Annotated in this window: 46 protein-coding genes and 1 pseudogene (1 of these 47 running past the window's edge); 16 read left to right on the top strand and 31 right to left on the bottom strand. The window is 44.8% G+C overall.

Annotated features, from left to right (window positions below; translation table 11 throughout):
- Window positions 1-1220: the 5' portion of an AAA family ATPase gene (locus EDI28_RS23440; RefSeq protein WP_128786305.1), read on the bottom strand. Its footprint begins 352 nt before the window's first position; 1220 of the gene's 1572 nt are visible here — the first part of the coding sequence; it begins with the start codon at window positions 1218-1220; its stop codon lies off the left edge, out of view.
- Between the two features lie 1645 nt (window positions 1221-2865).
- Here EDI28_RS23440 and EDI28_RS23435 point away from each other — a divergent pair.
- Window positions 2866-4836, top strand: a complete 1971-nt coding sequence (locus tag EDI28_RS23435) for a hypothetical protein (protein ID WP_128786304.1) — start codon at window positions 2866-2868, stop codon at window positions 4834-4836.
- A 113-nt stretch (window positions 4837-4949) separates the two neighbouring features.
- Here EDI28_RS23435 and EDI28_RS23430 read toward each other — a convergent pair whose 3' ends face one another.
- The 5 genes and pseudogenes from EDI28_RS23430 to EDI28_RS23410 form a co-directional block, all read right to left on the bottom strand.
- Window positions 4950-5228 carry a ParB family protein gene (locus tag EDI28_RS23430; RefSeq protein WP_267900017.1) on the bottom strand — a complete coding sequence of 93 codons (279 nt, stop codon included), beginning with the start codon at window positions 5226-5228 and terminating at the stop codon, window positions 4950-4952.
- A 412-nt stretch (window positions 5229-5640) separates the two neighbouring features.
- Window positions 5641-7851, bottom strand: a complete 2211-nt coding sequence (locus EDI28_RS23425) for a TIM-barrel domain-containing protein (RefSeq protein WP_128786302.1) — start codon at window positions 7849-7851, stop codon at window positions 5641-5643.
- A 619-nt stretch (window positions 7852-8470) separates the two neighbouring features.
- Entirely contained in the window at window positions 8471-10249 is a 1779-nt protein-coding gene (locus EDI28_RS23420; RefSeq protein ID WP_128786301.1) for a glycoside hydrolase family 36 protein, read from the bottom strand.
- A gap of 124 nt (window positions 10250-10373) precedes the next feature.
- Window positions 10374-10760 (bottom strand): annotated as a pseudogene (locus tag EDI28_RS23415) (integrase core domain-containing protein); the annotation flags it as partial.
- Window positions 10751-11092, bottom strand: coding sequence for a hypothetical protein (locus EDI28_RS23410; protein WP_128786299.1), 342 nt, complete (start codon window positions 11090-11092; stop codon window positions 10751-10753). The gene EDI28_RS23410 and the pseudogene EDI28_RS23415, both read right to left, overlap by 10 nt.
- Window positions 11093-11473: 381 nt before the next feature.
- Here EDI28_RS23410 and EDI28_RS23405 point away from each other — a divergent pair, with 381 nt between their 5' ends.
- Window positions 11474-12961 (top strand): TniQ family protein, encoded by a 1488-nt coding sequence (locus tag EDI28_RS23405; RefSeq protein WP_128786298.1) that lies wholly within the window; start codon window positions 11474-11476, stop codon window positions 12959-12961.
- Window positions 12962-13307: 346 nt separating this feature from the next.
- Here EDI28_RS23405 and EDI28_RS23400 read toward each other — a convergent pair whose 3' ends face one another.
- The 14 genes from EDI28_RS23400 to EDI28_RS23330 all read right to left on the bottom strand — a co-directional run bounded on the left by EDI28_RS23400 (window position 13308) and on the right by EDI28_RS23330 (window position 31936).
- On the bottom strand, window positions 13308-14942 hold the full coding sequence (locus tag EDI28_RS23400) for an FGGY-family carbohydrate kinase (RefSeq protein WP_128786297.1): 1635 nt from the start codon (window positions 14940-14942) through the stop codon (window positions 13308-13310).
- A gap of 12 nt (window positions 14943-14954) precedes the next feature.
- Complete coding sequence (locus EDI28_RS23395) at window positions 14955-15914, bottom strand: ABC transporter permease (protein WP_128786296.1); 960 nt, start codon at window positions 15912-15914, stop codon at window positions 14955-14957.
- Window positions 15914-16912 carry an ABC transporter permease gene (locus tag EDI28_RS23390; protein WP_128786295.1) on the bottom strand — a complete coding sequence of 333 codons (999 nt, stop codon included), beginning with the start codon at window positions 16910-16912 and terminating at the stop codon, window positions 15914-15916. The genes EDI28_RS23395 and EDI28_RS23390 overlap by 1 nt, the downstream gene beginning before the upstream one ends.
- Window positions 16905-18398 carry a sugar ABC transporter ATP-binding protein gene (locus tag EDI28_RS23385; protein WP_128786294.1) on the bottom strand — a complete coding sequence of 498 codons (1494 nt, stop codon included), beginning with the start codon at window positions 18396-18398 and terminating at the stop codon, window positions 16905-16907. Before EDI28_RS23385 ends, EDI28_RS23390 begins: the two co-directional genes overlap by 8 nt.
- A gap of 62 nt (window positions 18399-18460) precedes the next feature.
- On the bottom strand, window positions 18461-19435 hold the full coding sequence (locus EDI28_RS23380) for a substrate-binding domain-containing protein (protein WP_128786293.1): 975 nt from the start codon (window positions 19433-19435) through the stop codon (window positions 18461-18463).
- An 823-nt stretch (window positions 19436-20258) separates the two neighbouring features.
- The gene (locus EDI28_RS23370; RefSeq protein ID WP_128786292.1) at window positions 20259-21974 is read right to left on the bottom strand and encodes a S8 family peptidase; all 1716 of its coding nucleotides are present in this window, start codon (window positions 21972-21974) and stop codon (window positions 20259-20261) included.
- A 556-nt stretch (window positions 21975-22530) separates the two neighbouring features.
- Window positions 22531-24552, bottom strand: a complete 2022-nt coding sequence (gene fusA / locus EDI28_RS23365) for an elongation factor G (RefSeq protein ID WP_128786291.1) — start codon at window positions 24550-24552, stop codon at window positions 22531-22533.
- Between the two features lie 252 nt (window positions 24553-24804).
- Entirely contained in the window at window positions 24805-25968 is a 1164-nt protein-coding gene (locus tag EDI28_RS23360; protein WP_199287484.1) for a tetratricopeptide repeat protein, read from the bottom strand.
- Window positions 25965-26579, bottom strand: coding sequence for an energy transducer TonB (locus tag EDI28_RS23355; RefSeq protein ID WP_128786290.1), 615 nt, complete (start codon window positions 26577-26579; stop codon window positions 25965-25967). The genes EDI28_RS23360 and EDI28_RS23355 overlap by 4 nt, the downstream gene beginning before the upstream one ends.
- Window positions 26579-26983: an ExbD/TolR family protein gene (locus tag EDI28_RS23350; protein ID WP_128786289.1), complete on the bottom strand. Its 405-nt coding sequence runs from the start codon at window positions 26981-26983 to the stop codon at window positions 26579-26581. The genes EDI28_RS23355 and EDI28_RS23350 overlap by 1 nt, the downstream gene beginning before the upstream one ends.
- Window positions 26983-27543 (bottom strand): MotA/TolQ/ExbB proton channel family protein, encoded by a 561-nt coding sequence (locus tag EDI28_RS23345; protein ID WP_128786288.1) that lies wholly within the window; start codon window positions 27541-27543, stop codon window positions 26983-26985. The genes EDI28_RS23350 and EDI28_RS23345 overlap by 1 nt, the downstream gene beginning before the upstream one ends.
- Window positions 27543-28877 carry a MotA/TolQ/ExbB proton channel family protein gene (locus tag EDI28_RS23340; protein ID WP_128786287.1) on the bottom strand — a complete coding sequence of 445 codons (1335 nt, stop codon included), beginning with the start codon at window positions 28875-28877 and terminating at the stop codon, window positions 27543-27545. Before EDI28_RS23340 ends, EDI28_RS23345 begins: the two co-directional genes overlap by 1 nt.
- The gene (locus EDI28_RS23335) at window positions 28877-29641 is read right to left on the bottom strand and encodes a DUF3450 domain-containing protein (RefSeq protein WP_128786286.1); all 765 of its coding nucleotides are present in this window, start codon (window positions 29639-29641) and stop codon (window positions 28877-28879) included. Before EDI28_RS23335 ends, EDI28_RS23340 begins: the two co-directional genes overlap by 1 nt.
- Before the next feature lie 201 nt (window positions 29642-29842).
- Window positions 29843-31936 (bottom strand): TonB-dependent siderophore receptor, encoded by a 2094-nt coding sequence (locus EDI28_RS23330; RefSeq protein WP_128786285.1) that lies wholly within the window; start codon window positions 31934-31936, stop codon window positions 29843-29845.
- A 287-nt stretch (window positions 31937-32223) separates the two neighbouring features.
- Here EDI28_RS23330 and EDI28_RS23325 point away from each other — a divergent pair, with 287 nt between their 5' ends.
- The gene (locus tag EDI28_RS23325) at window positions 32224-32667 is read left to right on the top strand and encodes a hypothetical protein (protein ID WP_128786284.1); all 444 of its coding nucleotides are present in this window, start codon (window positions 32224-32226) and stop codon (window positions 32665-32667) included.
- Between the two features lie 93 nt (window positions 32668-32760).
- Here the strand turns inward: EDI28_RS23325 and EDI28_RS23320 are convergent, their stop codons facing one another.
- Complete coding sequence (locus tag EDI28_RS23320; RefSeq protein ID WP_128786283.1) at window positions 32761-34140, bottom strand: histidine kinase sensor domain-containing protein; 1380 nt, start codon at window positions 34138-34140, stop codon at window positions 32761-32763.
- 293 nt (window positions 34141-34433) lie between these two features.
- On the opposite strand from EDI28_RS23320, the gene EDI28_RS23315 reads away from it, so the two are divergent.
- Window positions 34434-35060: a hypothetical protein gene (locus EDI28_RS23315; RefSeq protein ID WP_128786282.1), complete on the top strand. Its 627-nt coding sequence runs from the start codon at window positions 34434-34436 to the stop codon at window positions 35058-35060.
- A gap of 261 nt (window positions 35061-35321) precedes the next feature.
- Here the strand turns inward: EDI28_RS23315 and EDI28_RS23310 are convergent, their stop codons facing one another.
- Both EDI28_RS23310 and EDI28_RS23305 read right to left on the bottom strand, forming a co-directional pair.
- Window positions 35322-36236, bottom strand: a complete 915-nt coding sequence (locus tag EDI28_RS23310) for a L,D-transpeptidase family protein (RefSeq protein ID WP_128786281.1) — start codon at window positions 36234-36236, stop codon at window positions 35322-35324.
- 226 nt (window positions 36237-36462) lie between these two features.
- Entirely contained in the window at window positions 36463-37587 is a 1125-nt protein-coding gene (locus tag EDI28_RS23305) for an acyl-CoA desaturase (protein ID WP_128786280.1), read from the bottom strand.
- A gap of 219 nt (window positions 37588-37806) precedes the next feature.
- Here EDI28_RS23305 and EDI28_RS23300 point away from each other — a divergent pair, with 219 nt between their 5' ends.
- A complete protein-coding gene (locus tag EDI28_RS23300; RefSeq protein WP_128786279.1) occupies window positions 37807-38475 on the top strand; it encodes a cupin domain-containing protein in 669 nt (222 codons plus the stop codon).
- Here the strand turns inward: EDI28_RS23300 and EDI28_RS23295 are convergent.
- Both EDI28_RS23295 and EDI28_RS23290 read right to left on the bottom strand, forming a co-directional pair.
- On the bottom strand, window positions 38472-38954 hold the full coding sequence (locus EDI28_RS23295) for a hypothetical protein (protein WP_128786278.1): 483 nt from the start codon (window positions 38952-38954) through the stop codon (window positions 38472-38474). The genes EDI28_RS23300 and EDI28_RS23295 overlap by 4 nt on opposite strands.
- Window positions 38955-39023: 69 nt before the next feature.
- Window positions 39024-39440 carry a hypothetical protein gene (locus EDI28_RS23290; RefSeq protein WP_128786277.1) on the bottom strand — a complete coding sequence of 139 codons (417 nt, stop codon included), beginning with the start codon at window positions 39438-39440 and terminating at the stop codon, window positions 39024-39026.
- 157 nt (window positions 39441-39597) lie between these two features.
- On the opposite strand from EDI28_RS23290, the gene msrP reads away from it, so the two are divergent.
- The 6 genes from msrP (at window position 39598) to EDI28_RS23260 (ending at window position 46202) form a co-directional block, all read left to right on the top strand.
- Window positions 39598-40614 (top strand): protein-methionine-sulfoxide reductase catalytic subunit MsrP, encoded by a 1017-nt coding sequence (gene msrP, locus EDI28_RS23285; protein WP_128786276.1) that lies wholly within the window; start codon window positions 39598-39600, stop codon window positions 40612-40614.
- 13 nt (window positions 40615-40627) lie between these two features.
- Complete coding sequence (gene msrQ / locus EDI28_RS23280) at window positions 40628-41263, top strand: protein-methionine-sulfoxide reductase heme-binding subunit MsrQ (RefSeq protein ID WP_128786275.1); 636 nt, start codon at window positions 40628-40630, stop codon at window positions 41261-41263.
- A 197-nt stretch (window positions 41264-41460) separates the two neighbouring features.
- Entirely contained in the window at window positions 41461-42087 is a 627-nt protein-coding gene (locus EDI28_RS23275; protein WP_128786274.1) for a hypothetical protein, read from the top strand.
- Window positions 42088-42192: 105 nt separating this feature from the next.
- Window positions 42193-43524, top strand: a complete 1332-nt coding sequence (locus EDI28_RS23270; protein WP_128786273.1) for an MATE family efflux transporter — start codon at window positions 42193-42195, stop codon at window positions 43522-43524.
- A 204-nt stretch (window positions 43525-43728) separates the two neighbouring features.
- Window positions 43729-45135, top strand: a complete 1407-nt coding sequence (locus EDI28_RS23265; RefSeq protein ID WP_128786272.1) for an amidohydrolase — start codon at window positions 43729-43731, stop codon at window positions 45133-45135.
- 161 nt (window positions 45136-45296) lie between these two features.
- Window positions 45297-46202, top strand: coding sequence for a DMT family transporter (locus tag EDI28_RS23260; RefSeq protein ID WP_128786271.1), 906 nt, complete (start codon window positions 45297-45299; stop codon window positions 46200-46202).
- Window positions 46203-46301: 99 nt separating this feature from the next.
- On the opposite strand, the gene EDI28_RS23255 is transcribed toward EDI28_RS23260, so the two are convergent.
- The 4 genes from EDI28_RS23255 to EDI28_RS23240 all read right to left on the bottom strand — a co-directional run bounded on the left by EDI28_RS23255 (window position 46302) and on the right by EDI28_RS23240 (window position 50772).
- Entirely contained in the window at window positions 46302-47141 is an 840-nt protein-coding gene (locus EDI28_RS23255) for a 2OG-Fe(II) oxygenase family protein (protein WP_128786270.1), read from the bottom strand.
- A gap of 284 nt (window positions 47142-47425) precedes the next feature.
- A complete protein-coding gene (locus tag EDI28_RS23250; protein WP_128786269.1) occupies window positions 47426-47878 on the bottom strand; it encodes an NfeD family protein in 453 nt (150 codons plus the stop codon).
- A complete protein-coding gene (locus EDI28_RS23245) occupies window positions 47875-48819 on the bottom strand; it encodes an SPFH domain-containing protein (protein ID WP_128786322.1) in 945 nt (314 codons plus the stop codon). The genes EDI28_RS23250 and EDI28_RS23245 overlap by 4 nt, the downstream gene beginning before the upstream one ends.
- Window positions 48820-49065: 246 nt before the next feature.
- Entirely contained in the window at window positions 49066-50772 is a 1707-nt protein-coding gene (locus EDI28_RS23240; protein WP_233353495.1) for a methyl-accepting chemotaxis protein, read from the bottom strand.
- 351 nt (window positions 50773-51123) lie between these two features.
- Between EDI28_RS23240 and EDI28_RS23235 the strand changes: the two genes are divergently transcribed.
- From EDI28_RS23235 to EDI28_RS27040, 5 genes are all read left to right on the top strand, one after another.
- Window positions 51124-52686, top strand: a complete 1563-nt coding sequence (locus EDI28_RS23235; protein ID WP_128786268.1) for a methyl-accepting chemotaxis protein — start codon at window positions 51124-51126, stop codon at window positions 52684-52686.
- Window positions 52687-52850: 164 nt separating this feature from the next.
- Window positions 52851-54776 (top strand): RecQ family ATP-dependent DNA helicase, encoded by a 1926-nt coding sequence (locus tag EDI28_RS23230; RefSeq protein WP_128786267.1) that lies wholly within the window; start codon window positions 52851-52853, stop codon window positions 54774-54776.
- Between the two features lie 450 nt (window positions 54777-55226).
- Complete coding sequence (locus tag EDI28_RS23225) at window positions 55227-55598, top strand: hypothetical protein (RefSeq protein ID WP_128786266.1); 372 nt, start codon at window positions 55227-55229, stop codon at window positions 55596-55598.
- A 132-nt stretch (window positions 55599-55730) separates the two neighbouring features.
- Entirely contained in the window at window positions 55731-56030 is a 300-nt protein-coding gene (locus EDI28_RS23220; RefSeq protein WP_128786265.1) for a DUF406 family protein, read from the top strand.
- Window positions 56031-56393: 363 nt separating this feature from the next.
- Window positions 56394-56558 carry a hypothetical protein gene (locus EDI28_RS27040; protein WP_164918614.1) on the top strand — a complete coding sequence of 55 codons (165 nt, stop codon included), beginning with the start codon at window positions 56394-56396 and terminating at the stop codon, window positions 56556-56558.
- Between the two features lie 98 nt (window positions 56559-56656).
- Here the strand turns inward: EDI28_RS27040 and EDI28_RS23215 are convergent, their stop codons facing one another.
- Window positions 56657-56944, bottom strand: coding sequence for a DUF1496 domain-containing protein (locus tag EDI28_RS23215; protein WP_128786264.1), 288 nt, complete (start codon window positions 56942-56944; stop codon window positions 56657-56659).
- 131 nt (window positions 56945-57075) lie between these two features.
- On the bottom strand, window positions 57076-57534 hold the full coding sequence (locus EDI28_RS23210) for a hypothetical protein (RefSeq protein ID WP_199287483.1): 459 nt from the start codon (window positions 57532-57534) through the stop codon (window positions 57076-57078).
- Window positions 57535-57671 lie beyond the last annotated feature (137 nt).

Below are 57671 nucleotides of genomic sequence, written 5' to 3'. Positions count from 1 at the left end.
AGCGCTCTTACAAAAGCCGAAAGTAATGGAGGGTGAAGGTGGGCTTCAGGCTCATCAAGTAAAACAAGTGTTTTTTCTTCAACTTTCTCTACTAATTTTGTAATTGTTAATAATACAATTGCATGCCCTGAGCTCATCCGATTAAAGGTTCTTTTGGCAAATGCCTCTAGCTCGTCACCAGTGTATTCAACAAACTCTCTGCTCAATGCAAGGTCTCTAAATAGAGAGTCAGACTCCAAACTTTTTATAGCTTCTAACCAGCGCTCAAAGTTACCTTTTGAGATAGATGATACAATACTTTTAACAAACTCATTTGTTAGCATATCCCTACTCATCGGCGTACCACGCTCGCCACCGCGATTTGTAGATCTTTTCAGTCCTATGTATGAATATCTAACCCCTTGCGATTTATCCTTTTTCTCTGGATAAGGTTCGAAAGGGTCAAATGCACTAAATGCCACTGATACCACCCCAGAAAACAATTGTTCTGTACTTTCTAAAGAATACGGAATTCCATCATCATCTAAGGGTATTGAAAAAAAGCCTACTTTCTTTGCTGATTCATCATCAGCCACTAGCGCTTTGACCATATTATTCAACAGATGAGTTTTCCCTACACCATTTCTTCCAATAAGCACATGAACGTTGCTCGGAGGGTTCGACTCAGGATCAACATGAAATTCCAATGCTAATCCTGCTACTCTTTTCCCTTGAGGGATTTCATATTTAAAGTGGAATTCAGTGCGGATAGAGCCGCCTTGCAAAATCCTTTTAAATTGACCTGAAACAGAAGTTAAACTGACTTCTCTTAGTAGCGACGTTTTGAAGACATCTTCTTCAATTGCGATACTATAAATGTTTTCATCGCTTACTATATCTCTTAATGAACTAAGTAGGTTTTTTCTAAGCTCAGGGTCTAAAGATTGGATATTGCTGTAGTACTCTTCATCTTGTCCTAATGAAAAAAAATGTTCATCTAAAGACTTAAAGCGTGAATCAATAAGCTTAGATATCCACCCAGCTTTATGTTCTTTACAACCGATTTTTATACTTCCGACATCATGCCTAACACCACTACTATCAAAAACAACCAAAGCGAAAAGTGTTTTAAAACCATAGTCATCCCAATTATTAGCTTTTAAATATGCTGTGTTTGGTTTCTGACTTGGGCTTGGAACACCACTGCTGTCGCCGGTATAAAGCTCAAAAGTAATCGCCATGTAACTTCCTGAATCATGTTTTTATTGTATGTAAAAAACCAATTTAATTTGGCAATCTATAAATTGATGAGTTTCTACTTTAACATCTATCTCGAACTGGATATGCATAACATTTTAATATCGTGTCAGCACGAATTAATACATTCAGTATATCTCAAGCAATCCACCTAACCAACTGAAAAATATGCATATAATACAGTATATACCTGATTTTCTAGTTGAAATCCGTGCAAGCACACATTGCTTCCTACTTAAGGCACGCGATCAATCAAAAACTTCCATTTAATTCTATTTTATTCAATAGTTTAGAAATGGTTGAACAACATATTCGTGCGTAACTGTGATTGAAAGGCAGGCTGTAGTGGATTAGAAAAATTGGCTACATAGTTAGAGCTCTCGGCATGAGGAAAAGTAAGTCAAATTGCAGGATTTGAAACTGAGTTCAGTCCCTCCCTGGCTCACTTTGGGGCACTTCTGAGTTACGATGTGCCAATTGTGAAGTTTCTGGACAAAATCGTGCCAGTGATGAGGCTGGCACGAAACGGGATGAAGCTGCGCCAAATTTTAGCTGTTAGAGCCATAACCGTTTGTATGGAGTCTTTTTGTTAAAATTAAAAGCTTATTGCTTACTCACTTTCACGTCTGCCTCCAGTGATAGAGTGAGTTGCGTTTAGGCTCGGAATTTTCTGTTTTTTGTTAATTTAGATTGGGCGAATGAGCTAGACAACTTTGTTGCTTGAGAGCATTGACTGCTAACGCGGTCTGAATAGACCTATAACGTTGTGATAATGGACTCTATTAGGCCCTAGAATAAACCACAGAGCGAATAACTTACGCAGTGTTTCGCCTATAGCGAGAAGGATAAAGGAAATTAGGTGATTGAAGTATAATAAAGAGAGCTTAGGTTAGTGGGCCTACCGAGGCCAAAAAGCTTGCCCCCAGTGCCAACGCTACATCAGCGACTGAAGCAACCACATATTTTGCGTACATTTTTGCTTTCCCCATATTGCTACCCTCCTTGCCCGGATTTTGGCCAGGCTCCAATGTTGTTAGTACACGATTCTTCACATAAGAACAAACGATCAACAAAGTAACGGCAGCTGAGGACAAGACAAGATGGGCAGGATTTGAACCCACACCACTAACCACTAACCTAAGCACTCGAAATCAAGATAAATATAACACGACAAACAAGATTTACAATGGGATAGCAATGATATCTATTGGTAATTAGTACAGATATGGCCACTACACCTACCTCTTATCGCTTCACCATACCACTACATAGAGCTATAAAAAGTAGCTCCCAGCTCAGAATTCACTGCGCTGCTTAGTACATCCTTCCGTTCACCTCTTTGACCAAAAATTCCCTCAACTCTGTGATTTAGTTCACATCACACTGCACAGAATAATCCATGCTTATGAGTTAATAGGCATAGTGAAAATGATACTCGCAATAAGTCGACTCAAGCTTGGGTAAAGTCAACGTTATGGCTATCACGTATGGTTCTGTCGTAAAACGAAATCACACTCTCTCTAATTGGTTAGCTCATTAAGTGGACGTGATTGCTTGTCGTGAACAGCGATTTAACGCGGCTGCATTTGGTTCAAGAAACAAAACTTTTAGCTAATATAAGGGATTAACATGAAAAAATCTGTTCTGATATGTTCCAGTCTAATCGCTGCTTTATTCGTTATCTACATCAGTTTTGAAGGCGTCACGGCACTAGTTAACAAGCTAATGCCGCCTTTAGATACATACTCGGTACGAAAGGCATCAGTAGACAATAACTTGCAAAAATTAAAGGACAATCGGTTTAGTCCAGAACTTTGGGTTTCCATTTCAAAAGATGACTTTGTGGCAATTGCTGATGAAAGCATTCAAAAATCAAGAGCTATGGATAAGATACAGCAACTTGATATTGAAGGGCTGTCAGATATCTTTATCAAAGACTATAAACTGAAGCTCGTAGAGCAAGGTATTGAGATAAATATTGATGCTACTGTGACGATAGATGCTCTTGAACTTCCTGTTTATGCATATTTGAAAGGGCTTCTTACGGTCGATCCTGGCATCAACAAAATCGCTCTGCGGCCTTCAATTCACAGCTTACAATTGGAAGCTGTGAACAAATTTAGCGACCGTATTATTAGATTTAAAGGCGTAGATGAACCGGTTATCTCCTCTATATCGTCTGTACTAGATTTATTCATTGATAACATTAATGGCATGTTTTTGTCTGACCCTATACCAGTCCGGCTTGACCTTGATTTCTTCGAGCCTATCAAATGGTCTGAATTAGAAAATGTACCACCGAATATAACGGTCAGCGGTGACAGTTTAGACTTAAACCCGCAACGGGTAGACATGGCATTTATCATGACTCCCAAAAACTTAAATGTCATCGCGTCTACTGTGAGCAAGGGATCCGAGAACGCTCCATTGGAAGCCCAATCCGGTATAACTGTGGAAGATTTTTCTCAACGATATAATGAGTTAATTAGTCAGGCTGAGTTAACCCTCAAAGATAAATTTGGGCTCACAAAGCAACTGAGATCAAGTACTACTATTGCAGCTATCGAGAAAAGGGCTGTGTCAGGCTTGATTAACAGAAATCTCGCACATCTCGATTTGAAAATTGCAGCTAAACACATTCTCGATGTTAAAGATGGCTTTGAGGAGAAAGTCAGAATTGCTGACCGCCTAGAACTTCCTAACTGCTCTGGACTGCGTAGACCTTTTGAAGGGGATAGTTGCGACTATTCCTGCAGTTATTCTAGTATGTGCGATGGATACGATTGTGGATGGCGCCATCCTGACGAATGCATTGCAGAGGCTGCATGCAAAGCAGAAAGAGAAACAAGAAGAATCAATTGTCAACGCCGTAAAGCCCAATGTAAAGTTGATAGGGAGTCGAAAAGAGTAATTAATGACACAGAAAATGAGATACGCGTTGCAAAATGCAAGACAATCCGAGAAACAATACGTATCGGAGATCAAGCACTAGAGGTTGTAGAAGTTAAAGGGCATTACAAGATAGAAAACAGTCAAATTGTGGCAAATCTTAGAAGCTTAGCTGTATCAGATGCATTAACAAAAGCAACTATACATGGTGCGATTCAAGTATCAGTCGATAGCAACCTTGACGTAGATGTAAATCCCGAGGGCCTAGGGCATATCGCTTGCGTGTTCAACTTCAACCAAGAACTAGATACTCATGCGGAATATAACAACCCGAGCCAACTTGTAGTTGGTGACATGTCGTTTGTGAATAGCGCAAATAAGTTAAAGCTGGTGATTACGACTAGAGAGTTGGAGCTTCAGGACATAGAGCTGAGTCCTGCTCCTTATAAACAACTGGTAACTGACCCAAAATTTGCGCTTAACTGCAGCTTCCTAACTATGGCCATGCCTGTTTTAGCTGGCGCTGATCTGTTGAACAAGGAGTTAATCACAAAAGGCGACCCAAATAACGAGCTTCAAACTATGTTTGGGCGGGCAAATTACACAGTCGAAAGTGAGGAGTTATCAATATCTATTAAACCGATAGAGTTAGGTATGGATCGCTCTCTTTCACCTAGTGTTGGCGAGAAAGCTATATACTTTACTCTATAGTGAGCAAGGCTAGTACCTGTAGATAACTATTAAACCAAATATGTACCTATCAAAAAGGGAGCCCAAAGGCTCCCTTGATTACTAATAACTTATTTTGTTGATAGTAGGAAAATTCAGGTATTGTGCTTCCCAATCACCCGAGCCAATTCATTCAGCATCGCTTTAGGCAAACGACCAGACTCATACGAGAAATTCCGTCCCTTCACCCGTTTGCGGACATAAACGCCTTTGGTCTCAAAGTCTGCGATAGGGGTGTCCATAGCCTTGTCGCTATCCTTCTTCGCCGCGGCAATTTTCAGCTCGCATTTCACAGCGTTGATCAGGGCATCCTTTTGCTCATCGTAGCTCTGTTCAGGCTGAACATTGACAGAGGCAACGCTGATTTTCTTGATGAAAGCCGTCAGGCCTTTGCTGTCTATCTAACACTCATGTCCCGAGTCATTAGGTATAGTAAGTCAATACGCGATGAACAACATACGAGTCATACGAGTCATACGAGTCATACGAGTGAGTCTTTACTCTAACTAGAAAAGGGGCAAAAGCACGTTGGCAACCTAATCCCGGATTGTGTGAACCTAATCCCGGATTGCATAAAAATTCACTCCGTGTCAGCCGATGAAAAACACTAGTTTTGCACGGTACTGGAAGCATCAATCCGTAGGTATGGAAGATCAAGTGATCCCTACTCTTTGGGGAAAAGTAAATAAAACCACTATGTTCATCGCCCACAACTTTTGGCCACGGGCGTCACTCTAAATCGCTAAAAATCAGGAAATACATATACTTGAGTCAACAGTTATAAAGTCAGTCTATTGATATATGGTGTACAACCGCTTGCTCGAACTGATCGACAATAGTCAATTTGAGCTGTTGATACGGCAGATCTCCCTCTGCTTTGACGTCAAGTTGGATCTCTTTCTCTGCATCATAAAAGACCTTGATTTTCAGGCTTGCCTGCTTACCTTGCTGCCAGTTATGAGTAACACCGTCATCATGGTATAAAAGGTATTCAGCACTGCTGTGCAAATAGACAAGACACTCCAATGAGCTGAGATCTTGCGCTTCAACATGATGGGCAGAATCAACCAAAGGCAATACTGAATCCGGACGAAGAAAGACTGCCATATCGGCCAGTTCCAGAGGCAGATGATGATGGCCTTGCGACATGATCTTTAGGTCAAATTCGTCATGCTGCCTAACCTTCCACAGCAACATGTTTTCCGGCAGATAAACATAGCGGCCGGAGGCATTTGATTCGAGCACCGGTGCGCACATTAAAGAACGTCCGACCAGCAGCTGATCTTCGACATTTTGCGCAGCCGGATCAGCGTATTCCAGCGGCAACGGCCAAAACAGGCTCTCGTTATTTTGAGCTGCCAGCATAAACTCCGAGTAGAGGTAAGGGATCAACCGGTATCGCAGCTTAATATGCTGCCGCATGATATTCAGCGCACGCTCATCAAAGGCATAAGGCTCCTGGTTCCGTGTCCCCATGCAGGCATGGTTACGCAACAAGGGGGTAAAGACCGCAAATTGTATCCAGCGACACAGGAGTTCACTCGTTGCATTACCGGCAAACCCTCCAACGTCAGCCCCAGAATAGAGATAGCCGCACATGTTTACCCCCGGCATCATGGTGACATTGAGCTTTAAGTGTTCCCACCAGCTATGGTTGTCCCCCAGCCAGATCCCTCCGTAGCGATGGCCGCCGACGGCAGAAGCACGAGAAAACATTAAAAAGCGCTTATCCCGGTCAAGCTGCTTAAATCCTTCGGCCGCGGCCTGGGTCATTTTCTGACCATACAGGTTATGAACCTGCTCATGATTGATACGGCTGCCATCTTCCAATTGGTGCCAGATCGCCTGATAGTCTTCACGACGATTCGAGAGATTATCAAACGCCCCTTTGAGTGCAAAAAATTCATGCACACCGATGTTTCTGTCTTTGCATTGTTCGGCATGTGCAATGGCCTGTTCCAGTCCTTGCGGGGAATAAAACAGCGCTGGCTCATTCATATCATTCCAGAAACCGTCAATACCCTGATCGGTAAGAAACTGATATTTCTTTCCCCACCACTGGCGTACTTCCGGCTGGAAAAAATCCGGAAAAGCGCATAACCCCGGCCACACTGCCGCCTGAAACTCTTCACCGGTTTCCGTTTTGCAGAAATAACCCTTCTCGCATCCCTCCTGGTAAACACTGTAGCTCTCTGCCACCTTTACCCCGGCATCGATGATCGGAATCAGCCGAATACCTTGCAGCCTAAGTTCAGCCACCCAGTTGGAAAAATCCGGAAAGCGATGCTGATCCAGAGTGAAGTCTTTAAACTCCTCCATATAATCAATATCGAGGTAAACCGAGTCACAGGGAATATCAAGATGGCGAAATTTTTCCACCACCTCATCAACGGCATTTTTGTCATGGTATGACCACCGACACTGCTGGTAACCAAACGCCCAGCGCGGAGGAATATAAGGCTGACCGATTAAGCTGCGAAAATCACGCACCTGCTGCCTAGCACTCGCTGCAGTAAATTCAAAGATCCGCACATTATGCGTTAGTATATGAACAGAGAGCTGATGAGTATCGAAAAAGCCGAGATCCAGTGTCATTTCGCCGGGGTAATCAATAAACAGGGCAAAATTGTTTTCACCTTTTATCATCAAAAAAGGATGGGCCCCATACAGAGATGCTTTATCCGGCAAGTGGCGAAATTCATCGCTGCACCAGGTTTTAAACAGCTGGCCACGTTTATTCAATTTGCCCATATTTTGGCCCAGCCCATAAATAGCATCACCTTCTGCCAGTGCATAACGAATATGGATACCATCATCAGCTTCGGTAATGGAAACATACTGACAGGGGGCAGACGAGCCTGCCTCTTGTTGAATACCTAAACCTGATCCTTTCTCTTGCACAAACTGAGGCTCAGCAATCACCGCTCCAGTAGAAAAAGGCTGTCCAAACACAAAGGCTGTAACCGATGCACTAAAACGTTGAATTGAGAATGTCATTTGAACCTCACTGCACTATTCATATAACAGAAGGCAGCCAATATACTGCAAGGAAAAAAGGCTTAAAAGGATGTAATTTCAATAGATTATTTATGCCGACGACATCACTTTATGTGCAGTTTGAAACGTATTCAGATCACAGAGTGCAATAATTAATCTGGTTTAAAATGGCCTGTTACACCTGGCTCTCGCTTAATCTGTCCTACGCCCGAGACAACATCATCTTCATTTGTGATATCCATTTTTAGCGGATACAACCCATTGCTTTTATAAAATAGCTAGAGATAAACAAAGAGACGTGCTTTATTTAGTCTTCCACTCTCCTAACCAGAATCCCTCTTATGTATTTTCTTTTGACTATCGACGTTGTCCACGCCGTAAAAAGGTTATTGCTTGGATGGAAGATCGACATCTCACTTATTGTCGCATCCTGATTTTTCCGTAGAAGTACGAGTCAGCAACCAAAAGGTTCTCAGCTACACTTCTTCTTGTGGAACAAATTCGATTTGAATCCATCTATTACCACAGACACAAATGACTAAGCCCTTATCGTTCGTTAGGAGTTCATCAGCTTGCTCACAACATTCACTGGGGGGATCCTGAAAAAGCCTTTGAGAAATTAAATCACACGAGGCTTAAACACAACAGCCCGGCTGGAAAGCCCTTCACTTAGCGATACCAGACATTTACCTTTATCATGCACTGCCGCTGGTTCACCTGTCCAGTAGTCAACCCATTGTCCATCCACTGAGCTTGTCAGTATCACCTCACGTGCCGCATCACCGTGGAAGTTAAACACAATATGCACCGTTTCTTTAAGTTTGGCTCCAGTGTGGATCCCTGCATTCATATCAAGATCAATGGTGGCGTGTCGGTAAGACAAGTTCTCGAACACGGCCGCCGCTTGTTGGCGATGCTGACGGGCGATCAATCTTGTCAAACTATGACGGGCAAAGTCATCTAAGTGATACAGCGGATCCCCCGACAATAACAAACCACCACATGCCAGCAAGACATCACGATGGAACTGGTAATTGTCAGCACTGGTACCCTGCCCTTCAATGGAAATGAATGTGGCGCAATCTGGGTCAATCTGCCAAAGACGTTGATGCTGCCAACTACGAAGAAACGTTTCCTTGGCGATTTGAGAAAAACGATGAGGTTGACGTTCGACATCATCAGACACGCGCATCGCATCAACTAACCCTAACGACGGCCACATCGGCGCATTACAGCCTAATAGCCACGCCTCGCCCGCGCCATCAGAAATCGCTTCCATGCCTAATCGATAGGCTTGTACCCCCGTCATCGCCACTTGATGACGTACCCCTTTCAATGTACCCCAGTAATTCGCATCCAGCTTGAACAGTTCGACACCCCATTCTTCTCGCATGGTGCGCACAACATGTGTCAGGTGTGCACACACATCTGGGTGACTGGTATCCAATATGTACCACGGGGTACAGCGCCAGCCGCCGTAAGTAATGTCTTCCGCTTTTAATAAGTCGCCCTGTGCCGTCTTAACAAACCATTCAGGGTGTTCTTTAAAGAGTTGAGACTCAGGCTGCGCAATGAAAGGGGCCATCCAAATAGCAGGCTTCTTCCCTTTGCCTTTGATGTCCTGAATCAGCGATTTAATACCGCCAACAAAACGATCAGACGGCGTTAACCAGTCTCCCATGAAGGCTTGATAACCATCATCGAGCAAGACCCATTCAAGATCCTCTAACGCCCCCTGCATCTCATCGACATTCTGCTGGATATTCGCGGCTGAAACCCCCGCATAATAGGCATACCATGAACACCAACCAATCGGTGCGGGCTGTGATACACCGGCGCGTTGCGGATGGTTCTTGATCAATAACGCACTGAATTGTTGATACAGCGCATTAATGTCGCTCCCCGTTAACACCACGAGACGTTCCAGTGCGCCTCCTTCACAGTGGCACTGCTGCAAAATATCGGTATGTTCTCCATCGATAAACGCGGTCATAGTGCCATTGAGGAATTCAAAATAACCGGCAAAACGATGACAGGATGTGAAACCCAACAACGTAAACGTATCCGCATTGCCTATAACCACATAATTGTAATAACGCTTAGGGGCATCAAGCGCATAGATACGATAACTCGCATTATTATCAGGGCATCGTCCAATATCGATGGGATGTTTGAACGTCCCTGCGGTTTGCGCCAACATCTGAAACCCATCACCGATAACTTGTGCATTGCTATCAAGCGATAACGGTATTTGTAATAAAGGAAGCTGCGCACTCACCGGTGTGAAAGGCGCTAATGATGAAAAATCTACCGAGAGCTCATTTTCCGTCAGTGAATATTGAAGCGCGGAAGATAACGGCATCGCGGGGATACCACAAGGAAAAACGACAGGCTGCATAGTATTCGCATCTTATTCACAATCAAGAACCGCAGAGTAAATCACTATTGGCTCTACAAACCGTGCAGTACACCACGATTTGTTGCACACGGTGTTTTTCAAGGTAGTTGTCGCCTAATCGTGTTTAAGCAGCTTGTTCCAACTGCTCGCTAATTTCTGGTTTCTCAGGGTTAAGCATTACCGGCCCGGCAGGTTCGCATTTCCTTATTTTTCCTGACCAACGCTCTGGGTTTCTTACCTTCGCTCGTTCGAAGACTGTCTTTCTATTTGCCAGAATTTCATTATCTTCGTTACGATGATATTGCCCTGGAGTCACGGAGCCTATTCGACTGTGACGGTGTTCTTCGTTGTACCACTCGACGAAGTTCTTAACCCAACTTCTGGCATCATCCAGATTATTGAAGCCGGATGAAGGCCACTGTGGCCTGTACTTCAACGTCCTGAACAAAGATTCCGAGAACGGATTATCATTACTGACTCGTGGCCGGCTATGGGATGGTGTTACACCCATAACAGTCGTAACCACAAATGGTAATTTGAACTGAAAATGCCACGCGTTAACTTTCCCTCTTGAAGTATTTGCATAATCAATACAAATACCATCGGGTAGAGAACTAAACCATTTGAGTCTCTAAGTGCACTTAATTGTTCAACCAAGGTGCCTGATGAAAAATGAAGTTGTGGGTTACAAAGGACACTATGAAGAATCCGGTCACCGTTTAAGCCAACAAAACCTTGAGCGTAAGGCAAAAGTACATATGTTGAACCTGATGCCTGTGGCCATACGAAACAACCATCATCTCTTTTAATCATTTCGTCCAGATTGTCAGCTCCCGATGACATACGACACCGGTCTTGAAAACTATCATTTCCGCGCCACGATACAAAAAGCCGATATAATACCTCGCCCTTTTGAGTGAGCCGTAAGATAATCCTGGCATCAGGCTTATGAAGCCTCGATTCAGGTTCTGGTGTAACTGAATACAATGAAAACTGTCCATTAAATGTTACTCAATTTGGTCACGATTTCTTATGCCACACCTATGTTGCTTGTGACGGGTTACCAGGTCTTTATCACGCGTTAATTGAATCAGCGATTCGCTGCAATAAAAATGGAAAAAAGATAACACAATCTGATATTGCAAACGCAATGGATCTCGAATTCCAACCATCTGAGAGCCTTAGCTTCAATCCTTACTCTGTATCAATACCAAGAGTTACTGCATGGCTCGAACAGATGGCATAACAATGAATAACTATAAATCACCTTTTTCACTCACTCCTGCCGAAGGAGAATCTGTACAAGGATATCTCGCTAGACTAGCCATAGAGAACTGTTGTGCTGATACTAAAGACTTGCTTAAAGTAACAAGAATTCCAGGTGAAACTAGCTCCAACTTTCAACGCACCGGCTCCTGGAAGTCCGCTGTTAAATGTTTTGAATTCCTTCAAGAATCGGGCAAACAGCAGACAACAGACCACTTTCGTCAACAAGGTGAACAATATAAATTTACACCACAAATCAGAAACATGGCACGTTGTTGCCCTCTTTGTCTTGAACAAAAGCCGATTCAACAGTTTGAATGGTTAATTACCGTCAAAACGCACTGCCAAGTACATGGAATTCCACTGATTGATACCTGTACATGCTGCGATGCTCCATTAAACTTTGATGCTATAGAACGGGGACAATGTAACTACTGTGCTTCTGGCATTCTTGACGGCAGCGAAAAAGAATCAACCTTACCTCAGTACCTTGATGGATTAATTGCTCTTAGAGGCCGGGAGCTACAGCAAGCATCCAAACAGCTACTTGATTGCGCAGGACGGTTACTACGACCTTTTGATATCTTGCCAGGTAAAAGTAAAACCCTTGAGCAAATCAATAATTCACTGCTAATCCAGATATTTACTGCGGCTTATGAGCTTATTCATTCTCCAGCTGCAAGAGAGTATTATGCAGAGGAAGTTGAACAACACCGAAACCAGGCAGTAACCTTGGGCCCGCATGTTGCTCGCTACCCTGCATATGAATTCGAGTATCCTGACATTGAGCATGAAAACTACCCAAGGGTATCTACATCGTACCTTCAGTGGAAATCAGAGGCTGCAATTCCTAACAAAGTTAAGACAGTATTGAAGGCGAAAGACCAATCATTTGATGACGATGTTACGAAATACATCGCTGATCTCTGGGCCGCCAATAAGATCTTAGGAACTAGCTGTGCCGAACTTGCTTCTTTTGTTGAAGAAGGACTTATTGAACCGATCAAACGTTCGAAAAAAATCCAGGGTATACTCGTTGATATTAGAGATTTCGCTGAGCTCGTTGAACAACAACCAGTTGTACCAACAAATACAGCATCAGTCAGCCTTGATAAATTAAGGCAATCAGAGTTTTTTGAACGCTACAGTGTTTCCCTGGGCGAACTAGTTGCGTCACCATCTATCCAAAACTACATCTCAGACAAAGGAAATGGGTTAGCTTCACTTTGCTGGAACAAAAATGAGTTGCTCCCTTGGGCTATCAACACATTCAAGAGTAAGGATATCCAAGTATCCCCAAAAACAGTTAAGTTGATACTTGGTGTGACCCAAACTGAACTAAATGACTTGGTCGATCAAGGCAAGCTAACTCGGTGTTTACCTGATAAAGGAAACCGAGAATTATTTAACACATACAAAAGTATCGAAGTACAAACCCTTCTTTAAAAAAAGCAGTCGAATGACTGCTTTTGTCTGCACACCTCCAACTTCAAAACCTTTCAGTATATTTATCTCATTAAAAGATTGATTAATAAGCAATTGTTCCCTTATTGATATTTTGATAAAACAGGCTATATTAGTACTAACATAGCCGTTAAGGCATTCTTTTCGACGTACTATTATAGAATTCCGCCTATCTATGTTTTTTTGCCAAATTTCCGCGTTATTGGCTTAATTTTTTTTCCGCGCTTCTGTTTTTTCTGCTCTAACATCTTGATTTACCAATAGCGGTTTTCCGCCTTAATGATCCCCTAGCCAGAGGCCGCAAGATAAAATACAATGAGCTCTTGTTCTAAAATTCAGACATCAATTGTTTGTATTTCACATCATCTTCATACATCTGATGGAAAACCTGATATTTCATATCGTAAAAGCGCTTGATTCTGTCTGTTTGTGGAGTCACTGTCTTTCCAATACGGCTCATTGCATTCATCGCATCAGGAATATCTGCATAGAACCCCGATGCGACCGATCCTAGCATTGCAGAGCCTAACAGTACGGCTTCACTTTCTTCAGGCAACAACATGACACAGCCAGTCGCGTTAGCATGCTCTTGAAGAAAAATGGTATTCTTTGTCCCCCCACCACAACCCATGATTGTGTCAATCTCATACCCAGATTGGTTCATCACCTCAATAATATGCCTGGTCCCCAGCGCGATCGCCTGAATTGTGGCAAGGTACGCCAGAGCCATATCGTCAATTGTCTTCGACATTTTCAACCCTGTGATCGTTCCTGTGAGATTTGGATTTGCTCGTGGTGAACGGTTACCATGAAAATAAGGCAAGACATGAATATCTTTGGTCAAAAACGCGATGTCCTCTTTGCTGCCTGCTAATTTCAGGAGATGGTCATTCAGCAACTTATAAACCGTTGAATCTTCTTGTGTTGCCTGCGCCTTTAACTGCTTATATAACGGATCTGATGTAATAACATGGTCTATTAAAGCACCTGTTGCAGACTGACCGCCTTCATTAAGCCAATAACCTGGAATCATTGCTCCATAATAAGCGCCCCATACAACATCAATGAAACGCGCAGTCTTTGAAGCCGCCATATGACAAGATGAGGTCCCGCCGATTAACGCCAAGCGCTTGTTAAAGTCTGCACTCTCACCAGTCATACCTGCAGCCCCCAGTACACCGATACCACCAGCATGGGCATCAATAATAGATGTACCGACCGGCGTGCCTCTTACTAAGCCTAAGTCATCCGCAGCATGCGCGGTAAGCCCTTGTCCTACAGGCTCTCCCATTGGCTTAATAGTATTACCTATAGACTTAGCGCCATCAGCAAGTAAATCATCTAATCCAATGCGTTCAAAGAAGTGTGCATCCCATTTCCCTTCATGACCCAAATATGTCCACTTACAGACCGTCGAGCAAAGCGAACGACTATCATCAAACGTAGCTTTCCAAGTCAAAAAGTCCGGCAAATCAAAAAAGTACCCCGCCTGTGACCATGTATTGGGCATATTTTGTTTTAGCCAAAGCAGTTTGGGGGTTTCCATCTCAGGTGAAATACGATTTCCAACATAAGCCAATACCGGGTGCTTAGTCGCATTAATACGCTCAGCTTGTGCAATGGCTCGATGATCCATCCACATGATAATATTTTGTTCGCTACGTCCGGTAGGGCTCACAGTTAACGGCTGACCCTTTTTATCCAAAACGACTAATGAGCAGGTGGCATCAAAGCCAATACCTTTCACTTGGATCGGATCAATACTTGCCTGCGATACAGCATCCTTTACCGCCATACAGACACTTTGCCAAATATCATCAGATGATTGTTCGACATAATCTGCCCGAGGTTTAAACATCTGTGTATCGCGCTTTGCTTCGCCAACTTTTCGACCTGAGGCATCGAAAACACCAGCACGGGCGCTGCCACTACCAACATCAACGCCAATAAAATAAATACTCATCTGCTCTCTCCACTAAGCTTTTCGTTTTTGTAGGGCAATAAATAAAATCAGAATGCCGCCCCAAAGAGCCATTGTTAGATAGCTACTTACCCCCAGTAAGTTCAAACCACTTTCTAACGTTTGTAAGACAATCAATGCCAGGCCAATACCAATAATCCGACCAAAACCACCATCAGGGTTTATACCGCCTAACACTGATGCCAAGATGGCAATTAATAAATAGGATTCCCCATAACCGGCTTTGGCAGAATTGAATTTTGCCATCATAATCAATGCGGCAACCCAACACAGAATCGATGAAATAACATACACATAAAGAACTGCTTTTTGTGTATTGATACCCGAGAAACGAGTTGCTTTCTCGTTCGACCCCATAAGGTAGATGGTACGACCTAGGCTGGTATGCTCCAGTAATCCCCATAGGCCAATGGCAAAAAATATGAATAAGAACAGTGGCATTGGAACGCCGAAAAACGAACCATTACCCAGTACTAACAATGACTCAGGGAAGCCTGATATCACGCTCCCACCAGAGATCAATACGTTCAATCCATTGATTAGTGTCATCATTCCTAGTGTTGCCAGTATTGGAGAGACTCCGACATAAGCTATCAATGCACCATTTAGGAGACCAATCACAATCGCGGTGACTAACCCGGCCACTAACGCCAACAGCAGTACCATGCCATTATCTGGTGATATCGTAAGAATACTTGCCATCACTAAGCTACATGCATTAGTGGTCGCTATGATGGAAAGATTAATACCACCAGTAAGCATACACACCGCCATTGCGAGTGCTAACATCCCCAACAACGGCATCTGAGACGACATTGACTGTAAGTTTGCCAACGAGAAGAACGTGTCTCCACTTGCGATAGCCATGATGGTAAAAATACCCACCAAAATGACTAACAGATAACGAATATTCCTGTCTGTTGGAAGCTTCATTGCGTTCAGTACCTGATCCATTACGCCCCCTGCAATGCCTGTTTCTTTTCATTCAGTGCCGTCATACTGATACTGAATACAATGATGAGACCCGTGACAACAGTATGCCAATAGGACGGAACACTAAGCAGCGTTAACCCATTTTTCATAATGGCTAACAAAGCTACACCAAGAACAACGCCCATTAACGTACCTTTACCACCGGTCATACTTGTTCCCCCCAGCACCACCGCCGCCAATACCGTGAGCTCAAAGCCCATCAACGAATTTGGAGCAACTGACTGGGTAATTTGGGTTTGAACCACCGACGCAATACCTGCCAGAGCCCCCATATAACCGTAAACAAAAAGGTGAATGCCGAATAAATTAATACCAATTCGACTCGCTGCATCTGCATTTCCACCCATTGCATAAATCTGACGCCCAAGGCGCGTCTTAGACATTAGAAATGAGGTGAACAAAATAACAGCCACCAAGGTAATAATCGGGAGTGATAAACCATAATCGTAACCATCGCTACCGATAAAGGTAAACAGCTCAATACCCTCCATGAACCAATCAGGGAAACCGTACAACCATTCACCGTTACTGAAATAAATCAGCAGGCCAAAGAACAGGTTTAATGTTGAAATTGTAATAATGATGGCTGGTACTTTCAGCCTGTAAACCAATACAGCGTTAATGAGACCAAGTACAATACCGACAACAGCCGCAATCAAAAATGCAATGACGAAATTACCACCAATAGACAGTACATAAGTCGCCATAACGTATTGCGCTATCGCAGCCGTAGCAGGAAACGAGATATCAATGCCACCTGCTATCAATACAACAAAAAGCCCACAAGCCATAATGCCTAAGATGGCTGAGCTCACTGACATATCGAAGATATTCCCCAACGTAAAGAAATCTTCAGAGCTCATTCCCAACCCTATAACTATCAAGCCAATCAGAACAGCGAGATAAAATTCATGGCGCTTTACTAATGCACCCCAGTGACTACGAATTTGATCAGGCATTGACGGCCTCCATAATTTCTTGCTCGGAAGAGCTAGCAGGATGAAAGTCATGAGAAAATCGTCCATCTTTCATCACAACGACACGGTGACTGTTGTAAAACACCTCAGGGATCTCATCACTCACCATGATGATTGCCATACCTTTTGCCGCAAGATCTTTGGCAATCTGATAAATGCTTTCTTTGTTTGCTACATCAACCCCGACTGTTGGTGAGTCCAAGATCAAAACATCCGGCTCTGCGGCAATCCATTTGGCAATAGAAATACGCTGAGCATTACCACCCGACAAGCTGGTAACGGGCAGCATTGGGTCAGCGACTTTAATCGATAGGGACGAAATGAGTTTTTTTACCAGCTTTTTCGCCTTGGTATGATCCAGAAATCCATTAGACTTTTTCAACCGTGGCAGAACTGCCGCAGTAGTATTATCCTGGATGGTTTGCTCCATCACCAATCCGGTACTCATTCTGTCTTCAGACACATAACCAATACCATGAGCAATCGCCTCTCTGTTAGAGCGAAATTTGACGGGTTTGCCATTAACCTTTATTTCTCCGCTATCCGGTTGTGTCATACCAAATAGGGCCAAACACAACTCAGTCCGCCCCGAGCCCAACAGACCAGTAATAGCAACTATCTCACCTACACGTACTTGAAGATTGATATCATTGAACTGACCTTTCTTAGTCAGGTTAGTGATCTCTAACTTCACTTCTCCCTGCTGCTGATATTCACCTAACGGCGAAAACTCAAAACGTTGTCCAGTCATTAAGAAGGCCAACTCATCACTGTTCATTTCTTCAGCAGGATAAGTGCCGATAGTTCTTCCATCGCGAATAACCGTAATACGATCTGATATCTCCATCACTTCATCAAGCTTGTGGCTGACGAACACCACAGTCACACCTTTAGATTTGAGATCGGCAACCACATTAATTAAGCTATTTACTTCAGTGCGAGTCAGTGAAGCCGTGGGCTCATCCATAATGACCAGTTTGGCATCAGAAGCCATTGCACGACAAATCGCTACCAACTGGCACTCAGCAATAGAAAGCTGCTCGACACGTTTAGTTAAAGGCAATACCACCCCAACTTTATCCATTGCGGCCTTGGCTATCGTATTTAAACGCGCTTGCTTAACTAGGCCTTTTGTCCAGGCCATATGATCTTGCACCGCAATATTTTCAGCTACTGTCAAATTCGGAAATAAGGATAAATCTTGATAAATTACCTGGATGCCGTGCTCTATGGATTGCTGAGGATTCAGGCGAGAAAAGCTTTTCCCACCAAGAATAATCTCGGCACCTTTTTCAGGCTCATGAACCCCTGAGATCACCTTGAATAACGTACTTTTCCCACAACCGTTTTTCCCTGCAAGGCAATGAACTTCACCTTTATTAAAAGTCAGGTTGATGCCATCAAGGGCCTTAACGGAACCAAAGTGCTTGGATACTCGTTGTAAGGTAATGAATGCTTCGTTTGACATGATGGATTTCCAGCTATAGGGCAGCGTTGCACTGCCCTGAATAATATATACCGATAGAGCGATTAGAAGCCTAATTCACGTGCGTTTGACTTATCCACTTCAAGGATTTTATTAAACTTAATCACACGATTTTCTGTATCGATCTCTGCAACACCTAAATTATCGACGGTTACACCATCAACAACTTTCTTTCCGTCCAACATTTGTTTGGCAACAGCAACCATGGCATAACCCGCATCAGCCGGATTCCATAAGAAACCCTTATCAATTTCCCCACGCATTAAATATGGTGCAGCCTGGCTTGGCATCATGATTCCGACTGTGCTCATTTTGTTCTTGGCACGCTTCTTCTTAATCGCCTCACCAGCGCCAATAGCACCGAGTGAACCATAAGAAACGATACCCGTCATACCCGGGTGGGCTTTCATCAAGTCATTGGTCGCGGCATACGAGGCATCAATACTCTCAGCGACAGGCATACGTGTTGTAACTTCATACATATCTGGGTAAGCCAGTTTTTGGTAATCAATCGCTAAATTAGCCCAGTTATTATGTAACGGAACCGTTAAGGACCCAACATACACAGCATAGCCACCTTTCTGCCCCATATTCTTGGCAAGCTCATCCATTGTCGCTTTCGCATAAGCTTGATTATCAATAGTTTCTATATCCCAGTCGGCACTGTGACCATCTGGCGATTCGTGAGTCAGAACAACAATGCCCTTCTCACGTGCTTTCTTGAATACAGGCTCTAATACAGTCACATCATTGGGAACAACCGTTATAGCGTCTACCCCTTTGGCTATCAGATCTTCAATGATTTTCACCTGCTGAGCAGGATCTGGGGTTGAAGGGCCCAATTGACGAGCATTGACACCAAAATCGACCGCAGCTTGATCGATACCTTTGTTCATTTGGTTGAACCACGGGATACCTGATACTTTCACGACGTTCACAATTTCGTAGTCTTTTGCCTGAACACCTGCAGCAGCTAAAGCGAGTGTAAGAGCAGCAACATTGAACAAGACCTTTTTCATCGTTATCAATCCTTTATTATGTGTCTAGAGTATTGGAGATTCGATGAGACAAATATGAGGGATTAGGCAAGAACAAACTGAAAGAGACCCGCAGAACGTGACGAACGCACACTAATGTAGCTATACGGATACCATTGCGTAAAAAAATGGTTAAAAAGAAAGACCGACGTAACTTACACAAACAAAAGCACGGAAAAAACAACAATTAGACATCGCAAAAACAACACCACCTCAACATTTGACTCTTTATCTGGAGAAATGATCTTCACATAAAAGCTACTCACCATTTATTTCCGATAGAAATCCTCCCAATTATGACTTGAGTCTGATTTTCTCACCAAGATTACATCCCCTCTCAAAAATATGTGAAGTGACACCGGGTATGGCAAGGCTGTCACTACTGATACTTCGAAATAAAGTAACTCTTCCCGTACTTTTTTTACAGACATATCTGACAAGTTTTCCTTTCACCAATTCCTCATCATTCTTGGCCTAACCACTTGGACATGGAAGCAATTGAAACGCTTAATAACATCCTTAAAAATTATCAAAGCACGCTAATTTTTGTAAGCCATAACCGCGAAACACGATGACATCTGTGCCTGCTGGCTATGAAGAGAAAGTCTTTTTGGTGACTTAGAAACCCCACTCAATTTTAAATTCAAAAAAGCGAAACATTCCTAGACGCAGTTGTACAAAACCATTTTGTTCGGGATCGATAATCTTCTAAGCATCTTGATAACCAATATAAACGACTGCGGGTAAGGATCCCCTACCCGCAGTAATCAACTAGAACTAATGATCAGATATTGGTGTTTCAAGACTAGTTCTGTTCACCCTGTAAATGTTGCAGTAGCTGGTACGCATCCACTACACCGCCTGAAGCAGACAAATCTGCGAACGGAACCATTACCTCTGGTGTCGCCGGATTACGGACCATATGTCCTTCATAGGTTCTTACCGTATCAAGCATTGCCTTCTTCAATTGATGACCATTTAATTCAGGGAAATAGGTCAAAGCAAGCGCGGCAACACCTGAAACTACCGGAGAAGCCATACTGGTTCCGCTAAATGCCTGATAGTTGTTACCCGGCGTTGTTGACATGATCTTGTAGCCAGGAGCGAACAAGTCGACACTGTCTTTACCAAAGTTCGTGAAACTGGCAGCCAGTTTCTGATCTTTGTAATTCGCCGAAGCACCGATATCCAGCCAGGTTCCAATACGATGGTTCGGATAGTAAAGAGGGAAACGGTTCGGGTAACTCGGTTTGATGTCGTTATCGGTATGACTGTTACCAGCAGAGTGAACCAACAGTACACCACGGCGTGACGCGTAACGGAAAGCTTCATCTACAACGTCTTTGTAAGGCGAATATGCCTTACCAAAACTCATATTGATGATTTTCGCACCATTATCAACGGCATAACGAACGGCATTGGCAACATCTTTATCTCGTTCATCACCATTGGAGACAACGCGCAACGCCATGATCTTCACATTATCAGCGACACCACGTACGCCCATTTGATTTAAGCGATCGGCAGCTATAATTCCGGCAACATGAGTACCGTGCGATGCATCAGGACCAATTACGTCATTATTACCGTAGTTATATTCCCATGGATTATATGGCTGATCTTTTACAATCTCTGTGCGAGGATCATAATCGAGGTTATAGTGATAATTAACCGCTGAACCGTAACGCTCCATCATTGAATCCATGTAATCAAATGAGCGCCAGGTTGACAGTGTCTGTACTAAGAAATCAGCAGCTTTCTTTACTTCAGGATCATCACTGCTGATCTGCTCAACCGCAGCCAATGAGAAGTCTTTCTGGTCAAGTTTGTTCTCAAGCACCACCTTGCTAGATTGTGCTTCGTCATACATCGCTTTAAAGGCCTGATACTTACTCTTTGCAGCTTCAGATTCAGCCAAGTATTCTTTTTCTACCCCTGCAAAATACGTTTTTTCCTCGGGAGTCAGCCAAACACCAAAGTCTTTATAAGCCAAATAACGCTTATATTCTCGAGTCACTGCAAGCGTATCATAGGCAACATGGGAACCATCGCGTCCGCCAATGAAGTTCCAACCATTAACATCATCGACATAGCCGTTATAATCATCGTCAAAACCATTGTTTGGGATTTCATAAGGATTTTCCCAAATCTTACCCTGAAGATCTTCATGGTGAATATCGACACCCGAGTCAATCACTGCCACAACAACCGGTCTATAGCTTGGCTGTAGTGTGATCGTGTTATAGACGCGATCAACACTTGAGCCTTCAATGCCATCCATCTCTGGGTCTAAGTTAAACCAATCACCGTCAAGCTGGCCAGCGGCGTCGCTAAGACTTCTCTTAGACCGGGTTCCGATCCGAGGTTCTTGGACAACAGGCTCAATAATCGTTCCTTTAGCTGTTGTTAATTCTTCAAAAGGAACTGGCGGAACGGCGTCAACCGCAGCTAAAGCTGGAATAGAAATTGCCGCCATTACAGCAGCAGAAATAGCCGAAAGATAAAACTGTCTTGCTTTCATTATATTTTCCTTCATATAACGGTTCTTTATTCGCAACAAGCAAGAGTATTGATAAACGATTAGAGGCCGCCTCCCCCTGGAGGAAACAATCACCCAATACCCACCAATACAATATTGCTCGATTAAGTTGTTGTTCTTATTTGCAATTTAAAGCGAGACAGACATTAACATCCTAAATATCAATGTAATACCGACATGTATCACACTTGGTTATAACTAAATTTTATCTTCGAAACATTGGAGGCGTAAAATGATGGGTATTATTCATTAATGAAAACAATTAATTATAGAGCAACCAAAAAAGATAGGTATGTGATCTAGACTAAATCTATGCCACATGCGCATAGCATCACATTTTTACCGGTGCTAAACCTGATTTTGTACCAAAAAAGATATATAACGATTTTATTATTTACACTCGCAAAATAAGTGATAAGACAATCACTTTCTGGAACCGCGCTCACAGCAGAGAAATCGCATTATCTTACTGATATAAAACAAATTAACGCCCGAAAACCCACTGGGCTTCCGGGCGTTATTTAAGGTAAGGTTCAGATCAACTAACAAGGCTATCGCCACACACCCTTTTTTGTACATTCATCGGTGCAGGCTCATAATGGCTCAACGTCATGCTGAAGCACCCTTCACCGCCGGTGATTGCTCGTAATCGCTGAGAGTAATCCTGCAGCTCATTAAGCGGAGCCTGTGCATCTAAAGATGTCTGGTTGTTCGGCGCAGCATTGGTACCAATGATTACGCCACGGTTTCCGGCGAGATCCCCGGTCACATCACCAACAGCCATAGTAGGTATTACCAATGACAGTTCGACAATGGGCTCCAGCACAATAGGAGTTGCTTTGTTTACAGCATCCAGAAAGGCTTTTTTTCCGGCTATCACAAAGGCTATCTCTTTCGAATCTACCGAATGATATTTGCCATCGTACACAGTGACTTCAATATCTCGAATTGGATTACCTGAAATTGCACCTTCATCAACAGCCTGACGGATCCCCTTTTCTACCGCAGGGATCAACGATGTCGGGATCGCGCCTCCTACTACCTTATTAACAAAGACAAAACCCGATTCAGGTTCTAACGGCCGAACCCTGAGCTGCACTTCACCAAACTGTCCGGCACCACCACTTTGTTTCTTATGGCGATAATGGCCCTCAGCCGGCTGAGTGATCGTTTCATAATATTCGATACTTGGTTGAGAGGCGGCCACTGTCACCTTATATAAAGACTCCATCTTTTCCATCGCAATCTTAAGGTGGAACTCCCCCTGACCGCTAAGCACGGTTTCATTGGTACGGGTACGGTGCTCAAGATGTAAGGTGGGATCTTCGGCAGCAATTTTTTGCAGTACCTCCGAGAGCTTTTGTTCATCCCCCCGTTTCGTCGGCCGAATAGCCCGACTATACATAGGTGCAGGAAAAGACAGTGTCTGCATCGTGATATCGTCTTCATCATGGGAGTCATGAACAACAGAGTCAAAGTTGAGATCATCGACTTTTGCCAGCACGCAAAAATCACCGGCTTTAGCGCTGGTAATCTCAATCCGTTTTTTCCCTTGCAGCTGATAGAGGTGCCCCACCTTGAAAGCCTTGTTGCTTTCGCCAATATATAGCTGGCTTCCTGCATTGATCTCACCTTGGAAAACGCGAATATACGCAAGTTTTCCTAAATAAGGGTCAACACTCACCTTGTAGACATGAGCAACGCTGTGATCCAGCTGATCACAATTGACTCGAATCTGTTTTCCCTGTTTTTCCAGTAATGGCGGGTTGCCTTCATCAGGCATCGGCATAATTTCAGCCAGTGTTCTCAATAACAACTCGACTCCGGCTCCTGTTTCAGCCGAAACGAAACAGATAGGAATAACATGACCGGTTCGTAATGCTTCTTCAAATGGATCATGTAATTGCTGTGGTGACAATTCCGAGCCTTGCTCAAGGTAAAGTTCCATTAAGGCTTCATCAACCTCAATAACCTGATCAATGAGTCGCTCATGAACACTCGACACGCTATCGAACAAAGTGGCGCGGTCATCGTCTGGCTCAAAATAGCAATCAACCACACTCTTGCTATCTTCTGACGGCAGGTTAATCGGTAGACAGCAACGACTAAAGTATGCCGAAACCTCCGCGAGGAGTTCACCCAATAGGTGGGGATTCAAATCAAGCTTATTAATAATAACCATCTGGCATTTCTGCTGCTCTTGGGCAAAGGCAAACAGACGTTCTGACACTTGATTGAGCGGGGTGTTAACATCAAGTACCAAGGCGGTGGCTTCAACAGCAGGAAGCACACTCAAAGTTCGCCCAAGCAGCTCAGGTAAGCCCGGCGTATCAATAAAATTCATTCGGTGATTAAGCCAGGTTAACGTGACGGGTGTCGCTTCGATACTATGTTGGTACTGGATAGACTGGGGATCAAAATCCGTTATCGTATCCCCTTCTTTGACACTCCCTAAATGCGTCGATGACCGTGACTCATACAAAAGACGTTCAATTAACGTCGTTTTTCCAACCCCGCTTTGACCAATAAATCCTACGTTACGTATTTCATTGACAGACATAGATGCCCCCTAGAATAAGAAAGACGAGAGATTTCACACTTTGCATTGCGTTAGTTGGCGGATTAACCGCCTCATCGTCTTCCAAGTCATTTTCCGTATGGGGATATCCATAATCGAACCATTCAGTGACAAGTTACTTATAGCTTAACTCTACTCATGGTAATTGCTGTGAGTTATCTTGTTTTCTCGAATATAAAAAAACCTCTTCCGAAAAAGAGGTTTCCATTGAAACAAACAATCATAAACGATTGGCTAGCTGTCCATCTTACGCATTTGGCTGAGATACTTGATCCAGCTTTTCGACGCCGACGTCGATTTTATATTGTTGGCCATCTTGGCATGGATAATAGCCTGCTCGAAATTTTCGAGCTTATAATAGGCGCGTACCTTGGCAAGCTCTATATCATCCATGCGATCTTTCAACGTCACTTTATCTAGCTCGGCTATTGCCTTGCGATAATATCCACCCTGAAGCAGCAACTGCGCCAGAGGCCATCGGTGCTTATTATCTAGCTCGGCAGCCTGTGACCAAACGGAAATAGCTTTGTCCCACTCCTTGGCCATTTGCCAGTACCTTGCTTGAGACGAAACCAGCTCGACATCTGTTTTCGCCCCCTCCAACTGGGCATAAATAATTGCCGCTTGCTCTGGAATACCTCGTTGGGCATAAAGTTGCGCCAGCGTTTTTAGATCCTGCTGACTCAATTCGACACCCTGTCGCTTCGCTAAAGCCAGGGTGTCTAATGCATCCTTCGAGCGGCTCAGCCGTAGCTGGATCCCGGCCGTCTGCTGCCACCATGCTACTTTGTTGGGCTCAAGTATGATCAAGCGCTTCAACGTCGGTAAAGACTGCCGCCATTGTTGAAGCTGAAGCTGAGCTCCCAGCTTAATCGTCAATGGCTGCACATCATCAACACGATTTAGCGACTCATAAGTTTTCATTGCCGACAATACTTGCTTCCACTCACGGGTCTGATAATGAGTCTGGGCAATACGAAACCAAAGCTCATCCGCTTTTTGCGTTTCAGGGATGGATTTGGATAACTGATAATAATGTGGCAAGGCACGCTTGAACTGCTCGTCAGAGAGTAAAATATCCGCCAGCATACGCTGGGTTATCCATGCCTGTTCATCTTGTAGTAACCCACTTTCAACCGCACCTGATATGTTGACGATGGCCTTTTGGGTATCACCTTTCTGCCAATAAAACACGCCCAACATACGTTTTACGAAGGCGTGATCGTACGCTTTGGACGGTGACAATTCAGCTAGCAGCTCGATGGCCTCGTCCAATTTATTTTCTTGCTGCAAATTGTTGGCGCGTTGCACTTTGCCAGCCGTATACTGGGAAAGTTCTGCGTTCACAGGCCCTGCCATCAATACCAGAGCAAATACAAGTGCGAATTTCTTCATCATTTTTTTATCTCAAACTCCAGTCTGATTGTTTGACCTATTTGAGCAATTGCTTTGCCATCAACAACCTTAGGCTGGTATTTCCATTTCCGTAACGCTCGGATCGCTTCTTTCTCAAACAAGCGCCGGGGGACTGCGTCCAACACCTTCAAATCTTGAGGACGCCCTTGTGGGTCAATCGTAAATGAAATAACGACATACCCCTCAACCCTTCTTTTCATTGCTCGAGGTGGATAGCGAGGCTCAACCCGATAAAGTGGCATTGCCTGCTGGTTTGCACCAAAGTCCGAAAACGTCGGCACAGAAATCGCCAAGCCTGAAATGGCAGAATCCAACGCCAAGCTAGGCATTGTCGGTGCCATGGTGGTAGCTGTCGTTTGCGAAGCGGTTGGCACCGCTTCTGGTGGAGGCTCCGGCGTATCAGGCTTTTCAGGTGCAACACGCTGACGTCGCTGGGCGTCACGCTCCTGCTCAACCATCACCATATCAAAGGCAAGCAATTGCTTGTCTTCCGGTGCTCGTTGATGGCCATTATCGACCATCCAAGCCATAAAAGTGAATAACCCGAGCGCCATTGCCATCGCGACAGGCAACGCAATGAGTAATCGCAACATCAGCGTTTCTCCGCGGCCAGCGCAATCTTCTTAACACCAGCCCCTTTCGCTGCATCCATTACCTTAACGACCGTACCGTTATAGGCATGCTCATCAGCCTGAATAACCAAGGAAGCTTCCGGTTGCTCTAATAGTAGATGCTCAAGAGTTGCCTGAACTCGTTCAACATCCACAACACGCTTATCAATATAAATATCGTTGGCAGATGTAATTGCAATGAAAATTCCGGCGTCTTTCTGGCTCACGACATTGCTTGCCTGAGGACGGTTAACCTCCACCCCGGACTCCCGGACAAACGAACTGGTCACGATGAAGAAGATCAACATGATAAAGACGATATCCAGCATTGATGTCAAGTCAACCTGGGCTTCTTCTCGAGCAGAGGACGGACGATTCAGTCTCATCACTGACTCCTTAATAACTTTTCTAACTTAAGTTCACGAAGGTGACAGGCCTTCGAAAGACGAGCATGTACGAACATACCGGCCAGTGCCGCGACCATTCCGGCCATCGTCGGCAAAGTAGCCAGCGAGATCCCGGAGGCCATCAGGCGCGGCTGGCTGCTACCCTGCGTCGCCATCACATCAAACACCGAAATCATCCCGGTAACAGTGCCAAGCAATCCCAGCATCGGGCAAATGGCAACCAGCACTTTGATTAAATTCAAATTCTGGTTCAAGGCAATACGCGCTTCGCTCAACCAACCGTCACGCAGGGCATGGGCATACCAAGAAGTCTGGTCTTGCCTTGCATGCCACTGCGATAACCAATGGTTTTTCTGCTTTGGGTACGTGATGAGCAGGTATATCACCCGCTCAACCACCAGCAGCCAACTCAGTACAACCACAGCAGCCAACCACCATAAGAGCTGGCCACCCTGATTCATAAAGTGCTGCAGTGAATACCACCAGCCCTCGAAGCCCGCAGCTTGTAACAGTGGCACTTCAAAAAGACTTGATCCCATTAGGCTGCGTTTCCTGCTTTCTCGGCTTGCTGCGCGACAAGACTGATCCCCTGCTTTTCAAGAATATTGCGAATATTCTCAGCCTGAGTACTCAGCATATTATGAGCCAACAACAACGGCATCGCTGCAATCAGCCCCAATACTGTAGTGACAAGCGCCATCGATATACCACCCGCCATTACGGTTGGATCGCCATTACCAAACTGGGTGATCACCTGGAATGTTTCAATCATTCCCGTTACGGTACCCAGCAGGCCAAGCATCGGTGCCAGCGCCGCCAACAACTTAAGCATCGACAACCCTTTTTCGAGCCCTTGCTGTTCATCAACAATCGCTTCAAGCAAACGGAGCTCCAGCGCTTCCACCGAACGATTATGCTCTTTGCTATACACACCCAGCACACGACCAAGCGGGTTATTTCCCGGCTGCGACGGATTCTTCAGCTGCGATTTGATTTGCTGCCTGACAACAATCAGTTTTGCGCCGCGGAACAGTGCAATGATGGCACCAACGGCAAGCAGGCCAAGAATGATCTTACCCACGACGCCGCCGTGTTCAATGCGATCTTTCAGCTCAGGTGAATTGGCCAGCTGCTCAAGCATAATGCCACGAGACGGATCGACCACAGCCACTTGCAGACCAGATTGCACCAGCTCATTCAATGCAGCGTAAGCCGGACCATCTTCGGGCTGTTTCAGATACGGTTTGGCAACCTGTCGCTTACCGTCCCACGCCAGATAACCTTGTTCGCCAATCAGACCAATACTACCCAAGCGGTAGGCGTGAGCATCTGACTGATAACCTTCTCCATTAATAAACGGTACTGACACATCGCGTAGCTCTGAACTCGCAACTATCTGGTCGGTCATTCCTTGCCACAGGCCGTTCAGCTGTAACATTGACGGCAAGGCCTTGGCATCGACAATTTGATCAACAACAGCCTGATACTCTTTGCGATCAGCACTGGTAACCGAGAATGCCATCTCAGCATCTAAATCTTTGGCGGCCTGACGAACGACTCCGAAAAGCTCACCCAAACTGCCGGTTTCAAGACGAAGGTGCTCTTCAAGTTGTGCCAGTTTGTTTTCATTGTCACTGAAGGTATCACTTAACTGCTCAGTTTCCTGCTGCAACTGACTACGCTGCGCCTTCAAGGCTGCCAGTTTTGCTTTGACCTGCTTTTCAGTTAACTTAAATCCGGCTTCACGCTGGCTATTATGGGTAGCTTGAGTCTGTTGTGCTTGTTGTGATTTCTCAACAAGTGACGGGTTGGCAGAAGCCGCAAAAGGAAGAGTAAATAAACATAGTGCAGTTGCTAACGCTTTGATTTTCATTATTTAGTCTCCACGTTAACAGATACAGGCAAGGTAATTAAACTCGGGGCCGCCTGCTTGGAGGCAATCGCGTATGCCTTATCGATATCAACAGAGAACTGAGTGTCTAGATTTTGCCAATCATTTTGGCTGTCATTCCAAGCCCAGTAGCGCTTACCGTCTAGGCTGCGTGCAACCAGTGAGATTCGACCAAGATACAGCAGATCAGCTTCGATTTTTTCTTGTCCAGAGAGCGCTACCTGCCCTTGGTAAATCCCCATCTTGGTGCCGTAATCCATCTCTATCTGATAGGACTCAAGAATACGGCGATATTTTTCGGCATCGCTGATATCAGCCTGCGCCATCATCAGTTCAAGCTTGGCTATACGAGACAAGCGTTGTTCGCGGCGGATCGGCTTATCATTGGCAACGATCGATTTCAGGCCAGCAATCATGTTGTACATCAGAGGTACAACGCCTTGTCTGGTTTCCTTAATACCTTTTATTTGCTCGTTAAGGCTTTCTGCTTCGCCATTTTGGCTATCAACCAAACGGGCCAAGTGATCGCGATACACCGTCAGGTTTTTCACTTCCTCCTGAAGCTGTTCGATTTCAGCCATCATCGACAACGTGGCTTCGGCACTTTTGTCGATTTTCTTCTGGCTTTGTGATGATGCCGTATTAATCTTGCTTTCAATCGCACGGGCATTATCGAGACTATCGGCATTAACACCTGCGCAAAGGCCGATCATTATCAGCGCGAGGCTAGTTTTTTTTACGTTCATCTGGCAGTTTATTTCTTATGAGAATGCACTAAAAATAAAAAATTCACTCCGTGAATTTCACTTATTTCAAAAACAAATATGCCCGGCACTACCGGGTAACGAGACTTAATACTAATTGAAAACGAATCTCATTTAAACAGGTTTCAGCATTAAATACTGGAAAAGGGAGAAGTATTAACTTCTCCCTTTCGGTTTATCCCATTAGTAACGGAACTGTAGTGTTGCCATATAGTTACGGCCTTCGCCGATAATTGTTTTGGTCTGGCTACCACCCGCTAGGTAATCCGTATCAAATACATTTTCAACGTTTAACCGCATAATAACATCAAGGTCTTGATCATATTTAATAGTATGAGCAACGCCAGCATCTACACGCGTATATCCGTCTTTCTTATATGTGTTTTCCGTATCACCGTAACGGTCACCTACATAGATAAGCCCTAGGTTAGCATCAGTGTTGTTCGTCACTGCGTAACGAGACCAAATACTGGCTGATAGCTCAGGTACATCGGCTGGACGCTTACCATCTTTCGATGCATCCGTCGGATCGACAATCTCTGCATCAAGGTAAGTCATGCTGCCATTCAATGCCAGCTTATCAGTAACAAAGCCAGATGCACTTAGCTCCGCACCGCGGTGCTTCTGCTCACCAACCTGCGTAGTAATTGTCTCTTTATCAGCAATGCCAGTAACCGTTTCTGTCAGAACTTTGTTTTCCTGGGTAATATCAAATACTGCGCCTGAAACGAATAGCTGATTATCTAGCAGTTCCCACTTCGTACCCAGTTCATACAACTTACCCTTTACTGGATCGAGCTCTTTGCCGTTGTTGACATCTGTCTCGTCATCGACCGGATCTTCAGGCTCGAAGCTCTCGGAATAGGTCAGGTAAATCGAACCGTTAGATACCGGGTGGTAAATAAGCCCCGCTTTTGGCAACACATTGTTATAAGTGTCTTCACTGGTCTCTGTTTTATCAAAACGAAGTCCTGCCAGTACTTGCCACTGGTCATTGACTGTGATCATATCCTGCAAATAGATACCATACGCATCACGCTCTGATGGCTCTTTGACTTTGCCGTTACTGTAATGCAGATCAGCAGGCTTATCCATTGGCTGGCCTACGGTTGCTTCATAGCCCTTCAGATATTCACTTTGCGTTTTATAGTAATAACCTAACCAGTTTGCACCAACCAGCAACTGATGGCTGACACCCAGCGCGTCAAACTCACCGACAAAATCAACATATGCAGTATCGAACTGCCAGTTATCCCAGCGATCATAACCGTTGTAGGTAAAGGTACCCGCTGCGGCATCATAGGTATCCGGCTTTGAAAAGCTTTCGATATCACGGCGCTCAAAGTCCTGATGGTTATAACCCGCCGCGACACGCCAGCTGTCAGTAAGCTGCGCATTCACATCAAGGCCGATATTTTCAACATCATTTTCAATGTTTGACCACTGCGCATCCCAGACATGCGTATCACCCAGAACAGGCTTACCGTCGACAATATAGGCCCCCGTATCTACGCTACCGTGATCATTGGTTTTATCGTAATGGAACGACAATGTAATATCGTCATTTACATCGTAATCAACAAAAAGACCACCAACGAAACGTTCTGTCGACGGTGTACTACCGTCTGTATACTGGCGCCAAGAATCATAGCTCTGCTTCGCGACAACAGCGCGAGCACGCAGGGTTTGGGCATCGTTCAACGAGCCACTGACATCAGCAACGGTACGAGACGCATTGTTTGAACCGATATCCTGGCTAACATTTACCTGAGTATCGAATGTTGGCTTCTTGGAGACCATATTAACAAGACCGCCCGGTGCAGATTTACCGTAAAGAAGACCTGCTGGGCCTTTCAGTACTTCTACACGCTCCAGTAGCTCAATTGGCTGGCGGTAGTGCGACCAATGCTGCTTGCCATCACGCAGGAAACTATCGCCGCTACTCAGATCAAAACCACGAAGTTTGAATGTCTCACGGTTACGGCCCTTGCCACCTTCTGACACACTGGAATCATTCTTTAGCACGTCACCCAGCGTACTGGCACGCTGCTCTTCGATCAGCTGCTCGTCAATGATGGCGACTTGTCCCGGAGTCTCCAGCTGACTCGCCTCAATCCGCATCGCGCTGGTATTGGTATCGGCCTTGTATCCGTAGTCACGGCCAGTAACAACCATGTGTTCATCAACATCTGTTACCTGGGTGTGCGTCTGGGCTTGAGCAATAGGTGCGGCAAGAATGGCACCAATCAATAAAGTCAGCTGACTTTTAGAAAACATATTCCGTTACTCCAAATAATATGAGGTACCCTGCCCTTGATTTATTTTGATTGTCCAAAGGCTTTAAAGTACCCACGTACGCGGTTAGGCGCTGCTGCAAAATACGGAGTGAAATATAAGTGATAACCATTACCATTTGCAGTTAATTTACATTCTTTGCATTCACAAACGAGATACCTTGAATGGATATCTGAACGGATACCTAAGTGAATATCTTGGCTGAAGTGATATTTAGTCAAATCATCGGTATAATGCCGCCGATTTTATTGATTTCTGCGGAATGAAAAGTGACTGAAGTAAACCTAGACGAAGTGCGTCGCCAGCTGACAGAGCTAAACTACAAAGCTGATAACATCCGAATTGTTACGGTATCTGCAATGGATGAAGAGCTACTGGAAAGCTGCACAGCCAAAGAGGGCGAGTGTTTCTACAACAGCTACATGAATGTCATCTACGGTAAAGGTGAGCGTTATGTATTAGGCTATCGCTGTGAAGACCCTATTATTGTCGATCACGCAATTATTCGTAAAGGTGATAGCTATTTTGATCCGACCCTTCAGGCTGAAGGTGATTTTACATCATATCAGTATGCCGTTCTGACGGAATTTACCGTATTCGATATGATGAAGCATGCCAAGTCTAACAAGGATTTCCCACCTGATGTAGACTACCTGCTTAGCAAGGCCAATAAATTCAAGAATATCATTGACGTACAAAAGCCGCGTAAATAACGGCGAAATTACGACAAATATCCCGTTAGTAATCTTGAATATATCAGCCTACTTTTTATATAAATAGGCTGATAGCCTCGATACTCCCCCCCTTTATGAAGCACGAAACAGCAAGCTAATTCGCAACCCTCCTTCCGGGCGATTTTCAGCCCTGACATGACCTTTCATCACCGTCATTGCCTCTTTAACGATTGCAAGTCCAAGCCCATAGCCACCAGACTGTTTGTCTCTCGCCGCCTCTAAACGTGTAAAGGGATCAAATATTTGCTTGAAGTGCTGCTCCGGGATCCCTGGGCCATTGTCTTCAACCACCAGCTGCACCCACCCATTGGCATTGTTTACCGACAGAGCTATCACTGCTTGCTCGCCGGCATACTTAATTGCATTACCCAGCAAATTCTTTATTGCCCGCAGCAGCAAACGGTTGTCAGCCATTGCCATCAGAGTCGAGCACTCCAAATCACATTCCAATCTCTGTTTGGGCCTTAAGTTATCCCTCATCTCCAATACAAGGTGATGACACACCGTTTCCAGCTGGATCGGTACAAGACAGACAGAGTAGCTGGCATTTTCCAGCTGGCTGTAATCCAAAATTTCAGTAACCAGATCATTCATTTCATCAGATTCTCGCTCTAAGCGATCAAGCAGATGCTGATTTTCTTCAGGAAGTTTTCGACGTAATAAATGCAGAGCAAGATTATGTCGGGCCAGCGGTGTTTTCAGCTCATGAGAGACATCTCGGATCAATTGTTTCTGTTTTTGAGCTAAGCCATGAATTCTCTGGGTCATATAATCGAATGATTTGGCTAACTGACCAAACTCTGTGACGCTGTCATCAACCTCATGGCTGACACGGACATTAAAATCGCCTTCAGCCAATCGGTTGCTGGCACTCTGAAGCTTATTCAATGGTTGTTGCAAATAACGGGCAAGTAGCAACGAGAAGACACTTAAGATTAAAATCGCAATTGCTATTTGGATCAGGGTGAAGTAATACGGAAAATAACGAGCCGGATGATATTCATGCGGGAACTGGATCACCAGCTCATGCCCAGTACGTAGTGGAATCGAAATAACGGGTTGATTAACTCGATTCTCGAAAGTGGTATCCAGCTTTCGGATAAAATTTAATTTAAATTCAAAGTGAGGATGCATATCACGACCGCTGACCGTACGTTGTTCTTTGTTCAGCACAAACAGATAGTAATGTTGTCCCCGCTCCCAGTCGGCCAGTTCATCCATATCCCCTTCTTCAATCATCACTTCGGCCTGTTCAGCAAGCGCTAACATTTCAGTTTGAATTTTTTCAGGAACATGAAGCAACGCCTTCACCAAAGCAACCTCGGCGATATTTTGCAGAACCAAAATCAACGTCAGAATGACTGCAAAATATGAAAACAGACGAAAGGCCAAACCGTCACGATCCCCAAGAAAAAACAGTGTACAGACCTTTGGAAAACGAATAGATATCATTATACTTATCAATTATAAAACAACGACGGTCACTCTATCACACCTTGTGCTGATCTGGACGATTTGTCGCCAACCTAAGTCCCCGTTATAGCTCAACTTCTACTTGTTGCTCAAAGAATACGCGCAGCTGCTCATAAATTTGGTCACTACTAGCACCTAAATGCAATTAGTAAGTGATAGATACTGCGAATTGTGGCATATATGGAGGCAATATTGTCATGGCTGAGCGATAGCATATCAGTTCGGCGGCCAAATGCTGATCACCGCATAGGGATAGCAAGGATTAGTTACAAATGAGAGTTATTTTTTTCTTTTTTACCATTACGTTATTACTTGGCTGCAGTTCAGGGGTAGATGTTTCAATCCCAGATAAATATAGCGAAACAACCAAGTACAATAAGGGCTATCTGGCAGGTAGTATAAGCTCAACAACAATCTGGCCGTCTTCAGGTGAAGGGCTCGTGACCACTTTGTATATAAGACAAAAAGGTCATGAAGACGTTATCACCTTGGTGAATAACAACTCGGACGCTGATTTCATCTCTGACTCGCTAAAAGGCCAGCTATTTTCGTTGCCTTTGCCTGCTGGTGAGTATGAGCTCTACTGTATCGGGTTCAAGGGAAGCAATGGCACAAAGTCGATCACCTCTAAATCCAGAAATGATCTAGGGTTAACCTTCTCGGTTGTGCCGGGTAAAATCACCTATATTGGCCAATTTGTCACCTCAAGCTTGGTCGCAAAAAGTAAGCTATGGAATATCGAGTATCCTAGCGGATACGGCGTCATCACGTATAATAATGCCTATAGGCGTGACAAAGCATTGTTCAATGAACGACACCCTGATCTTTATAACCTAGACTTCCTTCCGAAGCAGTTGGCTGAAATCAATACCCGTCTGATTTCTACCAAGCCAAAATAACGACTGACGAATTTATCTAACGCGAGGCTTCCTGATACAGGAGCCTCGATACTTTCAGCTTGATTCCGCCTTGCCTTGCACCTCTCCGACCTCAACCGTTCACTGTTCTGCACCATTTTTATACCTAACTTTATGTTTAACAGCCAGGGGCTCAAATGGGCCATTTTACAAATGTTCAACCATGGCATTGTCACCATAGTACCCATAAACGAAAAATCGAGAGCCAAGGCTCTCGATTTTTGTTAGTCATCTTGATCGGAATTAAATATCTCGCTTGAGTTCCTGAGGGATGCCGGTTTGCAGAACCAGTGCCGAACTTAGACGCTCTTCAGCCTCATGATCCCCTTCAACTTCAACCAGTAATGATTTTGACGCTTTTACCGTTTTATGGGTGCCCACTTGCTTTTCAGAACGAGAAAGAGGCTGGTGGACTTCAACATATACAGAGCCATCTGGCTCAACAGTTTTCTTCAACGGCTGATTGATCACTCGAACTGCTGTGCCTTTCGGTGCCTGGGTAAACAACCATTCAATATCCCACGGGTTCATCCGAATGCAACCAGAGCTCACCCGCATACCGATACCAAAATCTTTATTTGTTCCGTGGATAAGGTACTGCCCCTTACCATATGCAAGACGCATCGCATACTCACCCAACGGGTTTTCCGGGCCTGCTGGTACGACCGCCGGTAACTCAATACCATGCTTTTCGCGATATTCTTTGCGGATGTTTGCTGTCGGTGTCCAGGTCGGAGCTTCAATTTTCTGACTAACAGAGGTTGTCATTTTAGGTGTCTCTCGCCCCACCCGGCCAATACCAATCGGGAAAACATACATCCGTTCGGCGTCATCTGCCGGGAAGTAATACAGCCGAAGCTCTGCCAGATTGATCACGATTCCCTCGCGCTTCGCATCCGGTAAAATCAACTGGGTCGGGATCGTCAGTAGCGTACCTGGAGTCGGCAAGAATGGATCAACACCCTTATTCGCTTCCATCAACGCAAGGAAGCCAACATCATATCGATTCGCAATATCAGCCAGGCTTTCGCCTTCGTTAACCTGATAATACTCCATTGTGCCTACCAGCCTGCTATCGACATCTGGACGCTGGTATTCAATTGCGTTGGCCGCAACTGATACCAGACAAGTTAGTGATAAGAGTAATGAGCGAAACACAAAAACACCTCCATCTGAGTACTATTTAGTATGGCAAACATGGGAATGTCATCATATTTCTACGGCCTTATTCTTATGAATAAGACAATACAACTTTTTCGGTAACAGAAGCTCCCAATTCTTAGCCTCTGATTCTACCTGCCTTTCCTGAACGCTACGTCATCATTACGTCAAATAAAAAAGGCGGGGTAATCGCTTACCCCGCCTTGTATTGATCAGTTACCCTCTAGGCATACTGTGCTGTTACCATCTTCCATGACTTCCGTTGCTCATCCAGCAGGCGTTTCATCTCGGCATACTGCTGAACAAACTCAAAGCTTTCATAATGCTTAACCAAGCGCTTCTTCTTGAGCTCTATCATTCGCTTCTGGGCTGAATAGTAATCGGAAATTTTCAGCATTAGAGCTTCGTATTCACCTTCAAGCAGTTCTAGACACACTGTGCTATTTGGTGCAGTTGCCAGCTTAGCCTGTAGCCGCTTGAGCACCATCGTTGCTCTTGCTTTCTCAATCCTGTCTTCCGGACTGGTCCGTAGGTTCTTGGCTGCCCCCAACCATGAGCACGACTTAATCAGCCACTTGGTAGGATCGAACTGCCACCAGCGAATACCATTGCGGTAGTCATTTTCGAAAATATGGTGATAGTTGTGGTAGCCCTCGCCAAACGTCAGGAACGCAAGGAAACCATTGTCCCGGGCGGTATTTTTATCAGTGTAAGGCTGGCTACCCCATATATGGGCCAGAGAGTTAATAAAGAATGTTGTGTGATGGCTTAGCACCAAACGTACTATACCCACTAACAACAACGCCCCCCAAATATCACCGTGGATCAACCCAAACAGTAGCGGGAAACCAAAATTAGTAGCAACAGCCAGCAATACGTAATGTTTATGCTGCCACATGACAATTTTATCTTTCTGAAGATCGCGGCAATTTGAATAATCACTATAACGAGATGCCTGATGCTCTCTTAGCATCCAGCCTATATGGCTATAGAAAAAGCCCATTTTGGCGGAATACGGATCTTTGTCATTATTATCAACATGACGATGATGAACACGATGATCTGATGACCAATGCAAAACGCTATTCTGCAGGGCAAAAGCTCCGCCTACGGCAAAAACAATGCGCATCACTGCATTGGCCTCATAAGCTTTATGTGACCATAAACGGTGATATCCGGCTGTGATAGACAAACCGCAATAGCTAAACGCCACTAGCAGCAAGGCGACTTGCGCCCAGTCAAAGCCGATATAATAGGCGTAAATAGGGGTTCCAAATGCGGCAATTGCGAATGTTACTGAAAAAATAACCACATTTAGCCAAATAATTGGTGGTTTGTTGGTCGTCATCCTATAACCTTAAAATAATTCAGCGTACACACGTAAGCTAGAATAATCAGCGGTTTCTTTTAGGTCAATGAGAAATCGCAACTTTTGTAAAAAAATATCACAACAGCAATACATCAGAGCAACCACTCGTTACATCATCACTCAGCCTCTGAGAGTAATTCCGTTTCATAAGCTAGTTAGGGTATAAACTAACAATGAGCGGCTCTGGAGATAAACACTATGAACCCACTATCTTCATTCAATATGGATCGGCATCAACGCGTTGTGGTTGATACCGCGGAACAGCAATGGCTAGCCTCTCCGTCCCCCGGAGTCTGGCGGATTCCACTGGAACGAGAAGCGGCTGAAAGCGGCCAGGTAACCAGTTTGGTTCGCTACGATCCTAGCACCCACTTTTCTGCTCACTTTCACCCCAACGGAGAAGAAATATTCGTCATCGATGGTATTTTCCAGGATGAATATGGCAGCTATCCCGCAGGCACCTACATCCGTAATCCACCGGGATCTTGTCACTCCCCCGGCAGTAACAGCGGCTGCCTACTATATGTCAAACTCAATATGTTTCCAGAAAACGACTCAGATGTGTTTCGTCTAGATACGCACAACGCGGTTTGGCAGCCCGGGATTGATAGCAGGTTATCTACCTTGCCCTTGCACGGTTATGGTAAAGAACAGACGGTTCTATTGAAATGGCAGCCCGATTCTTCATTTTCTCTTCATCAGCATGATGGTGGCGAGGAAACCTTTATTGTTTCGGGCGGTTTTTATGATGAGCTAGGAAAGTATGAGAAAGGAACTTGGATCCGAAGTCCGGCAGGTAGCTCCCATCAACCAGCGACGACAAACGGCTGTCTAATGCTAATGAAAACCGGACATTTACCGGCTTAATCCAAAAATTGGATACCAACAGCATCGAACCTTGCGCCAGTACACTGGTAGTTTGCACTTCCCTGCCGATAATACTCTGCAGGCATGCGGTCGAGCATACCGGCCGCCTTCAGCCTTTGAAACTCGTCCCGAGTTAAAATGGTGTATTCAAGATTATTATCGAGCAGACATTGGATTGCATCAAGGCTCAGCTCATCATCTCTCACCAAGACTTTGAGTTTACCGATTAGCACCGCAAGCGGCAGACGAAGCTCACGTACCAGTTGCTTTCTATTTGTTATCTGGCTGGCTGCTTTGGAACGAACGCCATGATCGAAAATTTGTTCCCAGTCAGCCTTTCCCTGTCGGGTAACCAACTGGTGCCGATAACAATAATAGCCTTCAAAAAACGGCCTGAGATAGTGAAACCGTTCAGCGTATACTTCCAGGTAAATATGCTGAAGCTCTAACTGAGCGTGAAATTGATTTAAGTCACTCATGATGAATACGATGCTAGGGGGAAACGTAGCAGTTTATACCACAGAAAAACTACTACGTTCAGCAACACCCTATAAATCGAACCTAATCCCGACGATCCCTTCTAGCTCCAGGCTGGAATCACTCTGCACGTACCAAGTCATGCCACCTTCAGCATATAAATGGAAATAGTCATAAGGAACCAATAGCCCGGCTCCGGCTCTTGGTCCCCACTCATGCTTGTCATCATCCACCCACTGAATGCCAGTGAAGGTATAAAACGGTGAGTACAAGGTTCCCTGGCTTAAGTCACTCACTTTCCAGATAGCATCAGCTGTCAGGCTGAGTGTATCTAAGCCCATTGAAAACTGTAGTTCTTCTCGGTATTTCACGGTTACACCTGAACTCGGGCTACCTATAAACACGCCAGCTGCCAATGGTGAGCCCGCAGCTGTGGCCTGAATCGGTAACGCCAATAGTGAAGAAATTAAAACCGCTTTTTTATACATCCCTAATCCCTGAACAAAGGTGTTTCATTTGTGCCGCGAAACATAACCTCTTCTTCCATAAAATCAAAGAATAATCTTATGAAATTTAATTCTGCTTTGTCAGGTCTACTTATCCATCAATCAATTATTATTATTCAAATTCTGCAAAAGGAAGATTATGCTTATCAAAAAAACACCCCGTTGGGCACTCAAGGAAAGCGATGCCACACCGGAATCGGTTTATCATAACCGTCGTGATATCTTGAAAAAACTTGGCATCACCCTTGTTGGGATGCCACTTGCCTCTCAGGCCAATGCCGGCTTGTTTGATGCCTTTACCGGTAAAGATAAACCGGCGGTTAAAGACAGCCGCCGTCAGTTGGTGACAAAGCCATCGCAATACTCAGATAGCAAGCTTTCACTCACGCCAGAAAGCAAAATACTGCAGTACAATAATTTTTACGAATTCGGTACCGACAAATCGGATCCTGCCGTCCGTGCTGCCAACTTCCAGACAAACCCATGGACAGTACAGATTGACGGGCTAGTTCACCGCCCTACTACATTGGGCTATGAAGATATTTTCAGCAAATTCACGCTAGAAGAAAGAATCTACCGATTACGCTGCGTTGAAGCCTGGTCAATGAACATTCCCTGGATTGGTTTTCCGCTGGCAGAATTACTGAAAAAAGCCAATCCGATGAGCAAGGCAAAATATGTTGCATTTGAAACCCTACATGATCCCAAACGCATGCCGGGACAAGCATCCCGCAGGCTTGGTGGAGGGATTGACTATCCCTATGTCGAAGGACTTCGAATCGATGAGGCAATGAATCCGCTGGCACTGATTTCAGTCGGCCTTTATGGCAAGACGCTGGCACCTCAGAATGGCGCACCGCTGCGTTTGGTTGTGCCATGGAAATATGGCTTTAAAAGTATCAAATCGATTGTGCGTATTACGCTTACTGACAAAGAGCCACCAACGACATGGAACCGTCTTGCCTCCAATGAGTACGGTTTCTATGCCAATGTAAACCCGCAAGTCGATCATCCACGCTGGAGCCAGGGCAGCGAACGATTTATTGGTGAAGGAAGCCTCTTTAGCAGTCGCCGTCAGCCGACGACAATGTTTAATGGCTATGCCAATGAAGTGGCCGGATTGTACAAGGGAATGGACTTAAGAAAGCAATTTTAAGGAGCCAATGCCAATGAAGATCATGCCTCGACATATCACAGGCCTTAAAGCCGTTATTCACCTGATCAGTTTAAGCTTCCTGGCTTTGATGACTTATCAGACACTAACGGGAGGACTTGGTGCGGATCCTGTCGAAGGGCTAAGCCACTTTACCGGCAAGGCAGCACTAAATACCTTGATGATCACCTTGCTGATCTCCCCGATCGCCCGTCGATTCAAACTCGGGCAACTGGTTAAAGTTCGCCGCCTGGTTGGACTGTACAGTTTCTTTTGGGCAGCCATACACTTGCTGGTATACCTGGCTTTGGATCTCGGATTCGACGCGTCACTGCTGGCGAGTGAAATAGCGACCCGGCCTTATTTAACTGTTGGCGCCTTGAGCTGGGTAATCTTGCTTGTACTAGCAATAACATCGACGCAAGGCATCCAACGGCGACTCGGCCACCGGTGGCAAAAATTACACAATTGGGTCTACCTTGCGTTACTGTTGGCACCGATACATTACTATTGGTCGGTTAAATCCGGTATTACCGAGCCTGTTCTATATCTAGCAACTGCGCTGATATTACTGTCCTTTCGTCACAAAATATTAAGGCGCTGGCTACCAGTGCTTTCAAGCTTCAGTCGTACCCCATCAACACGCTCTTAACGTCAATCCTGTCATTAAGATCAAAGAAGTCGCTTTCAAGTGCCTTCTTTGATCACTAAACGCTTGAAAAACCATAAATGAAAGCACTTTTTTCTGATACGATGGAGGCCTGTGATAGTTAGTATTATCAGCCTGGACTTTCATCAATCATCATTCCGGGCTGAGCGAGTAATTTTGTGTAATGGGGCTTAGCGTTTTTGGTCAGTGATCTTCTTTCAGTCAGTATTCATCAGTTCAAAGCTGACTGCTTGCAATTATGCGAGCAACATTATCCAACGGTACATAACCGGGGAATGCGTGGAAACCACTTAGGCAAAACCTTATGCCGCCGGATTTTATCGACGCTAAAACAAGCGGATATACCCGCAGAACTCCACCAAGGCCATCATGATGATGCGCTTGAACAACCAATCTTCCGTATCGAGACACCCAGCTTTACGCTATGGATCATTGCTCATCACCTTGTCAGTGCCAACCTCGCCCGACGTGAGGCGCTCGTTCAATCCGTAAATACCGCCTGTCAGCAGATTGATGAAGAAAAGCAGCATCATTTGCTGATTGTTTCCGATCATTGGTTTGATCGCAGTAAAGCCAGCAAAGAAATTCCGGCATGGTGGCTTGGTCAGTTGCCGACAAACACAAGCGATTATCTCGCTGATGGTATCCGCCTGCAGGAGTGTGCAGAAACTCTGCCCGAATGTCTGCAGCAAAAATACCTTTTATCCGAAGGACAACATCAGATCCACCACCCGCTTAAACGTAATGGCGGTGATAAAATCGTTCACAGATATATTCTCCTCACGGCTTACTATCAAATCCGATAACAAACCATAAACACAATAAAGTGATCGCTTCGATAACCCATGTAGCATTGCATCCTTTACTATAGCGGCACGTTCATTGTTATATTTTGTTGAATAAGACGCTACATGACAGCATCCAGTACGGCTTCACACTTATCGCTACGGAATGATTCAATCTTCCGTCTTTTTATTCGCTATACCATGCCCACCATTGCTGCCATGTTAGTTACCGGCATTTATGTCGCTATCGACGGCATGTTCGTCGGCCATTTCATTGGCGAGAACGGCCTAGCCGGAATCATGCTCGGCTACCCTGTCGGGTCAATACTTTATGCTGTAGGTGCATTGATAGGAATGGGAGCATCAGCCTTAGTCTCCATTCGGCTCGGTGAAGGACACACCGGCAAAACAAGAACGATCGTCGGTAATGCGTTGTCTCTCAGCCTGCTTTCGGCATTGGTGATCAGTAGCATCGGCATCGCCTATAGCGAGACTTTACTGATCTGGCTGGGGGCCGATGGTGAAATCCTGCAGATGGCCTCGGATTATCTGTTCTGGTATTTCGCCCTAGGGGCTTTTCCTGTCATCTCTATGGCATTCTCATCACTATTGCGTAACGACGGGCAACCAAACCGCGTAACGCTGATCATGATTTTCGGCGGCGTGCTCAATGTCGTACTCGACTGGCTGTTTATCGTTGTATTCCCATTTGAACTCACGGGCGCCGCAATCGCGACCATGCTCTCCCAGGCGGCAACCAGTTTGTTATGCCTACAGCATTTCTTCGGCCCTAGAACCGAACTACGGATCCACTGGGATACACTAAAGCTAAAATGGGATGCGGTAACTCAGATCTTCCGCCTGGGTTTCTCCAGCCTGTTGATGTATCTCTATCTGTCAGTAGTACTCACCCTGCACAATAAGGCTTTCCTTATGGTCGGTGATGCCCTTCATGTTGCTGCTTACGGTATCGTCAGCTACACCGAAGCATTTTTCTACCTGATCTTTGAAGGCATTGCTTTGGGTATCCAACCAATCACCAGCTATAACACTGGCGCCGGGCAAACCGAACGTGTCATCAAGGTACGTAACCTGGCTTTTGCGGTGACTTTACTGGTAGCCCTTTCCGGTGTCGCGATGCTGTACAGTTTCCCGGAATATGTGGTGTACCTGTTTGCCGGCGATAACCCCACTCTTCAGCCTGAAGCTGTAAACGGAATGCGACTCTATTTCTGGGGCCTACCAATGGAAGGATTACTACTTGTCGGTGCAACCTATTTCCAATCAATCAATCGCGCCAAAGAAGCATCGCTACTGACAGGAGGCAAGCTGATCCTTATCACGCTGTTTATCTTCACACTAGCCGAGTTCGCAGGTGTCAATGGTGTATGGATTGCTTTACCACTATGCAGTTCTGTTCTCACTACCTGGATGTTTTTTGCCTTGCGCCGGACATAATCAGATCCACGAAGTTGCATAGAAAGCCCCCAGGCAAACGTTTAACAGCGCCAAATGGCGCTGTTTTATTACACAAAGCAAAATATGAACCCTTTTAAAAGGTGATTCTAATCACATTTGCGTCGGGAATTATGCAATACTGATTTTCAAGGCATGATCTGAGAGTATCATCTGCATATCGTTATCGTATTTTGGTAGTCATCGATGTTTAAAAAAACACTTCTTGCCGTTTCTTTAGCAGCAACCTCCATCGCCAGCACATCTGCTTTCGCTCTCGAAAAAGTCGATTTGCTCATTAAGAATGCTACTGTCCTGACAATGGATCAGGAAAAAACAGTTTTCGACAACGGTTTGGTCGCAGTTAAAGAAAATAAAATCTTCTCCGTTACCGACGGTTCCGATGTCAAAGATTACTTGGCCGCAAAAATCATTGATGCCAATGGCGATATCGTGATGCCCGGGCTAATCAATACCCACACTCATGTTTCGATGACTGTCTTCCGTTCAATGGCAGACGATGTGCCAGACCGCCTGCACCGTTATATTTTCCCGCTTGAGAAAAAACTGGTTTCCCGTGACATGGTGCGTATCGGTGCTCAGTTGGGGAACGTTGAAATGCTCAAGGGCGGGGTCACAACCTATGCCGATATGTATTATTTCGAAGATGAAGTGGCCAAAACAGTTGATCAAATTGGCATGCGTGCAGTATTGGGGGAAACCGTTATCAAGTTCCCGGTTGCCGATGCTGCCAATGCCGACGAAGGCATTAAGTACGCGCTGGACTTTATAAAGCAATATAAAGACCACCCACGTATTACCCCAGCTTTCGCCCCGCATGCTCCGTATACCAACACCACTGAAACTCTGCAGAAAGTCACCAAGCTGTCGTTAGAACACGATGTACCGGTGATGATCCACCTTGCTGAATCAGAGCGTGAGAACCAAGTTATCGCTGAGCGTAGCGGCGGCAAAACACCTGTTGGATATATGGCTGATATCGGAGCACTAACGCCAAACCTTGTTGGTGCCCATGTGATCAATGTTGACGACAACGATATTGCCCTGCTGAAAAAGCATGATGTCGGTATTGCGCACAATATGAGTGCCAATATCAAATCTGCCAAGGGAGTTTCACCAGCACTGAAAATGTTCGACAATGGCCTTCGCATCGGTTTGGGTACAGACGGCCCGATGTCAGGCAACACCATCAGTACCATCGATGAATTTAACCAAGTGGCCAAAGTGCACAAACTGGTGAACAAAGATCGCGCAGCCATGCCACCAATGAAAGTGATTGAAATGGCCACTATTGGTGCAGCCCGAGCACTGCATATGGAAGATACGATTGGCTCGCTGGAAACAGGCAAGCTGGCGGATATCATCATCATCGATACGACTGCACCAAACATGGTTCCAGTCTACAACCCGTATTCTGCACTGGTTTACTCGGCTTATGCGACCAACGTAAAACACACAATCGTTGACGGAAAAGTATTGATGGAAGACCGTAATATGCTAACGGTCGATGAAGATGCGATTCGCGAAGAAGCGTTGAAGTTTGCCGACAAAGTCCGCAAGACTGTGGTAGAAAGCGGCGAAGTTGTTCAGTAACCATGATTTGATTAACAGACATACCTAGCTTACTAGCAACTCAATAAAAATCAGGGTGATTCCTATATCACCCTGTTTTTTTTCATATAAAGTATCAAGTTCTTCATCTATAAACGTGCTCTATGATAAAGTGCGACCAACTTCAACTAATTGCCTTCACTATGTCTAACACGTTTGGCTCCATCATTCCTCTTGGCGTTCGCTATATGATGCTCTCTGCACTCGGCTTCGCCCTTATGACCGCTTGCGTAAAATACGTCAGTAACTATGGTATTCCTGTCTTTGAAATTGTTGCGGCAAGGGCTTTTGTATCCCTTATCATCAGCTACTTAGATGTGAAGCGAAAAAAAATATCGGTGTGGGGAAATAATAAACCACTACTGTTTGCTCGAGGTGCGGTCGGCACTCTGGCATTAATGTGCGTCTACTATGCGGTCACAACCCTGCCTTTGGCTGAAGCGACAATTCTTCAATACGTTCATCCCGTCTTTACTGCATTATTGGCCGTGCTCTTCCTAAAAGAAAAAGTCCAATTTTCAACCGCCATCTGCATCGCTATGAGCTTGTTGGGCTTGTTTGTGATGGTCAATCCAGCAGCGGTTGAAGGAGCCACTTCTGAATTGCCGATGTTCAGCGTAATGGTAGCGATCATCGGTGCACTGGGTAGTTCTATTGCATACGTGATCGTTCGTAAGCTAAGTCAAACGGAAGATAGCTCTGTTATTATCTTCTACTTCCCTCTAGTGGCTCTGCCTTTGTCGCTTCTATTAATTGGCGATGATCTTGTTATACCTGATTTGTATTTAACTGGCCTGCTGGTGTTAGTCGGGATATTTACACAAGTCGGACAAATTGGTTTAACCAAAGCAATGCAAAGCCAAGCCGCTGGTAAAGCATCAGCATATTCATATGTTCAGATTATTTTCTCTGCAATACTGGGAGTTGTGATCTTTAATGAAGCACCATCGGTTTGGACTTATTTGGGTGGTATGTTGATTGTGTCAGGCGCACTTATCAATGTGTTTGGCCAGCGATTAAGAAATCCATTGTCACCGCTAAGATCATGAAATTAAGTAATAGATCGGAATAATAGCTCCCTGTTTACAAAGAAAACAAGCAAAAACGCCAGTCATAAATGACTGGCGTCGGACTATTAGTCGCTAGGTTTAAATAACACCCAGCTCTTTAAGACGTTCCATCAAATAACTATTGGCGGTGTGGCGTTCAGATAAAACCACCTCCGGTTTTGGGTGCAAGAACAACGGCAGCGAAATACGTGCCTTTGACTTGTCTGTTCCTTCAGGGTTAACCACTCGGTGAGTCGTTGACGGGAAGTAACCACCTGACGCTTCCTGAAGCATGTCACCAATGTTAATGATCAAGTTACCGAAGTCACATGGTACATCCAGCCAATCACCCTCTTTAGACTTCACTTGCAAACCTGGTTCATTCGCCGCAGGCAAAACAGTAAGCAAGTTAATGTCTTCATGCGCACCAGCGCGTATTGCACCCAGTTCTTCATCCCCTTTCAGAGGCGGATAGTGCAGAACTCGCAACAGAGTCTGTGAGCTACTCTCAATCATGCTTGAAAGTGGCTGTGAATAACGCTTAGAAACATCTTCAGGCGAGTGCTTTTCTACCCATGACAGCAGTTCTGCCGCTAGCTTATTCGCTTCTTCATAATAATTCTGAAGTTCAGCTTTCAATGCTTCCGGGCACTGTCCCCAAGGGTAATAGTGGAAGTACTCTTTAATATCCTTCTTGGTGTGTCCTTTTGCAATTTCAGAGACTTCTGAAGGGAAAAAACCATCTTGGGTTTCGACATTAAAATGGAAGTCTTTTTTCTCGTCACTGTTAAAAAAAGCGTTCCAGTTTTCATAAATTGAACTGACCAATTTCTGCTGAATTGGATGATTTTTCAGGACACCAAAGCCGGTATTGCGCAATGACTCAACAAATAGCTCTTCGGCGTTCTCGGCGGTATAATCGACTGCTTCCAATTTCATAGTACTTCTTCTTCTGGCTGACTGGTTGTTATTGACTTAATTCTTGTTTTTATCGGATTTCACATGTACTTCATGAGCAATGAAATCGTTATTATTAATGCGGATTCTATTGGTTAAGCTGACTTGTAACAAGTTCGAAACATGCGCGATATGGAAACACTGAATTCACACACATCAACAATAACGATTGCCCAACCGTTTGCGCAGCATTTCATTCGGCTATTTAAAAACCTCATATACAAAAAAAGGCCGTGCAATGCACAGCCCCAGTTTCGTTCAAACTCTTATTGTTTGGCTTGAACAATCAGTGTGATACCTTCTACAGCGATAACTTCAACCAAGGTTCCCGCTTCAAGCGGTTTATCGGTTCTTGCCAGCCATGATGTATCTCCCAACCGAATGCGCCCTTGAGTCACAGGGAGCGGCTGATCCAAAATGCACGTTTGCCCGATCATCTGCTCGGTTCGTTGGTTGAGTGTCCGGCCTTGATCCGCAGCACGATCTTTCTTGTGCTGATACCGCCACCATAACCAGGTAGAAAAAAGCGAGAACACCGCAAACGTCAGCCATTGCAGTGACCAGCTCATCGGTATAGCAGATAATATTGCACCAACTAGTAAAGCAGATAAGCCCAGCCACAACAGATACCCGGCGGTACCCAGTAACTCAAGTAGCAGTAGCACCAAACCAAATGCTATCCAATGCCAAAAGTTCATTTGCTCTAACAGCGTTATCATGCCTTTGTTCCTTTACTTCCCGCTTCAGGCTGCTTTGACTGGTTAAGTAACTCAGCAATGCCCGTCAACGATCCCATCAGCCCTGTTGCTTCCAGTGGCAACATAATAACTTTACCATTTTCAGCCTGGCCTATGGATTTGAGTGCTTCGGTATAACCTTGCGCAATAAAATAATTGACCGCCTGTAAGTCACCCTGAGCAATAGCATCCGATACCATTGTGGTTGCACGAGCTTCTGCTTCTGCTGCACGTTCACGAGCTTCCGCCTGAAGGATTGCTGCCTGCTTGTCCCCTTCCGCACGTAAAATTTCTGATTGTTTATGACCTTCGGCGCGTAAAATCTCAGCCTGACGTACCCCTTCAGCCTCCAGCACCTCAGCTCGCTTGTTACGTTCGGCTTTCATCTGCGCATTCATTGCCTCAGTCAGATCGGCTGGCGGCTGAACATCACGAATTTCGATTCGGGTAACTTTCACTCCCCAAGGGTTGGTTGCCTGATCGACAATCGTCAGCAACTGACTATTAATCCTGTCACGCTGCGACAGCATTGCATCTAGCTCCATTGATCCCAGTACAGTACGAATGTTGGTTAGGGTTAGGTTACGGATCGCATGTTCAAGATCGTTAACCTCGTACGCAGCTTTCGCCGCATCGACAACCTGAACAAAGCAAACAGCATCAATAGTCACATTAGCATTATCAAGTGAAATGACCTCCTGAGCAGGGATATCAAGCACTCTCTCCATCATATTGATCTTATTGCCAACTTTATCAACAAAAGGAACAATAAGGTTTAACCCCGGTCGAAGTGTTTTGGTATAACGGCCAAACCGCTCGACGGTCCACTCGTTCCCCTGTGCAACGGTTTTTACTCCGGAAGCAATAAACACAATCGCAACAACAATAAATATTCCTACGGTTACTAACGTATCATATGGCATTTCTGGCATGACTAGCTCCTTAACAAACAACGTTCAGTTACCTGCAGAATATCTTAAGCCATTGATACTTCATAGCTATTTAATTAATAATTATATTTTAGCAATTGACAATAATCTTTATTAGGAGGTAAAGAAAACTTGCAGAAGAGACCAATTATTTATGCTTACCAGCATAAAATTATTTCAGTAGGGCAATAAGCAAAACATCCGCCTAAGCGGATGTTCTATCGATACAACAAATCAGCTTTAGGTGCGGAACTGACTTACTAATTCTTCTAACTGACTGCACTGTTTAGTCAGCATATCAAATCCCTGCTCCGTGGTTTTCACCTTGCCGACCATTTGTTGGCTCATTGAGGCAATTTCCTGCACATTGCGATTAATACTGTCGCTCACATGGCTTTGTTGTGTTGCTGCCGTAGCAATCTGCAAATTCATCTCATTAATGACGTTAATAGACTGACTGATAGCATCAATCGAGTCGTTTGCAGTATTGGCTTGTTGAACCGTATAAGTACTGCTTTCACTGCTCGATTCCATTGCCTGTACAGCTGCTCTTGCACCTTGTTGTAGTCGTTCGATCATCACCTGAATTTCGCCTGTACTATCTTGTGTCTTGCTGGCAAGCGTTCGAACTTCATCAGCAACAACCGCAAAACCACGTCCCTGCTCACCCGCCCGGGCAGCTTCAATCGCAGCATTCAACGCCAATAGATTCGTTTGATCTGCTATCCCTCGGATAACATCAAGAATAGAGGCAATGTTGCCTACATCACGCTCTAGGTGGCTAATGACAACACTTGAAGACTCAATTTCATCCGCGAGTTTATGAATTGATATAACGGTATCGCTAAGCATATCGCGTGCTGTTTCAGATTCAGTACTTGCACTCTGCGTGGCCTGAGCCGCTTCATTAGCGTGCTGGGTGACGGTGTCGCTTGTCGCACTCATTTCATTCACAGCTGTTGCAGCTTGCGTACTTTCTTGCTGCTGACTGGCGGCATTGGCAACCACCCCCTGGGTTTCTTGCTGTATACGGGCTGTTTCTGCCTGAACAGCCTGAAGAGTGAGCGCAACTTCAATGATCATGATATGGATCCTAGAGACAAACTCATTAAATGAGTTGGCCAGCATCCCTATTTCATCTTTGCTATCTTCTTGCAAGCGCTGAGTGAGATCACCATGCCCGACAGCAATGTCATTCATTGCTAGCGATAAGCGCTTTAACGGAGCACTAACCAAACCTGATACCAACCAGGCAATCAGCATTGAGAGGATAATAACAGCAACAATACCACCTTCAATGATGATGGTGATCAGTTTCGAATTAGCGACAAGTTGAAGTTTCAATTCGACCTGAGCCGCTTGAATTTCACTGCGGATCTCCAGTAGTGAGGAACGCAGGACACTGAAATCATTTTCAATCTGCACACGATTATCTTTGTAGTACATTCCGGCCTGACCAGATTGTTCAATCATGGTTTGATAATGAATTAGCCATTTTGTGTAGCCCGTATTTAATTTCTGTAATGTCAGTTCACTTTCGGTACCAAGAAAACCCTTTTCAATCAGCGCCTGAGGTGATTTCAAGCGAGTCGTTGCTTTTGCACTGTCATCGAGAAAAACGTCGGTAAGTCGGCGCAACTGCTCTGGGTCACCTTCCGATAGAATCACCCCTTGCCCAGCTGTTATAACCTGATAAAGGTCTCGATACCCGTCTTCCAATTGTTCGAGCACTGGCTGGATTTCATCGGTTAGAATTTTACTGGCATCAGCTTGATCTTTTGAAACAAATACGACGGTCGCGAATAGCCCACAGAACAGTGCAACCACAAGCATTATTGGTGTAATGAACTTCCAACGAAAAGAGAGATTTCTGAACCACAACATTGTTATTCCTGACTTATTCAAAGCAGTCTGATCACGTACAGCAACCATACCGATCATGGTCATATGCAACCACTTTTTTACATGCAAATTCATAGTCTTATTGACAAAATAGGAGTCACCACACTTCTTTCTCGTTAAAAATAAAGAGATGGGTAAAAAATGACTCATATGAAAACGTGCCGTAAAAACAGTTAGTGAGCTGTAAATAAAAAGGTTGTTAATAAAACTCAAGCCAACCAAACAGGCACAAAGCCATCACATCGACAGATAAATAGTCAACAACTCAACACAAACAACCTCAGTTGGCAAAAAAACATTAATATATTGATACGTAGTGTCATATTATGTTTTCATTAGCCGGATTTATAACAAGGTACCCCTAAATAAGTACCGTGCATTTCAGGTCTAATTAGAATGTCAGCTAGCAACATTTTTTCAAATCCCAACGAAATTACATTTCCTGAAGGTGAACAGCTCGTTTCAACGACCAACCTGAAAGGAGTGATCACCTACTGCAATCCCTCTTTCTGCAGAGTTGCAGGCTATAGCGAGCAGGAGCTCATTGGCCAGAACCATAACATCATCCGACACCCTGATATGCCTAAAGCTGCTTTTGCCGATTTATGGGCCTGTTTGCACAATGGCAAAGCATGGCGAGGTATTGTCAAGAACCAAGCAAAGGGTGGCGACTATTACTGGGTAGACGCCTATGTCACCCCTATGTATGAAAATGGCCAAGTTACGGGCTATCAATCTGTGCGTGTTAAACCTAAATCGCAGTGGGTTCAAATCGCGACCAAGGCTTATAAACAACTACTAACAGCGGAACAACGTGGTCGAAAAGCGGCGTTTTCTCTTCCGGGCTCCTTTAAGTATTGCGCTCTGGCTGCTTCTTGTGTTTTGCCAGCAGCAAGCCTACTCAATGAAGGGATTAGCCTGCAAAATGCCCTGCTCTTTACACCGCTGGCAGTGATTGGCCTGTTGTTTCGACAGGAGTTATTCGAGACCCCGTTGCGGCTTAAAGAATTACAGCAACGATACGACAGCGTCAGCCGACTCATTTTTTCTGGTAATGATAAATTTTCCGTTGCCGATTACCGTATTAAAATGGCCTCTGCTCGTATTCGAACAGTCTTGGGACGAATGACTGATTCGGCAGCTCCGCTTCACGATTTGGCCGATCAGCTTAGTGATTCGGCAAGCCGGGTTAACCAGGCTATCTCAACTCAAAACACCAATATTCATCACGTTGCCAACGCAATGAATGGCATTGCAGATTCAGCCCGATCTGTTGCATCACACGCCAGTGACAGCAATACGCTATTGGATGAAACCCGGCTCCATTGTGGTCAAACCCGAGAGCAGCTCGATTCGACCCAAAGTAGCCTGCATACTTTATCGGCACAGGCCGAACAGGCAACGGCTGCCACCCACCAGCTCGGAAGCGAAGCCAGTAAAGTGAGTACCGTCATGTCCGAAATCAGCGGCATTGCCGAGCAAACAAACCTGCTGGCACTTAACGCGGCCATCGAGGCAGCACGTGCAGGCGAGCATGGCCGGGGTTTTGCTGTTGTCGCGGACGAGGTACGTGCCCTGTCATCTCGGACCCAAACAGCAACCGAACAGATCCAAAACAGCATCGAGCAAATGATGGCCACAATTAATGACTGGCAGGCCGTGATTGAAAACAACCGCGATAAAACCAACGAGTGTGTCGACATCGCCGCCAAAAGTGCTCAGTGCCTTGAACAGGTAGAGCAAAACATGCAGGCAATCAGTCAACTCATCGGTCAGGTTTCCTCATCTGCTTCTGAACAGGAACACTTGTCTGAACAGACTAGCCAACACATTCATGTAATTGCCGAAGCATCTCAGCAAAACCTCAATGAAGTCGAGCAAGTTGAACAAAGCAGTGCAACGCTTAAAAACAGAGTCGATGATTTCCATCACCTTGCGGCACGCTTCGAGGAAAAATAACCATCTTTGCTGCCACAACTCAGTTTGGCTCGTTGAGGCAGCAGAACTTTTCATCACAGCAAGATCCCCACCAATAATTCAGCTTTTTTAACTTGCCCGGCTACTGTCCAACTCTCAGGTACGTTATTATCGCTATTCAATTGTGCTAAGAGTTATCTTTACCCATGTACCAGCAAACACTGAAAAACTACTTTGGCTTCGATAGCCTTCGTCCGGGACAAGAAGACGTCATCACGAAAATATTACATGGTGAGTCAGCATGTGCAATTTTCCCGACCGGATCTGGAAAGTCATTGTGTTATCAGTTACCTGCGATCCAGTTGCCACACCTGACACTGGTCATCTCGCCCTTGCTGGCACTGATGAAAGATCAGCTCGATTTTCTACATAGCAAAAATATTCCCGCGGCTTCAATTGACTCAAGCCAAAGCTGGGACGAGAGCCAGCAAGTGATGCAGGGGGTAAGAAACGGTGACATAAAGGTGCTGATGATTTCAGTAGAAAGGCTCAACAACGAGCGCTTTCGCCATTTTATCTCTCAGGTGCCGATTTCATTACTGGTCGTTGACGAAGCGCACTGTATCTCCGAGTGGGGTCACAACTTTCGCCCCGACTATCTAAAACTACCCAGTCATCGCCTATGGCTGAATATTCCCCAGGTATTGCTCCTTACCGCAACGGCAACCCCCGCAGTCATTGAAGATATGGGTCAAAAGTTTGCTATAGATAAGCAGAATATTGTGGTGACCGGCTTTTATCGCCACAACCTCGATTTGGCTATCGCCCCGACGGAAGAAGATAATAAACAGCAGGCCTTACTGAACCAGCTGGAACAAGATTCCAGCCTTCCGACAATTGTGTATGTCACATTGCAGAAAACTGCCGAGCACTTGGCCAGCTGGCTTAACCAACAGGGATACCAAACTCAGGCCTACCATGCAGGTATGGACTCAGAGCACAGACAGCAGATCCAGCAGGCTTTCATGGCTGGCAACCATCGCTGCATCATAGCAACCATCGCCTTTGGAATGGGGATTGATAAATCCGATATCCGGCGTGTTATTCACTATGACTTGCCCAAGTCGATTGAAAACTATAGTCAGGAGATTGGCCGTGCAGGGCGTGATGGGCTAGCATCTCATTGTACTGTTCTTGCCAATAAGTCCGGTCTGAATGTGCTCGAAAACTTTGTCTATGGCGATACCCCCGATCAGGAAGCAATCGAAGCTGTTCTCAGTCAGATCCAAGCCAGTCCGGGGCAGTGGGAAATCATGCTTTCTCGCTTGTCGAAAGACAGTAACATTCGTTTGCTGCCACTGAAAACGCTGCTCGTCTATCTAGAAATGCACCAGATCATCGAGCCACAGTACACCTATTTTGCAGATTATCGCTTCAAGCTCCTCAAAGATCAGCAGTTTATCACAGAGCAATTTCAGGGTGAGCGCCGAGAGTTTGTCAGCCAAATTTTCGCCTGCTCCCCCAAAGCACGAACCTGGTATACCGTTGATTTCGAGGCGCTATGGCAAAGCAACCAGACAGAACGAAAACGTGTAGTCGCTGCTATCGATTATTTTAGTGAAAAGGGCTGGATCGAGCTTGAAAGTAAGCAGATGACGGACGTTTACCGAGTTAAAAACGCTCAATTTAATCTCCAGGAACAAGCTGGAAGCCTCTATGACTTATTCCGAAAAAAAGAAAATAGCGAGATTGAACGTATTACACGCATGCTGAACTTCTTTGAAAGCAGCCAATGCCTAAGCCACACCCTCGCTAGCTATTTCGCTGATACCAATGCACCGGAGCAATGCGGACACTGCTCTGTCTGTCGCGGGCATACTGCAACACTACCGGGCAACCTACAGTTATCTGATATTTCGGATAACGCACTTAAAGCATGGTGCGATCCTTTTATCACGGCATGCCCTTCACAGCCTTCTACAGCAGCGGTAACACGATTCTTATGCGGAATGACATCACCTCTGAACACTAAAATAAAAGCTCGACAGATGAATGGATTCGCCAAACTTGAATCATACCCTTTCCGACAAACCCAAACCTTGGTTGCCGGTATTTACCCACACTTAGTGTAAATCCGTCATCAAGCTTATACCTGTCGCCGACCCTGCTCTATCAGGCTCGGCGAAACAAACCGCCATCAACTGGTTGCTTTACAAGCAGGAATAGCCACCCAATGCTCGAATGAACGATCACTCTCACATATTTTGCTCCATTTCGAAAATAACAATGTCACATTGTGTACATTTAGCCGAGTTCTGGCTTATATTCCGTTGCACAGGCTGTTTCTTGCATCCAATGCAGGCTGGCTCCGGTATTCACCTAGACCGTCTCTCCACCCCAGATGGTGATCAAGAGAAAAGAGAGCGCAGATACTCTGGCTGGAAACGCGCCGTAGCAAGTTCTAGAGGTTGGATCGAACACTAACAACCCCGTTATTCTAGCCCATCATATTGAAAATGACGGGCTTTTTGGGTTTAAATACTAGTCACTTACCAGTGAGAAATTGAACATAGGACACCAATATGGATAAGAGAAGAAAAATCGCAGTAACCATTGCCCAAACAACGCTATGCAGCTGTATATTAATTTCTTGTTTCTTCTCTACCCACTCTACGGTGGTCATACTCAGTTCACTTTCTGCATTAGCAAGCCTAGTAACGTTGAAGTTGCTAGGTACTTTTCGTCGTCATCACTTAACAATGCTAACTATCGCCGAATCAAACGAGCGATCTTTTCTCATTGAAATGAAAAAGCGGGTCAAAAGCGGCAAGCCATTTAATGATGAACTAATTAACCTCTGCGACACGGCTACCGGAGAAGCTGAGGCTAAGTATAAGATCATCCATGGATTCAGCAGGCCTTTTGAAAAGTCTTCCCGCAAGGTAACTAACTGAAGCCAAGCATTTACTTTATGGCGATTAGGTACGAACAAGACTACAAACATACTTTTCACCATTAATAATTAGCGATCTTGGTCACGAAGTTTTAAAATGCCCCCATAAATCCATGGGAATAAAGAGAAAGTCATGTCAAACGAAGATCTAGAGTACCAAGCTTGTGAAGCCTGTGGTGTATCCGCAGAAATGGGCTTTATCATCAAAGAAGGTGATGATGTTGCTGAAGTACGCGTTTATGCCGATGGTAAAGACGCTCTAGAAACCGAGCTGAAGAACTACCTCGCACTAGCAGCCCAAGTAAATGCCAACTATAAGCATGAAGTAACAGAGCTTGCTGAAGACAGCAAGGAGCTTGTTGCCCGAATTCAATTTGAATGCAGTGCCGAAAAGCTTATTTTTGAATTAAAGAGCCGTTCACTGGCAAAATAGTGCTTAATGAAAAGCCTCGCTTGAGTAGCAGTAAGCTTACCTAAGCAAATGTAATTTTCATACAAAATACTAAATTCGAACAAAAGCCAATTCCAATATGGAATTGGCTTTTTTTATTACTGTATCAAAATAAATTTTCACCTGAACCGCTCAATTTCTGACAATTAAGGATAGTTAAGCGATTAACTGGTCAGATATGCAAAGTTATGCTTTTGTCAGTAGTATAAAACAATGCGCACATGGATACTTTAAGCGCATTTATTACTGGTAATACTGTTCATTTTGTATGAAAATGACAGCATATTATGAATCAGATGGCACATATCGTTATTTATAATGTTATGAAAGAAAAGGAATAGTTCGATGAATAGTAATAAAGCTAAAGTGATTGCTAACTGGAAGCCTACCAACTCTCGTGAATCAGCTGCAATGAAAGAGCTGCTAATGCAGGAGATGGGCGCAACAACAGATCACCATAAAGGTGGAACAGGAAAGCTAGCGCCAAATTCAGGTCGCATGGTTCGATAATAAAATGATTCGATAATATAACAGCCCCCCCTGCTGTTATTTAAGCGCAGTGTTAGTAATAACACTGCGCTTTTCTAAGCGTAATATGGGAAGGCTCTCTAAGGTGCTTTTTTCTCAACTTTGTGCCATTTCAGGCGTCCGTTAGATTCAAAGTCATTTTCGGCCTTACACTCCAACACAATATTTTCAACTACGAGAATTGAACCCAACGAGTAATCTTTGCCGTCATATAAGCATACCCGGTTACTCAATGATCTCGGCTGTATGGTAATGTCGGGATTATGCTTTATTGTAATTTCTTTGGCCAAAGCATTGACTGAGAATGCAGCCGCTACAAGTAATAGTGACAATATGGGCATCTTTTTACTTAGACCTTTGAATTTCATAGCTCCTCCTGTGGCAATTGTAATCCCCCTCCAACCTTTCTGGAAAGCTCATTACCTATATTGCTACAAGGCGACGCAGGTAGGAATTACTTAACTCCCAGTTTGGCATTTGGGTTGATAATAATCGGGAATCACTTATCACGGTTACGCCATAAGTCAAACAAGACCGATGCCATTATCATATAGGCTGATGCCAAAACAATCTGCCCGATCCGTCCGTAAAAGCTAACTTCAATTAACTTACTATCTGACGAAATTGTACCGCCTAGAACCACCAGCATTGCCGACATAATCCCGGCCCAAACGGGTGCTTTTTCTGGTTGTTGATATATCTTTGCACCAACAACAAGGCTAACCAATGTCATCAACGCCAGCAAAAAAAGAAACTCTGGGGTGGTGACCAGAAGCTCATACATTACCAAGGCAAGCAGCCCCCCTAGCCCATTGGTCAATAAGAGAAACACACTGATCTTTATACTTTTCACCGCGGTTATCTGTAGTGACAATATACCGATAAAAACCATCGTCAAAATAGCGCCATTTATCTGAAAGTAATAGAAATAAACAATAACGGGATAGTGAAGTGGCATAGTTAATTTGGCCACCTGATTAGAGGTGATATCATCACCTCACAACTGAACAGGTGACACAATGACCAAACGTACCAGAAGAACATATAGCCCTGAGTTTAAGCTTGAAGCTGCTCAACTTGTCCTTGACCAAAATT

This window comes from Photobacterium chitinilyticum (assembly GCF_004104355.1).
GTDB classification, from domain to species: domain Bacteria; phylum Pseudomonadota; class Gammaproteobacteria; order Enterobacterales; family Vibrionaceae; genus Photobacterium; species Photobacterium chitinilyticum.
Note: the sequence above shows the minus strand (reverse complement) of the source record. Positions and strands in the feature narration are given on the sequence as shown.

What these genes read in the sequence shown, in the direction of transcription:
- EDI28_RS23435 (WP_128786304.1), top strand. Translation starts at nt 2,866, where the DNA reads ATGAAAAAATCTGTTCTGATATGTTCCAGTCTAATCGCTGCTTTATTC.
- EDI28_RS23425 (WP_128786302.1), bottom strand. Translation starts at nt 7,851, where the DNA reads ATGACATTCTCAATTCAACGTTTTAGTGCATCGGTTACAGCCTTTGTG.
- EDI28_RS23420 (WP_128786301.1), bottom strand. Translation starts at nt 10,249, where the DNA reads ATGCAGCCTGTCGTTTTTCCTTGTGGTATCCCCGCGATGCCGTTATCT.
- EDI28_RS23410 (WP_128786299.1), bottom strand. Translation starts at nt 11,092, where the DNA reads ATGTCATCGGGAGCTGACAATCTGGACGAAATGATTAAAAGAGATGAT.
- EDI28_RS23405 (WP_128786298.1), top strand. Translation starts at nt 11,474, where the DNA reads ATGGCTCGAACAGATGGCATAACAATGAATAACTATAAATCACCTTTT.
- EDI28_RS23400 (WP_128786297.1), bottom strand. Translation starts at nt 14,942, where the DNA reads ATGAGTATTTATTTTATTGGCGTTGATGTTGGTAGTGGCAGCGCCCGT.
- EDI28_RS23395 (WP_128786296.1), bottom strand. Translation starts at nt 15,914, where the DNA reads ATGGATCAGGTACTGAACGCAATGAAGCTTCCAACAGACAGGAATATT.
- EDI28_RS23390 (WP_128786295.1), bottom strand. Translation starts at nt 16,912, where the DNA reads ATGCCTGATCAAATTCGTAGTCACTGGGGTGCATTAGTAAAGCGCCAT.
- EDI28_RS23385 (WP_128786294.1), bottom strand. Translation starts at nt 18,398, where the DNA reads ATGTCAAACGAAGCATTCATTACCTTACAACGAGTATCCAAGCACTTT.
- EDI28_RS23380 (WP_128786293.1), bottom strand. Translation starts at nt 19,435, where the DNA reads ATGAAAAAGGTCTTGTTCAATGTTGCTGCTCTTACACTCGCTTTAGCT.
- EDI28_RS23370 (WP_128786292.1), bottom strand. Translation starts at nt 21,974, where the DNA reads ATGAAAGCAAGACAGTTTTATCTTTCGGCTATTTCTGCTGCTGTAATG.
- fusA (WP_128786291.1), bottom strand. Translation starts at nt 24,552, where the DNA reads ATGTCTGTCAATGAAATACGTAACGTAGGATTTATTGGTCAAAGCGGG.
- EDI28_RS23360 (WP_199287484.1), bottom strand. Translation starts at nt 25,968, where the DNA reads ATGATGAAGAAATTCGCACTTGTATTTGCTCTGGTATTGATGGCAGGG.
- EDI28_RS23355 (WP_128786290.1), bottom strand. Translation starts at nt 26,579, where the DNA reads ATGTTGCGATTACTCATTGCGTTGCCTGTCGCGATGGCAATGGCGCTC.
- EDI28_RS23350 (WP_128786289.1), bottom strand. Translation starts at nt 26,983, where the DNA reads ATGAGACTGAATCGTCCGTCCTCTGCTCGAGAAGAAGCCCAGGTTGAC.
- EDI28_RS23345 (WP_128786288.1), bottom strand. Translation starts at nt 27,543, where the DNA reads ATGGGATCAAGTCTTTTTGAAGTGCCACTGTTACAAGCTGCGGGCTTC.
- EDI28_RS23340 (WP_128786287.1), bottom strand. Translation starts at nt 28,877, where the DNA reads ATGAAAATCAAAGCGTTAGCAACTGCACTATGTTTATTTACTCTTCCT.
- EDI28_RS23335 (WP_128786286.1), bottom strand. Translation starts at nt 29,641, where the DNA reads ATGAACGTAAAAAAAACTAGCCTCGCGCTGATAATGATCGGCCTTTGC.
- EDI28_RS23330 (WP_128786285.1), bottom strand. Translation starts at nt 31,936, where the DNA reads ATGTTTTCTAAAAGTCAGCTGACTTTATTGATTGGTGCCATTCTTGCC.
- EDI28_RS23320 (WP_128786283.1), bottom strand. Translation starts at nt 34,140, where the DNA reads ATGATATCTATTCGTTTTCCAAAGGTCTGTACACTGTTTTTTCTTGGG.
- EDI28_RS23315 (WP_128786282.1), top strand. Translation starts at nt 34,434, where the DNA reads ATGAGAGTTATTTTTTTCTTTTTTACCATTACGTTATTACTTGGCTGC.
- EDI28_RS23305 (WP_128786280.1), bottom strand. Translation starts at nt 37,587, where the DNA reads ATGACGACCAACAAACCACCAATTATTTGGCTAAATGTGGTTATTTTT.
- EDI28_RS23300 (WP_128786279.1), top strand. Translation starts at nt 37,807, where the DNA reads ATGAACCCACTATCTTCATTCAATATGGATCGGCATCAACGCGTTGTG.
- EDI28_RS23295 (WP_128786278.1), bottom strand. Translation starts at nt 38,954, where the DNA reads ATGAGTGACTTAAATCAATTTCACGCTCAGTTAGAGCTTCAGCATATT.
- EDI28_RS23290 (WP_128786277.1), bottom strand. Translation starts at nt 39,440, where the DNA reads ATGTATAAAAAAGCGGTTTTAATTTCTTCACTATTGGCGTTACCGATT.
- msrP (WP_128786276.1), top strand. Translation starts at nt 39,598, where the DNA reads ATGCTTATCAAAAAAACACCCCGTTGGGCACTCAAGGAAAGCGATGCC.
- msrQ (WP_128786275.1), top strand. Translation starts at nt 40,628, where the DNA reads ATGAAGATCATGCCTCGACATATCACAGGCCTTAAAGCCGTTATTCAC.
- EDI28_RS23270 (WP_128786273.1), top strand. Translation starts at nt 42,193, where the DNA reads ATGACAGCATCCAGTACGGCTTCACACTTATCGCTACGGAATGATTCA.
- EDI28_RS23265 (WP_128786272.1), top strand. Translation starts at nt 43,729, where the DNA reads ATGTTTAAAAAAACACTTCTTGCCGTTTCTTTAGCAGCAACCTCCATC.
- EDI28_RS23260 (WP_128786271.1), top strand. Translation starts at nt 45,297, where the DNA reads ATGTCTAACACGTTTGGCTCCATCATTCCTCTTGGCGTTCGCTATATG.
- EDI28_RS23255 (WP_128786270.1), bottom strand. Translation starts at nt 47,141, where the DNA reads ATGAAATTGGAAGCAGTCGATTATACCGCCGAGAACGCCGAAGAGCTA.
- EDI28_RS23250 (WP_128786269.1), bottom strand. Translation starts at nt 47,878, where the DNA reads ATGATAACGCTGTTAGAGCAAATGAACTTTTGGCATTGGATAGCATTT.
- EDI28_RS23245 (WP_128786322.1), bottom strand. Translation starts at nt 48,819, where the DNA reads ATGCCATATGATACGTTAGTAACCGTAGGAATATTTATTGTTGTTGCG.
- EDI28_RS23240 (WP_233353495.1), bottom strand. Translation starts at nt 50,772, where the DNA reads ATGACCATGATCGGTATGGTTGCTGTACGTGATCAGACTGCTTTGAAT.
- EDI28_RS23235 (WP_128786268.1), top strand. Translation starts at nt 51,124, where the DNA reads ATGTCAGCTAGCAACATTTTTTCAAATCCCAACGAAATTACATTTCCT.
- EDI28_RS23230 (WP_128786267.1), top strand. Translation starts at nt 52,851, where the DNA reads ATGTACCAGCAAACACTGAAAAACTACTTTGGCTTCGATAGCCTTCGT.
- EDI28_RS23225 (WP_128786266.1), top strand. Translation starts at nt 55,227, where the DNA reads ATGGATAAGAGAAGAAAAATCGCAGTAACCATTGCCCAAACAACGCTA.
- EDI28_RS23220 (WP_128786265.1), top strand. Translation starts at nt 55,731, where the DNA reads ATGTCAAACGAAGATCTAGAGTACCAAGCTTGTGAAGCCTGTGGTGTA.
- EDI28_RS27040 (WP_164918614.1), top strand. Translation starts at nt 56,394, where the DNA reads ATGAATAGTAATAAAGCTAAAGTGATTGCTAACTGGAAGCCTACCAAC.
- EDI28_RS23215 (WP_128786264.1), bottom strand. Translation starts at nt 56,944, where the DNA reads ATGAAATTCAAAGGTCTAAGTAAAAAGATGCCCATATTGTCACTATTA.
- EDI28_RS23210 (WP_199287483.1), bottom strand. Translation starts at nt 57,534, where the DNA reads ATGCCACTTCACTATCCCGTTATTGTTTATTTCTATTACTTTCAGATA.